Below are 57,254 nucleotides of genomic sequence, written 5' to 3'. Positions count from 1 at the left end.
CACGCCGGCCAATGGCATTCGCGATCTCTATGTCGGCGGCGGCTATGGTTGGAAGCAATGGGGGGCGCTGTCGGGCGTGGCGTTGTCGGCTAGCTGGCATCGGTTCGACAGCGATCGGCTGGACCAGCATTATGGCGATGAGATCGATCTTCTTGCGTCCGCGAAAGTGAAGAAGACGATGCTGTCTGTCCGCTATGCCCATTATGATGCCAGGGCGATGGCCACCGACACCGACAAGCTGTGGTTTCAGGCCGACTGGGCCATCTGATTGAAAAGCCTATCAAGGATTCGCTTGAGCCGTCAGGCGAATCCGCATATGCTGCACTGCAAGGGACAAGGATGTCCTTCTTCACATAGCCGCGGCGGTTCAGGGTAGAACCGGCAAGGCGCGATATGATGGCAAAGCCGCCATCCTGACTCTCGGAAGCGAAAAGCTCCGGGGGTCAGGATGGCGGCTTTTTTCTTTTCTGGAGTCACGGGGATGGAATTTCAGGACGGATTGGCACCGGCGGCAGAGAGCGACGAGGATATCCTCGTCCCCGCCGACGATGTACGGGAACATCTAGTGGTCGTGGGCAATGGCATGGCCGGGTGCCGCGCGGTCGAAGAACTGCTGGCGCGGGATGCGGGACGCTATCGCGTCACCATCTTCGGTGCCGAGCCTTATGTGAACTATAACCGCATCATGCTGTCGCCGGTGCTGGCGGGGGAGAAGACGTTCGAGCAGATCGTCATCAACGACCGCGCCTGGTATGACGATAATGGCATAGACCTGATTGCTGGTGATCCGGTGACGGGGATCGATCGCGATGCCAAGCGCGTAACAGCACAGAGCGGTCGCACGGTTCATTATGACAAGCTGCTGATCGCGACCGGCTCCGACCCGTTCATCATCCCGGTGCCGGGCAAGGATCTGCCCGGTGTCATCAGCTTCCGCGACATGAAGGATGTCGACACCATGCTGGCGGCGGCGAAAGCCGGCGAAGCGGCTGGCGGAGGCAGCGCGGTGGTGATCGGCGGCGGCTTGCTGGGGCTGGAAGCGGCGCATGGCCTGACCCTGCGCGGCATGAAGGTGACGGTCATCCACCTGATGGACACGCTGATGGAGCGGCAACTCGACGAAGCGGCGGGCTGGCTGCTCAAGAGCGCGCTGGAAGGGCGGGGTCAGACCATCCTGACCGGCGCCAACACCGAAGCCATTTATGGCGACGGCAAGGTCGAGGGCGTCCGCCTGAAGGACGGTCGCGAAATCCCGGCCAGCCTCGTCGTCATGGCGGTGGGCATTCGCCCGGCGACCGGGCTGGCGCGTGAGGCGGGCCTTGAGGTCAATCGCGGCATCAGGGTCGACGATCATATGGTGACGAGCGATCCCGATGTTCTGGCGGTCGGCGAATGTGTCGAGCATGACGGCAATGTCTATGGCCTGGTCGCGCCGCTGTGGGACATGTGCCGCAGCCTGGCCGACGGTCTGACCGACCAGCATAGTGGCTATAAGGGTTCGGTGACGTCGACCAAGCTCAAGGTCGCGGGGCTGGACGTCTTCTCGGCCGGTGATTTCTCTGGTGGCGAAGGCTGCGAGGATATCGTCCTGCGCGACGCATCGCGCGGCGTCTACAAGCGCGTCATCGTCAAGGACGACAGGATCGTCGGCGCGGTTCTCTATGGCGATACCGTCGATGGCGGCTGGTATTTCGACATGCTCAGGCGCGAAGAGGATGTTGCCGACATTCGCGACCTGCTGATCTTCGGTCAGGCCTTCGCCTCGGGAGGAGGCGCGCTGGACCCTAAGGCGGCCGTTGCGGCGCTCTCGGACGATGCCGAGATTTGCGGCTGCAACGGCGTCAGCAAGGGGCAGGTCGTGTCCTGCATTGCAGCAGGCAATTGCAGCCTCGATGCGGTGCGCGCGACCTGCAAGGCGTCGGCAAGCTGCGGCAGCTGCACCGGTCTGGTCGAAAATCTGCTGGCGGTGGTGCTGGGCGATGATGTGAAGTCCGGCCCCAAGACGATGTGCAAATGCACCAGCTTCACCCATGACGATGTTCGTCGCGAGATCGTGGCGCAGAATATGCGCTCCATCCCCGAAGTGATGCAGTTGCTGCACTGGTCGACCCCGGACGGCTGTTCGTCCTGCCGTCCTGCGCTCAACTATTATCTGCTCTGCGCGCTGCCCGGCGACTATGTCGATGACCAGCAAAGCCGCTTCGTCAATGAACGCATGCATGCCAACATTCAGAAGGACGGCACCTATTCCGTCGTTCCGCGCATGTGGGGTGGCCTGACCAACCCGCGTGAATTGCGGGCGATCGCCGATGTGGTCGAGAAGTTCAACGCGCCGATGGTGAAGGTAACGGGCGGCCAGCGTCTCGACATCTTCGGCATAAGGAAGGAAGACCTGCCCGCCGTCTGGGCTGATCTCAATGCCGCGGGCATGGTGTCGGGCCATGCCTATGGCAAGTCGTTGCGCACGGTGAAGACCTGTGTCGGTTCCGAATGGTGCCGCTTCGGCACGCAGGATTCCACCGGCCTGGGCGTCAAGATCGAGCGGATGACCTGGGGATCGTGGATGCCCCACAAGTTCAAGATCGCGGTGTCGGGCTGCCCCCGCAACTGTGCCGAAGCGACGATCAAGGATTTCGGCGTGGTCTGCGTGGACTCCGGCTATGAACTGCATGTCGGCGGCAATGGCGGCATTCATGTCCGCGCCACCGACCTGCTGTGCAAGGTCGCGACCGAGCAGGAGGCGATGGATTATTGCGCCGCCTTCACCCAGCTTTATCGGGAAGAGGCCCGCTATCTGGAGCGGACCGCGCCGTGGATCGAGCGGGTCGGCGTCGACTATATCAAGCAGCGGATCGTGGAGGACGATGCAGGCCGTGAAGCGCTGCGCGCTCGCTTCCTCTATTCGCAGAGCTTCTCTCAAGAAGACCCATGGGCAGAGCGTGCCGCCGGCGCGCAGGCCGAACTGCACCAGCCGCTCGCCCCTATCGCCATCGCTGCGGAGTGACATTCATGACCGACTGGATCGACATCGGAACGCTGGCCGACATTCCCCAGCGCGGCGCCCGCACGGTACAGATTGCCGGGGAGAAGGAAATCGCAGTGTTCCGCACCGGCGATGATCATGTCTTCGCGCTGGTCAATGAATGTCCGCACAAGAAGGGGCCGCTGAGCCAGGGCATCGTCCATGGCCATAGCGTCGCCTGCCCGCTGCATAACTGGAACATCGCCCTGAAGACGGGTGAGGCGCAGGGCGCGGATGAGGGGTGCACGCCGACCATCGCGGTGCGGATGGATGGTGAGCGCATCCTGATTGCGCGGCCGGTCGCGATGCAGGTGGCGGCCTGATGGGGCAGGCGGTCCGCACCACCTGCGCCTATTGCGGCGTCGGCTGCGGCATTTCCGCCACGCCGACCGGACCGCGATCGGTCGTCATCAAGGGCGACGAGGCGCATCCGGCCAATGGCGGACGCCTCTGTTCCAAGGGCACGCATCTGGGCGAAACCGTCGGCCTGACCGGCCGGCTGCTGCACCCGATGATCGGCCCCAAGCGCGCCGGTTGGGACAAGGCGCTGGATCTGGTCGCGAAGAAATTCCGCGAGACGATCGACCGCCACGGCCCCGACAGCGTCGCCTTCTATGTCTCCGGCCAGTTGATGACCGAAGATTATTATGTCGCCAACAAGCTGATGAAGGGCTTCATCGGCTCGGCGAACATCGACACCAATTCGCGCCTTTGTATGTCGAGCGCAGTCGCCGGGCATAACCGGGCCTTTGGCGAGGACATCGTGCCTGCCACCTATGGCGATCTGGAGGAAGCGGACCTGATCGTGCTGGTCGGCTCCAACACCGCCTGGTGCCACCCGATCGTCTATCAGCGGATTCAGGCCGCCCGCGCTGCACGCGGGACGAAACTGGTCGTCATCGACCCGCGCCGCACCGAAACCTGCGAGGGCGCGGACCTGCATCTCGCGCTAAAGCCCGGCACCGACGTCGCGTTGATGAACGGGCTGCTGGCTTGGTGTGATCAGGAAGGGATCACCGATCCCGCCTGGCTGGCCGATCATGTCACCGCGCCGGAGGGCTTCTGGGCCCATATCCGGACTGGTCATGATCTGTGGAGCACAGCCGCGACCTGCGACATCGAACCGGCGTTGCTGAAGCAGTTTTTCGAACTGTTCGCCGCCACCCCGCGCACCGTCACCCTGTTCAGCCAGGGGATCAATCAGTCGATCCGCGGCACCGATCAGGTCAATGCGATCATCAATGTCCATCTCGCCACCGGTCGCATCGGCAAACCGGGCGCGGCGCCTTTCTCGATCACCGGCCAGCCCAACGCCATGGGCGGGCGAGAGGTCGGCGGCCTTGCTTCGACGCTCGCTGCGCATATGGACTTCGCGCCGGACAATGTCGCGCGTGTTGGTCGTTTCTGGGCCGCGCCGACCATGGCCACCAGGCCGGGGCTGAAGGCGGTCGACCTGTTCCGCGCGATCAGCGAAGGGCGGATCAAGGCGCTGTGGATCATGGCGACCAACCCCGCGGTTTCTTTGCCGGATGCAGGCCGCGTGCGCGAGGCGCTGGAGTCGATCCCCTTCCTCGTCGTGTCGGACATCATGGCCGACACCGACAGCAGCACCCATGCCCATGTCCGCCTGCCCGCCGCCGGATGGGGCGAGAAGGACGGCACCGTCACCAACAGCGACCGCACGGTCAGCCGGCAGCGCCCCTTTCTGGCGCTGCCGGGCGAGGCCAAGCCCGACTGGTGGATCGTCAAGGAGGTCGCGCGCCGCATGGGTTGGCGCAATGCCTTCGCCTATGATCGGCCGGCCGACATCTGGCGTGAACATGCACGGCTGACCGCCTATCAGAATGACGGGCAGCGGGTGCTGAACCTGCGCGCGCAGGCGACCATCGGCAACGATGCCTATGACGCAATGCAGCCCTTTCGTTGGGGCGACCGGCCTTTTGCCGATGGCCGCTTCCCCACGCCGGACGGAAAGGCGCGACTGGTGCTGACGAAGCAGATGGACATTCAGGCGCCGCTGAAACTATGGCCGATGACGCTCAACACCGGTCGCTATCGCGACCAGTGGCACACGATGAGCCGCACCGGCCTGTCGCCCAAGCTGGCGCGTCACAGGGAAGAGCCGCTGGTCGAAATCCATCCCGCTGATGCCGTCGAACTGGGCATAGCCGATCGCGACCTCGCCCGCGTCCGGACCGCGCAGGGCAACAGCATCTTCCGCGTGAGCGTGAGCGAAGGGCAGCGACCGGGCGAAATCTTCACGCCGATCCACTGGACCGACCAGATGTCGAGCGGCGGCCGCACCGGCCTGCTGCCGCGTCCGCTGGTCGATCCCCATTCGGGTCAGCCCGGCTTCAAATTGACCCCCGCCAGCGTCGAGCGGGTCGCGACCGAGTGGAAGGGATTCCTGATCCTGCGCGGGCAGGATGCGGTGAAGCTGCCCTGCCTGTGGGCGACGAAGATCAGCGTGCCGGGTGGCGCGCTTTACGAGCTTGCGGGCAATGGCGATCCGGCCCGGCTCGACGCTTTCCTGCCCAAGGGCGACCGGGTCGAGGCGATGGACATGTCGCGCGGTACTTGCCGTATTGCCACGATCAGCGACGGCAGGCTGAACGGCGTGCTGTTCGTCACCCGCACCGGCCTGTTGCCGTCACGCGACTGGCTGATCCGCCAGCTGGAGGCCGACAATGTCGGCGGCTCCGTTCTCGCCGCGCGCGGCCCGGGTAGTCAGCCGGACAAGGGCGCAACCATCTGTGTCTGTTTCGACATCGGCCTGAATCAGATCGTCGCCGCCATCCGCGACCAGCAACTGGTCGATGTGCCCGCCGTCGGCAAAGCGCTGGGCGCGGGCACCAATTGCGGATCGTGCCGTCCGGCCATCGCCAATATTCTTGCCCAAAGCATGCAGGAGACGCTTCATGCAGCCGAATGACCTTATTGCGCCGGGGGAAGTCTGGCTGGTGGGCGCTGGTCCCGGTGACCCGGACCTGCTGACCCGCAAGGCTGAAAAGCTGATCGCGGCTGCCGAGATCATCTTCTACGACGCGCTGGTGGGAAGCTGCATACTTGATCTGATCCCCGCGCATGTCGAAAAGATAAGCGTCGGCAAGCGATCTGGGCGCCATTCGAAGGATCAGCAGACGATCGACCAGATGCTGGTCGCCGCCGCCCTGGCGGGCAAGCGCGTCGTGCGGCTGAAGGGTGGCGATCCCGCCATGTTCGCCCGCGCGACGGAGGAAATCACCGCCTTGCGTGCCATCGGCGCGACTGTACATATCTGCCCCGGCATTACGGCGGCCAGCGCTGTTGCTGCGTCGGCCGGACTGTCCCTGTCGCTGCGCGGCATCGCCCGTCGCGTCCAGTTCATCACGGCGCACAGCCGACGCGGGCAGGCTCTGGATCTAGACTGGGCGGCTCTGGCCGATCCCGCCTGCACTCTTGCGATCTATATGGGGCGGGATGCCGCGCCCGAACTCAGCCGCGCCCTCATCGCGGCTGGCCTGCCGGGAACAACGCCGGTTCTGGTGACCTGTGATGCATCGCTGCCGCAGGAACAACGGCTGCGCACCCGGCTGGACCTGCTGCCGATCGTGGTAGAAGCCTTTGCCCAAGATCGGCCGACGCTGATCCTGATCGGGGAGGCGGTTGCCCAGGCGGATGTGGTTGTGTCCGTCGGCGATAGCCGACAGCATGTTGATGGGCTGATGGCATGATGGCGCCAGGGCATAACGCCCCAGTCGGTGATCGGATCTAAGCCGGCGCATTCCTAACTGCGGATTGACCTGCCTATGGAATCCCGCGCACATCTCCGATCACAGGTGAATTGCGGAGTGTAGCATTGGACCGCTGGCAGGCCATGAAGATATGCGTCCGCGTGGCGGAAACCGGCGGTTTTGCCGAAGCTGCGCGGCAACTGCATATGAGCCCGCCGACAGTCGCGCGGGGGATCTCCTCGCTGGAGGAGGATATCGGCGTGCGGTTGCTGACACGGACCACGCGCTCGGTGAAACTGACCGAAGAGGGAAGGACTCGGCGCCTTCTGGGATACGGTCAAGGCTTATTGGAAGAGCGGATCGGCGAAGGATCGGGACGCACAGGCATGGCTCGTCGGCCTCGACGCCACCAAATTCCAATATACCGATGGTGTGCGGGACGTGTCGCGCATCAGCCCCGATCACTGGGTTCAGGACCAGGCCTTGCTCGACCGGCCGGGCAACAAGGATATCCAGCTCGACCTTTTCTATGACTATCGTACCAATGTCCCGCCTGGCCGCGAACGACCGGGCCTGCCTGATCCTGATGGATTATCCCCGGCGGGCGCGGCTGAAAATCTATACCCATGTCGAGAAGCTGGCAATCGATGCTGATCCGGCGCTCACCGATCTTGTCATGGACAAGGCGTATAAGGCGCGGGCCGAACGCATATTCCGGCTGCGGCTGGAGGCGTTCGACTGGAATTGCCCGCAACATATTACGCCGCGCTTCACCGAGCGAGAAATCGAACAGGCGGTCCGGCCGCTGCATGAACGGCTGGCGCAACTGGAAGCCGAAAACAGAGCGTTGCAGGATCGCCTCGCCAAATCGGGAGATGCATGATGGATGATATCAGACCACCCCTGCCGCCTTTCACTTTGGAGAGCACGACCAAGAAGGTACGCCTGGCCGAGGATGGCTGGAACAGCCGCGATCCGGCCAGGGCCGCCATGGCTTATACGCCGCTCAGCCAGTGGCGGAACCGTGCCGAGTTCATCAATGGCCGCTCCGTGATCATCACCTTCCTCACCCGCAAATGGTAGCGCGAACTGGATTATCGGCTGATCAAGGAATTATGGGCTTTGCCGACAACCGCATCGCGGTGCGTTTCGCCTATGAATGGCATGACGACAGCGGCAACTGGCTCCGGTCCTATGGCAACGAGAATTGGGAGTTTGACGAGAGCGGACTGATGCGCAGACGCCTTGCCTGCATCAACGACGCACCGATCAGAGCGGCGGAGCGCAAATTCCACTGGACGCAGGGGCGCCGGCCTGACGATCATCCGGGGCTGAGCGCATTCGGGCTATAGAGCGAAGGCCTGTTTCGGCCATCGAACGACCGATTAGAGGTAGAATGACGATCCTCATGTGAAGTCGGCCTGTTCTGCGGGTTGCATGGAGATGAATCTGGCCGCATCGATGTTGCGTGCGCACAAACCTGCGGTCAGACGCTGCGCAGGCTCGTCCCAGGGTTCATCCGTCAGCTTGAACGTTCCCCAATGCATGCCGATCGCCGCCCGCGCTTCCAAGTCCAGCATGATCTGGATGGCGTCGTCGGGGTCGGCATGCTGTGCCGCCATGAACCAGCGCGGCGCATAGGCGCCGATCGGGAGGATGGCGACATCGACCGGCCCAAAGCGTGCGCGCAGGTCGCGAAAGATCGCGCCGGTGCCATAGCCTGTGTCGCCAGCGAAATAGATTGTCCTGCCAGAGGCCCGGAGCATGAAGCCGCCCCACAGGGCCATGCGCCGGTCGCGGGCACCACGGGACGACCAGTGCAGCGCCGGCACGATATGCACTTCGGCCGCCGGGGCGATGTCGAAACGATCGAACCAATCCCCCGTGTCGACGCGGGCGTCGGGAATGTGGTGGCGAATGATGCTGTCATTACCCAGCGGGGTGATGATCTGTGGACGATGCCGCGCCTGAAGATCCTTCAAAGTCGAGAGGTCCAGATGATCATAATGATTATGGGACAGCAGGATGGCATCGATGGGCGGCAGATCGGCCATCCTTATGCCCGGAGGGTTCACGCGACGTGGCCCGGCAAAGGCGATCGGACTGGCACGGTCGGACCAGACCGGATCGGTCAGGATGTTGAGCCTGCCCGTCTGGATCAGCAGAGTGGCATGGCCGACCATGGTGATGCACAACCCTTCCACCCGTTCGGCCGGAACGATGGGGGACACCGGTACGGCGCTGGGCCATGGATTTTTTGGCGCCGTGCGATACCAGCGCAGAATATCGCGCAGCGACCGGTCCGTCTCCGGTTCCCCGGCGGGGTTCATGAAACGATGCCCATCAAAATGGGGGGAGGCGGGACCGGAATAATAGCGGTTTCGGGACGACATGGGGCCGGGCTCCTGTGCGGTCATTCCCCCTTTGCCCAGGCGACGGCATCGGCACCGGCGGGCAGCACGGCCGGACAGTCGGCATCGGTCGCCGCGCGGAAGATTGCGTCCGCGACATCCTGCCCCACGGTGACCGGGCCGTTGGCCGCCTGCATCATCGCCGCAAAGGTTGCCTGTGCATAGTCTGCATAGGCTTCAGGAAAGCCGCCGGCGCCCATGACATGGCCCTGGGCCGTGCCACTGAAACTGGTCGATGGCGCCATGCCGGGCATGACGACCCGAACTCTGATGCCGAATGGCGCCAGTTCATGGGCGGCGGATTCGGTGAGCGCATTCATCGCCGCCTTGCTGGCGCGATAGGCCGACAGCAGGGGCAAAGGCTTGTAGAGCGAACTGGAACTGACATTGACGATCACGCCCGAACGTTGCTCGCGCATGCCGGGCAGAACCGCCTGCATCATCGCGATCGCACCGAACAAATTGGTTTCGAACAGGGCACGCACTGTGTCGAGCGGCGTGCCCTCCACCGCATTCAGCCAGCCGAAACCGGCATTGTTGACCAGCACGTCGATCGGCCCGGCCTGCGCGATGGCAGCCGCAATACTGTCCGCATTCGTGACATCGAGCTGAAGGACGATCAGCCGATCCGACATGGGCAGACTATTGGCGGCCGGGTTGCGCATGGTCGCGACAACGCGCCAGCCCTGATCGAGGAAATGGATAGCCGTGTCGCGACCGAAACCGGTCGAACAACCGGTGATGAGGACAGTTTTCATCATAAGCTCCTTGCAGAGGACCATTGCTGCGCCATAGATATGAATGATCCTTCAGCTTTGGTATTCGCATATGAACCGCCCGCCGCCTGCCTTGCTCAAGCCACGGAAAACGCCGCAACAGACGCGCTCTGCCGTCACGATCGAGGCCATTCACCTGGCAACCATTCAGGTTTTGCTGAGCGGCGGTGTCGGGCGCCTGACCACGACGCGAGTGGCGGAGCGCGCCGGCGTCTCCGTGGGGACGATGTACCAATATTATCCGCACAAACAGGCGCTGCTCTTCGCGCTGGTCGAGCGTCAGTTCCATCTGATCGAAACGGCGATGCAAGACGCGGCAACCCAGTTGATGGGCGGCGACCTCAAGACGATTGCCCATGGCGTGGCCGCTGCCTGGCTGGACGCGAAGATGGCAGACATGGTCGCGTCCCGCGCCATCTACGGCATCGCGGCCGAATTTGACCTGTCTGAACTGTTGAGCCGGGCGGCGCGGTGCATGACGGAGGTGATCGATGCGCTGCTCGCCAGCGCCTGCGATGCGCACATCGCGGACCGGCCATCCGTGGCTTTCATGCTTGCGGCGCTGCTGGGCGGCTCCGTCCGGGTGGTTATGGAGGCCGAGTCGTCGGAAGAGAATTTCGCCCGATTGCGCCGCGAATTGCCCCAGGCCTGTCACGCCTATCTCATGGCCGCCAGCCGCGGCGCGGTGCCGTAAGCAGGCCTTGAGCACACCCCCATGCCATAATAATTTTCGGGCTGTCATCATTTGATGGAACTTTTGGCGCGGCCAGCGTTTCCCGAACTCGTCGTTCAATCGGACAGTGGGGGCATTCACAGATCCGTTGGGGGAGCGCAAGGCGCCGATGCGGAGATCTGTGTGTCGTTGGTCCAAACCGCGCCATTAGCGCACATCCTGATCGTCGAGGATGAATGTCTGATCAGGATGCTCGCGGCCGATATCGCCGCCGAGCAGGGCTATGCCGTGCTGGAAGCGGGTAACAGCGACGAAGCGTTGAACCTTCTGGACCAGCATCCGGACGTCGATCTGGTCTTTACCGACATCGATATGCCCGGCAGATGCGACGGTCTGGCCCTGGCAAAGCGCGTTCGCCACTTATGGCCTTCAATCCCTGTCGTCATCACATCGGGCAAGGTCCGTCCGAGTGCAGAAGATCTGCCTGCGGGTAGCCTTTTCCTGCCCAAGCCCTATCGGCCGGAAGAACTGGCGGGCGCCTTTGCCCAGGCCCTTGTCCAGGCGTTGCAATGACCAGAAACCAACCGCTATCTCTGCTGCGCCCCTGCCGGGCTGCCTCTTCAGGAAAGACACCAGCTTGAACCTTAATTCCGGTATCGGCGGACGCATCTGGTCGATCGCAGGCCTGTCGCTTGGCCTCCTCTTCTTTCTCATCAGCGGCCTTACCGCTTATCGGAATATTGAGACACTGCGCGCCAGCAATGAATCCATCCGTCACACCCATATGGTGCTGATCGCGCTGGACGATCTCTTGTCTGCGACGCAGGACGCCGAAACCGGCCAGCGCGGCTTTCTGCTCACCGGGGCGGACAGCTATCTCGATCCCTATAAAAGCGCTACGACAGCCGTGGGCGATGGGCTGAAAACCGTAACCGACCTGACACGCGACAATCCGACACAGCAGACCAATATCGTCGGGCTGCGCCGTCATATAGACGCCAAGCTGGCGGAACTGCGCGAAACCATCGATCTGCGCCGCACGCAGGGGTTTCAGGCGGCACTTGCCGTCGTCACCACCGATCGCGGCAAGATCGAAATGGACGCTATCCGCACTCAACTTGGCGCAATGGCGCAAGAGGAATTGCGGCTGCGTCAGATTCGCATTGAGGAGATGAACGCGGCATCGCGCATGGCGATCACCGGCGGCGTGGCGTCGGCTTTACTGGGCTGGGCGCTGACCATCATCATCTTCATGCTGTTGCGGCGGGCCAATCGTGCGCGGGTGCGGCAGGTCTGGCTTCAGGCGGGGCAGATGGGATTGGCTGACGCGATGCGCGGCGACAAGTCGGTCGAGGATCTGTCGGAAGCAATCCTGGCTTTTCTCTCCACCTATCTTGGCGCGCGGGGCGGCGCCGTGTTCAAGGGAGAACGCGGCCATTTCCATCGTACCGCCATTATGGGCGTGCCGATGGACGCCGATGTGCCGACTATCTTTGGTGTCAAGGAAGGCTTGCTGGGTCAGGTCGCTGCCGAAGGGCGCCCGATGCTGATCCACGACATTCCCGACGGCTATCTGACCATTGGCTCTGCCTTGGGCCGCGACAAGCCCCGGCATCTGGTCATCGTACCGGCCAAGGCGGACGAGGTCGTCAATGCCGTGCTGGAACTGGGCTTCTTCGACCGGGTCGATAGCCGGATCCTGGACCTGCTCGATCAGGCGTCGGCGGCGATCGGCATCGCCTTGCGCTCTGCGCGCTTCCGATCGCAGCTTCAGGATGCGCTGGAGGAAACCCAGCGACAGGCGGGCGAATTGCAGGCGCAAAGCGAAGAACTGCGCGTGTCCAATGAGGAACTGGAAGAGCAGGGGCGGGCGCTCAAGGAATCGCAGGTTCGGCTGGAACAGCAGCAGGTCGAACTGGAACAGACCAACAGCCAGTTGGAGGAACAGGCCCAGACGCTGGAAACGCAGCGGGATGAGTTGGAACGGGCCGGCGCCTCGCTCCAACTCAAGGCGCGCGAACTGGAGCAGGCGAGCCAGTATAAGTCCGACTTCCTCGCCAATATGTCGCATGAGCTGCGCACCCCGCTCAACTCGCTGCTGATCCTTTCCAAGCTGCTGGGCGACAATCCGGAAGGGACGTTGTCCGCCGATCAGGTCAAATATGCCCGCACGATCGAATCCTCCGGCAATGATCTGCTGACGCTCATCAACGATATTCTCGACCTGTCGAAGATCGAGGCGGGTCATGTCGAAATCCAGCCTGAAACCCTGTCGGTGCAACGACTGGTCGGCGATATTCGCCAGCTGTTCCAGCCGGTCGCCGACGAACGCCGGCTGGGCTTCGACATCGTCGTCGCCGAAGACATGCCTGCCGTCTTCGAATCCGACCGGCTGCGGCTGGAGCAGATACTGAAGAACCTGCTCTCCAACGCCTTCAAATTCACCGAGCGTGGCCGCGTGCAGTTCACCTTGTCGCGGGTGGCGGGGGATCGGCTGGCGCTGGAGGTGGCCGATACCGGCATCGGCATTTCCGCCGAACAGCAGGACAGCATCTTCGCCGCTTTCCACCAGGCCGACGGTACGATCAGCCGGCGCTATGGCGGCACCGGGCTTGGCCTCTCCATCTCGCGCGAACTGGCGCGCCTGCTCGGCGGCCGGATCAGCCTGAAGAGCGAGCCGGGCAAGGGCAGCCAGTTCAGCCTTACCATCCCGATCGCCTATGATGCCGCGACCGTCGCGCCGCGTGAGACAGCGCCGCCCACCATCGCCCAAGCCGCCCCTGCGCCCGCGCAGCCGCCAAGCCAGATGGCGACCACCAGCTGGGCGATCGAAGATGATCGCGACATGCTGGCTGAAGGGCGCCGCCTGCTGCTGGTGATCGAGGATGACCAGAGCTTCGCCTCGATCGTTTGCGACCTGTCGCGCGAAATGGGCTTCCAGTGCATCGTCGCTGGCACCGCCGAGGAGGCGGTTCATCTCGCCCGCAAGTTCAGGCCCAGCGCCGTCGTGCTCGACCTTGGCCTGCCCGACCAGTCGGGCCTGACCGTGCTCGACCGGCTGAAGCATGATGACGACACCCGGCATATCCCGATCCATGTCGTGTCCGCCTCCGACCATAGCCAGACGGCGCTGTCGCTTGGCGCAATCGGCTATCTGGTAAAGCCGGTGCGGCGCGATCAACTGGCCGAAGTGCTGACAGGGTTGCAGGCGAAGCTCGCGACCCGGATGCGCCGTGTCCTTATCGTCGAGGATGATGCGGTCCAGCGCGATGCCGTCGGCAGGCTGCTCCAGTCGGGCGACGTCGAAACCGTGGGCGTCGGTACCGCGGCGGAATGTCTGGAACAGCTGCGGCAGCAGACCTATGATTGCATGGTGCTGGATCTGTCGCTGCCCGACGCCTCCGGCTACAGCCTGCTCGAAACGCTCAGCCGCGATGGTACCCATGGCTTCCCGCCGGTGATCGTCTATACCGGCCGTGATCTGTCCGCCGACGACGAGCAGCGGCTGCGCCGTTATTCCAGTTCGATCATCATCAAGGGCGCCAAGTCGCCTGAGCGCCTGCTCGATGAAGTCTCGCTCTTCCTGCACCAGATCGTATCCGAACTGCCGACCGAACAGCGCAAGCTGATCCAGAAGGCGCGGCACCGCGATGCCGCGCTGGAGGGGCGCCGTATCCTCATCGTCGAGGATGACGTGCGCAATGTCTATTCGCTGACCAGCGTACTGGAACCGCGCGGCGCGGTCGTCCAGATCGCTCGTAACGGGCAGGAGGCGATCGATGCGCTGGACGCTTCGTCGGCCGATTCGACAAAGCGCATCGACCTGGTCCTGATGGACGTGATGATGCCCGTGATGGACGGCCTGACCGCCACGCGCGCGATCCGGGGCGACGCGCGCTGGAAGGATTTGTCAATCGTCATGCTAACCGCCAAGGCGATGCCGGACGACCAGCAGCGTTGTCTGGAAGCGGGCGCTAACGACTATATGGCCAAGCCGATCGATGTCGACAAACTGCTGTCGCTGGTCCGCGTCTGGATGCCGCGCTGATGGGAGACGCCGTCGAGGATATCGAGATCGCGCTGCTGTTGGAGGCGATCTACCAGCGCTATCATTATGATTTCCGCCATTATGCCCGCGCCTCGATTAAACGGCGCGTGTTGCAGGCACGCACGCAACTCGGCTTCGCCAGCATCTCCGCGATGCAGGATCGGTTGCTGCACGATCCGGCGACCTTGCCCCGGCTGCTCAACTATCTGACCGTGCAGGTCAGCGAGATGTTTCGCGACCCCTCCTATTTCCGCGCGCTGCGGGAAAAGGTGATCCCGCATCTCAAAACCTATCCCTCGCTCAGGGTCTGGGTTGCCGGGTGCAGCAATGGCGAGGAACTTTATTCCCTCTCCATCCTGTTCCGCGAAGAAGGGCTGGACCAGCGCACGCTCTTCTACGCGACGGACATCAACCCTGACGCCCTCAAAGCCGCCGAAGCCGGCGTCTACCCGCTCAGCGAAATCCGCAAATTCACCGAGAATCACCAGAAATCGGGCGCCCGCAATTCCCTGTCGGACTATTATACTGCCGATTATGGTCGCGCGGTGTTCGACAAAAGCCTGCGCGCGCAGGTCGTCTTCTCCGATCACAGTCTTGTGACCGACGCGGTCTTTGCGGAAATGCATCTCATTTCCTGCCGCAACGTCCTCATCTATTTCGACCGGCCGTTGCAGGACCGGGCGCTGGGCCTGTTCCGCGGCTCGCTTGCGCGCAAGGGCTTTCTTGGCCTCGGATCTAAGGAAAGCCTGCGCTTCTCTGCCCATGCCGATGGTTTTTCCGACTATGTGAGGGAAGAGAAAATCTACCAGAGGCGCGACGCATGAGCGCGATCCCGATCGAAGCAGTCGCGATCGGCGCATCGGCCGGTGCCGTACAGGCGCTGCTGCACATCCTTCCCGCCTTGCCGGCTGACATGATCGTGCCGATCCTGATCGTCGTCCATGTGCCGCCCGATCGCGCCAATGCGCTGGTGACCTTGTTCCAGGATCGCTGCCGGTTACGCGTCAAGGAGGCGGAGGACAAGGAACCGATCGCCAATGGCACCGTCTATTTCGCGCCCTCCGACTATCATCTGCTGGTCGAGGCGGAACGATCGCTGGCCCTCTCCTCGGACGAGGCAGTCAATCATTCCCGTCCCGCGATCGACGTCCTGTTCGAAACCGCCGCCGATGCTTTCGGCCCGGCGCTGGCCGCGATCGTCATGACCGGTGCCAATCATGACGGGGCCGAAGGGGTGCGTGCTGTGGCCGACGCCGGCGGCACTATCATCGTCGAAGATCCCGCGACCGCGCAGGTGCCGACCATGCCGGCCGCCGCGCTCGCCGCCTGCCCAACCGCGCACATCATGCCGCTCAACGATATTCTCGCCTATCTTGTGGGACTGACAGCCCGATGACCAGCCAAGCCCCACCCGTGCACTTTCTCCTGGTCGACGATCTGGAGGAAAATCTGCTCGCGCTTGAGGCGCTGCTCCAGCGCGATGGCCTGCATTGCCTCAAGGCCTGCTCCGGTGAGGAAGCGCTCGAACTGCTGCTGGTCCATGATGTCGCGCTGGCGCTGCTTGATGTGCAGATGCCGGGCATGGACGGGTTCGAGCTGGCGGAGTTCATGCGCGGCAATGAACGCGCCCGCCATATCCCGATCATCTTCCTCACCGCCGGCAGCGCCGACCTGCAACGACGCTTCCGCGGCTATGAAGCGGGGGCTGTCGATTTCATCCATAAGCCGATCGAGGCCGATATTCTCCGTTCGAAGGCCAACGTCTTCTTCGATCTTTATCAGCAGCGTCGGCAGATCGTGGCGCAGCGCGACGAACTGGCCATGCTCGCACAGGCGCTGCAGGGCGCGGATCGCCGAAAGAATGAATTTCTGGCGATCCTTGGCCATGAATTGCGCAATCCCATCATGGCGCTTGGCGCCGGGCTGCACCTGCTCGAACGGCGCGAGGGGACAGATGCTGCGCGGTCTATCCGTAGTCAGATGGACCGCCATGTCCGCCATGTCTCCCGCCTTGTCGAGGATCTGCTCGACATTGCCCGTATCGATCAGGGGAAAATCTCGCTCAACAAGGAAAGGGTCGTCCTTCAAGACGCCCTGACCTTCGCGATCGAGGCTAGCCAGCCCTCGATCGACGCGGGTGGCCATGCTCTGACCGTCACTATGCCCGACACGCCGATCTGGATGGAGGTCGATTACACGCGCGTCGCACAGATCGTCAGCAATCTGCTCAACAATGCCGCCAAATATACGCCGTCTGGCGGGGCGATCCGGCTGACCCTTTTGGCTGGCGACGATTGGATAGAGATCGAAATTGCCGATAATGGCATAGGCATTCCGGCGGATATGCAGGCGAGGATTTTCGATCTCTTCGCGCAGGTGCAGTCGGGCAACAAAGCAACGCAAGAGGGGCTGGGTATCGGTCTCGCGCTCGTCAAACAGTTGGTTCAATTGCACAATGGCGACATTGTCTTGAAATCCAGCGATGCAATATCGGGAAGCCTATTCGCCATCAGGCTACCGCGTCTGTAGATCGGCGATCATGGCGCTGAGAGTCTGTCTGGAAATGCGCCTCTGGCGCACTCCCAAACGAGGCCCCCCCTATTTCCCCTCCAGCCGCTGGCTGAAATAGACCATCTGCATCGCCTGCAAGCGCGCGCCCTGTTCGATATCCGCGTCGCCCGAATGGCCCCCGGCCGTATCCTCGTAGAAATGATAGGGGATGCCATAATCCTTCAGCCGCGCCGCGAATTTGCGGGCATGTTGCGGCCCCACCCGATCGTCCTTGGTGGTGGTCCAGATATAGGGCGTGGGGTATTTCACCCCTTTGCGGATATTGGCATAGGGCGAAATCTTTTCCAGAAACGCCTTTTCCGCCGGCACCGACACGCTGCCATATTCATCGACCCAGGACGCACCGGCCGCAATCTGTTCATAACGGATCATGTCCAGCAACGGCACCTGAATGACCACGCCATTCCACAGGTCGGGATGCTGGTTGAACTCCACCCCCATCAGCAGCCCGCCATTGGACCCGCCATAGATGCCGAACTTCTTCGGCGATGACAGTTTGCGCGCAAAGATATCCTGCGCCACCGCCGCGAAATCATCATAGATGATCTGGCGCCTGGTCTTCAGCCCCGCCTCATGCCAGGCCGGGCCGAACTCGCCGCCACCGCGAATATTGGCCAGCACGAAACTATTGCCCCGCTCCAGCCACAGCTTGCCGGTGATCGCGGCATAGCTGGGCGTCATCGGCACCTCGAACCCGCCATAGGCGGTCATGATCGTCGGCGTGCTGCCGTCGGGCGTCATCCCCTTCTTGTGGACGATGAAATAGGGGATTTTCGTCCCGTCGGTGGACGTCGCCTCGAACTGTTCGACCACCAGCCCCGCCGCATCGAAACGCGCGGGCATCGCCTTGACCTGCACCGGCCTGGGATCGGCCGCATCCATCGCCCACAGCGTCGTCGGCGCCAGGAATCCTGCCACCGCCAGATAGGCCTTATCGTCCTTGTCGCTCGCGCTCGCGATGGAGATGGTCGCATTGTCGGGCAGCGTCACCGGCTTGCTCGTCCAGCCCGTGGCGCTCGGCGTCAAAATCTGCACCCGCCCGCGCACATTGTCGTTGATCGACAGGATCACATGGCCCTTGGTCGCCGCCACGCCATCGATCGACTGGCGCGCATTGGGCGCGAACAGGATTTGCGGCTTCAACACTTCGCCCGATTGCAGCGTGGCCAGCGGCACGGCGGCCAGCGATCCGCTCGGCACGGTCACGCCGCCGCTCGTCCATTCCTCGCTGGTCTGGATCAGCACCTGCCCTTCGACCATGCCCTGCAACTGGCTCTTGGTCGGCAGCGGCAGTTTCTTCACCGCGCCGTCCGTCACCAGATAGGTCTCGTTGCCGAAGAAGGTGACCCCGCGATAGAGGAAGGCCGCCCGGTTGCCCGACCCGTCCGACAGGATCATCGGGAAGGTGCCGACCTGATCGCTCGCTTCGCCGCGATAGACCTCCTTCGCGGCCGACAGCGGTTCGCCCCGTTTCAATATCTTCACGACGAAGGGATAGCCCGACTTGGTCATGCTCCCCCCCTGCTGATCGGCGCCCCAGTCGCGCGCGATCAGGATGCTGTCCTTGTCCAGCCAGCCCTCATTCTGCTTCGACTTGGGGATGTCGAACCCGCCCTTGACGAACTGTCCCGTCTGGAGGTCGAACTCGCGCAGCGTCACCGCATCCTCGCCACCGTCGGACAGGTTGAGCAGCGCCAGTCTTTCCTCCGGATCGAGGATATTGGCGCCCTTCCACACCCATTTCTTGCCCTCGGCCTTCGACAGCGCATCCAGATCCAGCACCGTCGTCCAGTGCGGCGCGTCGGTCGCATAGTCGGTCGGCGAGGTATAACGCCAGATGCCCTGCGGATGATCGGCGTCGCGCCAGAAATTATAGACCCGGCCATGGATCAGCATCGGCATGGCGATCCGGTCCTTGGCTGACGCGATCGCCAGCGCGTCCTTATAATAGCCCGCATAGCGCGGATCATTCTGGAAGGCGGCCAGCGTCGCCTTATTCTCCGCCTCCACCCACTGCATCGCGCGCGGACCGGTCCAGTCCTCCAGCCACACGAACGGATCGTCAGCAGGAGCCGGGGCGGAAGGGGGCGCGCCTGCGCCGGTCAGAAGGGCAGCGGAAACCAAGCTCATCATCCTTTTCTTCACGTCCGTTCACTCCCCCGCATCATCATCCGCTCGCGTCGGTATCGTCGCCGCAACAGCGCCCCGGCCACCAGCAGGGGCAGCGCGGCAATACAGGCGATCAGCCCCAGCCAGACCGGCGACCAGCCCATCAGACTGTGCAGGCCAAAGGCGGAAGGCGCGATCAGCAGCAACGCGCCGATCGCCAGCAGCCACAATCCCCAGCGGCGCGGCCGCACCGCCACCATGCGCATCTCATGCCGCAACGCCTTGCGCCCGGTTCTGGTCGATGGATCGATCGGCATTTCGGATGTCACGCGGCCTCCGCCTGCCGCACGGCATAGTCGCCCCGCGCCTGCACCACCGCGCCATGATAGGTTTCGATCCAGTGGAACAGCGGCCCCAGCGCGTCGCCCAATGTCATGCCAAGCGGCGTCAGCGCATATTCGACATGGGGTGGCACAGTCGCGAAATCATGCCGCGTCACCAGTCCGTTCGCTTCCAGTGCCCGCAAGGTCTGGGTCAGCATCTTCTGGCTGATACCGCCAATATGCCGCTTCAGTTCGCCATTGCGGCGCACACCGCGCCCCACCACCAGCAGGACCAGCAGGCTCCATCGATCGCCGATCAGATCCAGCATCTCGCGCGAAGGACAGGCTGCATCGCATGGATCGACCCGTGCGGCCCATGCGGGAACGGTGCTGGTTGTCGCGCTCATCGGTAGTTACTCCAAGGTGCGTACTTCACTTTCAGTACCTATCGCCTCATCTTGTCTTTCGCAAGCCGGCTGCACCCTCATGACGTGCAACAAGGATAGTTCAAATGAGCAAGATCGCCATCGTCTACCATAGCGGCTTCGGCCATACCGACGTGCTGGCGCGTGACGTCGCCCAGGGCGTTACCGACAGCGGAGCCACCGCCGACCTGCTGCGCATCGACAGCGCCCAGGCCGATTTCGGCGAATTTTTCGATCGCATTGCCGATGCCGACGCCATCATCTTCGGCTCGCCCACCTATATGGGTAGCGTTTCCGCGCCGATGAAGGCTTTCATGGACGCCAGCGCCAAAGTCTATTTCACCAAGCAATGGAAGGACAAGCTGGGTGCGGCCTTCACCGTCTCCGGTTCGCCGTCGGGCGACAAGCTCAACACGCTGACCAGCCTCGCCCTTTTTGCGGCCCAGCATGGCATGCTCTGGATCGGCACCGGCCAGAATCCCGGCAATAATGACGATGAAAGCGCCGCGACCGAGGTCGAGAACCGCCTCGGCAGCTTCATCGGCGCCATGGCCCAAGCCGCCAATGACAGCCCTGACGTCACGCCCAAGGCCGGCGACCGCGCCACCGCCCGCTCGCTCGGCCATCGCGTGGCGCAGGCGGCGGCCCGCTGGCGTGTGGGCGCCGAAGCGATCAACGCCTGACCGATGCTGGGCGGGCAGGGGCTTCCCCTGCCGCCGCGCTTGCGCTATCCAAGGCGCATATCCCCGGGGGACCGTCCGCAGACGGTTGAGAGGTGGCTTTGTGGCCACGACCCGCTGAACCTGATCCAGTTGACACTGGCGTAGGGAGGGAAGCGCGTCGTGCCACTCATCCCGTGACACCGCCCGCACTCTCTTTCCGCCTGAAGGAGAGAGAAGATATGGCAGACGTCCCCGCCCGCACCGAGATGCGCGTTACGACCGGTCCCATTCGGGGCTCGAAGAAAATCCATGTCGGCCCCCGCCGCGTCGCGATGCGCGAAATCCATCTGGAGCCGGGCAGCGGCGAGCCGCCGGTCCGCGTCTATGACACATCCGGCCCCTATACCGATCCGGACGCGCAGATCGACATCATGGCCGGCCTGCATCAGTTGCGCCGCGACTGGATCGTCGAACGCGGCGATGTCGAGGACTATGATGCCCGCGCGATCAAGCCGGAGGATAATGGCCTGAAGGGGCCGGATCGGAGCGCCACCGGCACAGTCTCGACTGTGACGGAATCCAGAAATGGACGGGTCCAGCCCTTCCCGAACGTGGTGAAACGCCCGCTGCGCGCCAGGCCCGGCATGAACGTCTCCCAGATGCATTATGCCCGTCGCGGCATCATCACCCCGGAAATGGAATATGTCGCCGAGCGCGAAAATCTCGGCCGCGCCCGCCTCGCAGACTATGTCCGCGACGGCGAAAGCTGGGGCGCGTCGATCCCCGACTATGTGACGCCCGAATTCGTGCGCGATGAAGTCGCGCGCGGCCGTGCCATCATCCCGTCCAACATCAACCACCCGGAATCCGAGCCGATGGCGATCGGCCGCAATTTCCTGGTAAAGATCAACGCCAATATCGGCAATTCGGCGGTCGCCTCCGACGTCGCCGCCGAAGTCGACAAGCTGGTCTGGTCGATCCGCTGGGGCGCCGACACGGTGATGGACCTCTCCACCGGCCGCAACATCCACGACACGCGCGAATGGATCATCCGCAACTCGCCCGTGCCGATCGGCACCGTCCCCATCTATCAGGCGCTCGAAAAGGTCGGCGGCATCGCCGAAGACCTGACATGGGACGTGTTTCGCGACACGCTGATCGAGCAAGCCGAACAGGGCGTCGACTATTTCACCATCCATGCCGGCGTGCGCCTCGCCTATATCCCGATGGCGGCCAAGCGCGTCACCGGCATCGTCTCGCGCGGCGGATCGATCATGGCGAAGTGGTGCCTGGCGCACCACAAGGAGAGCTTCCTCTACGAGCATTTCGACGAGATCACGGAGATCATGAAGGCCTATGACATCGCCTATTCCTTGGGCGACGGCCTGCGCCCCGGCTCCATCGCCGACGCAAACGACGAAGCGCAATTCTCCGAACTCTACACGCTGGGCGAACTGACCCACCGCGCCTGGAAACAGGATGTACAGGTGATGATCGAAGGCCCCGGCCATGTCCCCATGCACAAGATCAAGGAGAATATGGAAAAGCAGCTCCAGGTCTGCGGCGAAGCGCCCTTCTATACGCTGGGGCCGCTCACCACCGACATCGCGCCGGGCTATGACCATATCACCAGCGGCATCGGCGCGGCGCAGATCGGCTGGTATGGCACGGCGATGCTCTGCTACGTCACGCCCAAGGAGCATCTGGGCCTGCCCGACCGCGACGATGTGAAGGTCGGCGTGGTGACGTACAAGCTCGCCGCCCACGCGGCTGACCTTGCCAAGGGCCATCCGGCCGCCCAGGTCCGCGACGACGCGCTAAGCCGCGCCCGCTTCGAATTCCGCTGGCGCGACCAGTTCAACCTGAGCCTCGACCCCGACACGGCCGAAAAATATCACGACCAGACGCTCCCGGCTGAAGGGGCGAAGAGCGCACATTTCTGCTCCATGTGCGGCCCCAAATTCTGCTCGATGAAGATCACGCAGGAAGTGCGTGATTTCGCCGCAAAGAAGAACCAGTCCGCCGACGGCTTCCTGGAAGCGGGCCTGACCGGCGCGGAAGTGGCCGAAGCCAGCAAGGCCGCGGCGCTGAAAGGCATGGAAGAAATGAGCAAGCTCTTCAAGCAAACCGGCAGCGAGCTCTATATGGGCGCTGGCGGGCGGGAGCATGATTGAATCAAATGGGGCGACCGGTGGAGCATTCCACCGGTCGCCCCCTGATTTCATGCTATGTTTAAGGACATTCGGGCAGACTGAGCAGATTGTTCGGCTGTTCGCCATCATTCTGCGTCTTGAGATATTTATTGCCTGCCACTGATGTTGCGACAATCACCCAGACCGTGCTGCCATTGACACTGACATAAAATTGCCAGGTCTTCGACTCGATGGCTGCAATTGCGTCCGTCTGAGTCAGCTTCCAGCGGCGAGGATGGCCGCCGCCAATATGCGAGATGCGGTCATGAGCACTATAACGGTTGGTTTTGTTAATACATTGAATTTGTGCAGTTTTCGTCATCATGCTTCTCCTGCCCGACGGCAAGCAGAGCGCCGGGTTGTCAAAAGATTGAGAACGCCGTAATCCCGCACTGCTCCTAGTCAGAGCACGGAAACGGGCGCTGCCTGCTTCTCTAGGGGGATTTCCGCTGGCAGGCGGTTGTCCCCCTAGTTTCGACATAGCAACGAAAAACAAATGTTGAAAGAAAGAATGCCCGTGCCGTCCTTATTTAAAACAGAAGCATCATGTGCTACTGGTTGTGGGCCCGCCTAAAAGGACGGCACGTTGCGGCTGGACTGCGATCTCTGACGAGCGTGGCTGATCTTCCCAGATTAGCCACGCTCAAATCAGCCATATTCAATAATGATACCGGCACTGCGCCACTTCCAGCGACTGGGCATCGCCCTTGCCGCTGACCCGATAGACCAGCCGATGTTCCTGGTTGATCCTGCGTGACCACCAGCCGCTGAGGTTGCCGCCGAGCGGTTCCGGTTTACCCGTGCCGCGAAAAGGATCACGCGCGCATTCCTTGAGCAGAGTGTTGACGCGCGCCAGCATCCTCACATCCGTGCCCTGCCAATGAAGATAGTCTTCCCATGCCGTGGGCCAGAAGACGATCTTCATGGCTCGATCAGTTCATGCTCCTCGCCGCCGCCAGCCTCCAGGCCGCGAATGGCCTCCAGCAGTCGCTCGGCATTGCGCGGGGAAGCCATCAGGTGAATAGTCTCCTGCATGCCTTCCCACTCGCTTTCCGAGATCATCACTACGCCCTCGCCCTTGGGCCGCACAATCTGGATCGGAGCCTTGTCGGCAACGACACGATCAAGCACGGCCTTGAGATTGGCGCGGGTTTCGGAAACGCTGAGAGTCTGCATGCGATTCTTGTACAGAAATCCGTACAAAATTGCAAAGCGATTGAGTGCTTCCCAGCATCATGTTATAACTCCCGTATGAACATGCCCCTCAAAATCACGAAGATCGGCAACAGCGCCGGGGTAATCCTGCCCAAGGAATTGCTGGCGCATCTTCAGGCTGCCGCTGGCGACAGCCTCTCGGTCGTCCTCACCCCGCGCGGGATCGAACTCTCCGCCGCCGAGCCGGATTTCGATGCCCAGATGGCCGCCGCGCGCGAGGTGATGGCCCGGCGCAAGCGGGCGCTGCGCGAACTGGCCAAATAAGATGGCCGGCCCGGACTGGGTCTGGGTTACGCTGGCCGTGGCGGAGGCCGCCCATGCCGAACAGATTGCCGAACATGGTGGTGGGGGCGATGCCCTGCGCGATCGCGGCCTGTTCGAAAGCGCGATGGCGCGCCCGCAGCAACTGGCTCATTATGGCGATCCCAATGCCGCCGCGCTGGCCGCCGCCTATGCCTATGGCCTTGCGCGCAATCATCCCTTTGTCGACGGCAACAAGCGGATCGCGGCGGTGGTCAGCGAAACCTTCCTGCTGCTCAACGGTCATATCCTGATGGCGAGCGACGCCGAACTGGTCGTCGCCTTCCTCGAACTGGCGGCGGGCACTCTGTCCGAAGACGACCTTGCGGACTGGTTCCGCGCCCATCTCACCACCGCCTGACCCTCTTTCCTATTTCCCTTCCAAAATAGGATTTCGCCTGATCTATCCTGCTGGATGGAACAGCAAGCATCCCCTTCCGCCCCCGCGCGCTGGACGCCTGTCCGGCAGCGCCTCTTCCTCACCACCCTGTTCGAATGCGGCAGCGTCGTGCAGGCGGCCCGCACGGCGGGCATGTCGGCGTCCAGCGCACATCGGCTGCGCCGTCGGCTGGCGGGCACGCCCTTCGACCATGACTGGAGCCGCGCGCTGGAACTGCACGCCCATGCGCTTGCCGATCCGATTGCCGGTCATCGCCGTCCGCCCGCCCCGGCGCGGCGCTGACGCGGCCATGGGGCGGGGCAGGGGCATCATAGTGGCGTTACAGTCGCGCACCTGTTGCGCGGTCGTGGCGTCACAGGCGCGTGGCGGATCGGCCCGGTGGCGCGTGACAGGCGCAAATATGGTGCGCGACAGGCGCGTTATGGACGCAAAGGTGGCGCGTTTGCCCCAAAAAAGCCGACGACGGTGTGAACTTCGGCCAGTCCTATTTATAGCAGTCCTATTTTACGGCCTCAACCTTCCAGCTTCACCAGCGCCCGCCTTTTCTTCCACACCAGCGCCACGCCGATCCGCTGACCCAGACTGCCGTCCCACTCGATCGCCAGCCCCTCTGCCTCCAGCGCGGCGACAATAAGATGGCCGATCGCGATCGCCGCGGACTCGCCTTCCTCGCACGCGCCATAGCTCAGATACAGGCCATGTCCCTCGACCGCGGCTTCCGTGTCCTGCATGTGAAAAAAGGCATAGCCCTGCGCGACCATGCCATCCTTGCGCGCTTCCTCGACCTCGTCCCAGATTTCGGACGCGCCACAGGTGCCGCAACAGGTGAAATTCTGCCGGGCGATCACGCCCTCGGCCTCCAGCGCGTCAAAGGCGGCGTCCAGCCGGTCGCAATCGGTGATCTCGTCCCACCCTTCCTCCGCGGCACGATGATGGGCCAGCGCCGCACGCAATGCTGCCGATGCCTCCACCCGCAACAGCGGCCGGGGCAATTCTTCCTCGAACACGTCGTTCGCGTTGGTCAGGATGGCGTCGTCGTCATAGAAACCACCGGCGACGTCGCGCCGCACCAGATCGCGCAGCGCCTCCACCGGATCATAGCTTTGGGTGATGGGCTGCTCTGTCCTGTCTGCCTCCGTGCCGAAATTTCGCGATCCGAAAATCCGATTCCACAAAGCTGCGAACATGCGTCTGCTTCTCCTGCGATGGACCTACCATGCCGCGCGATACGGCAAAGGGGAAGGGGGCATCTTCATCCTGCGTCTCAATGGACAGGATATGGGATCGGCCTGCCCGATTTCCTACAGCCAGTCTTGCCTCACTCACAGGAACGCTCCACCCTGCGCCCCGTCCAGCCCATAGTAAAAGGATCGCCCATGGCTGCCCCCATTCGCCTGCTGATGCTGATCGCGCCGCTCGCCCTTGCCGCCTGCTCGGGGGGAGAGAAGAAGGAAGAGGCGCCGAAAACCGCCAATGTCACGGCGGAAACACCCGCCCCCGCCAATATCGCGACCCCGGCGCCGTCCGCAGACTTCGCCCGCTATGTCGGCCATTATCCCTTTGACAAGGTGGACGGGCATAGCTGGCATGACGATCCGGCCGTGGCGGAGGCGGTGGATGCCGCCGTGGCCGATGCGCAGGTCCGCAAATGGGTGCGCGAGGGGGAAGGGCCTGCCACCCCGATCGCACTGGTCGATGGCAAGGTCGCGTCCTGGGCCTGCGAAACCCATAATTGCGGCCCGCACCAATGGATCACGCTGATCGATCCCAAGAGCGGCACGGCGGAAATCTGCTATTATGACGAGGAAGTGGCCGCCGATAAGGTCCGCTGGTTCATCGCCGGCAAGGAGGAGCAGCGCCCCGGCCAATGCCCGCAGGTGGAGGGGTGATCCCACGCCCGCCATCCTTGGCATATCGCGCGCCCGCGCCTAGATAGGCGCCAATGCCCCCCGACACAGCCTCCTCCTCGCCGGTCCCGCCGATCTGGGCGACCTTCCGCCGCTTCCTGCCCTATCTCTGGCCGGCGGATGCCCCTGCGCTGCGCCGCCGGGTTGTCGTCGCCATGGCGCTGGTGCTGCTGGCCAAGCTGGTCACGCTCGTCATGCCCTTCGCCTACAAGGCGGCGATTGACCGCATGGCGCCGGGTCTGGAGCCCGCTGCCGGCCTCGCCATGGCGCTGGTGGTGGCCTATGCAGGCGCGCGGTTCGGCGGGGTGCTGTTCGACAATTTGCGCAACGCCGTCTTCGAAAAAGTGGGGCAGGAAGCCGGCCGGCGTCTGGCCGATGATGTCTTCGTCCACCTCCACCGCCTGTCGCTGCGCTTCCATCTCGACCGGCGGACCGGCGCCGTGACCAAGATTGTGGAGCGCGGCACCAAGAGCATCGACAACATGCTCTATTTCCTGCTGTTCAACATCGCTCCGACGATCATCGAGCTGGTCGCCGTCTGCGCTATCTTCCTGGTGAAGTTCGGCCCCGGCCTCGTCACCGCGACGGTCGTGATGGTGGCGCTCTATATCTGGTTTACCCGCACCGTCACCGAATGGCGCAATCAGCTGCGCCGCGACATGGTCGACATGGATACCAATGCCGTCGCCCATGCCGTCGACAGCCTGCTGAACTTCGAGACGGTCAAATATTTCGGCGCCGAAGCGCGGGAGGCACAGCGCTATGGCGCGGCCATGCGCCGCTATGCGCAGGCTGCTGTGAAGAGCGAGAATGGCCTCGCCTGGCTCAATATCGGCCAGTCGCTGATCACTAACCTGATGATGGCCGGCGCCATGGCCTACAGTGTATGGGGCTGGAGCCGGGGGATATTCTCGACCGGTGACGTGGTGCTGGTGAATACATTGCTGTCGCAGCTGTTTCGGCCGCTCGACCTGCTCGGCATGGTCTATCGCACCATCCGGCAGGGCCTGATCGATATGGAGGCGATGTATCAACTCATCGACACCCAGGCCGAAGTCGCCGATGCCCCCGGCGCACCGGCGCTGCACGTGTCGGGCGGAGAGGTCCGTTTCGACCATGTCCGTTTCGGCTATGATCCCGAGCGGGAGATTCTCCACGGCGTCAGCTTCACCGTCCCGGCCGGCAGGACGCTCGCCATCGTCGGCCCGTCCGGCGCGGGCAAATCGACCATCGCCCGCATTCTCTTCCGCTTCTACGACATTCAGGGTGGACAGGTGACGATCGACGGGCAGGACATAGCCGCCGTGACGCAGGCTTCGCTGCGCGCCGCGATCGGCATCGTGCCGCAGGACATGGTCCTCTTCAATGACACGGTCGGCTATAATATCGGCTATGGCCGGGAAGGCGCGACGCAGGAAGAGATAGAGGCGGCGGCCAAGGCGGCGTCGATACACGACTTCATTCTGGATCTGCCCAAGGGCTATGCCACCCGCGTCGGCGAGCGGGGCCTGAAGCTCTCGGGCGGCGAAAAACAGCGTGTCGCCATCGCCCGCACCCTGCTGAAAGACCCGCCCGTGCTGGTGCTGGACGAAGCGACCAGCGCGCTCGACAGCCGCACCGAAACCGAAATCCAGACCGTGCTGCGCGACATCAGCCGGAAATGCACCACGCTGGTCGTCGCCCACCGCCTGTCGACCGTGGTCGATGCGGACGAGATCATCGTGCTGGACAAGGGCATGATCGTGGAACGCGGCCGCCATGCCGACCTGGTCCGCGCCGACGGCCTCTACGCCACCATGTGGGCGCGCCAGGCCGCCGAACGCGAAACCATGCCCGGCGAACCGGGCATAGAGGATATATTCGAAGTGGTGGAACGCTAGGCGCGCCTTCAATTCTGCGTCGTGACCGTGGTAGTGGTCTGTTCGGCAGAGGCGGTGCGCGGGGCGGTCGTCGTGGTCTTGCGGACGACCTTGCGCTTGGGCGTGGTGCGGGCGGCGCTGGCGGTCTTGACCGTTTCGGTGGTCACCGTGGTCGTGGCCGGGCGGGAAGCCGCCGCTGCGGCCGCATTGCGGGCGGCCTGCGCATCCATGGCGGCGGACGTGGCGGCCTGTTCTGCGGCGTCGGCACGGGCGTTGGCGGCATTGGCTTCAGCCTGTGCATCCACGGTAGCCTGCGCCTGCATGCGGGCATCGACATTGGCCTGCTGCTGATTCTCGCCGATCATCGTGTCGGCAAATTGCTGCGCTTCGACAGCGGATTTGATGGCGGCCTGTTCCTTGCCGCTCTTGTAACTTTCCTGCGCCAGTCGCAGCGAAGCCTGCGCCTTGGCCAGCAGTTCCGGCGCGGCGCCTTCATTGGGCAGTCGCTGCGCGGCATTGATCTTGCCCTGCGCCTGCGCGATCGCGGCAAGGGCGCGTTCCTCGTCTCCCGCAAATGCCGGGCTGGCGGTCAGGGCAAGAGCCGAAGCGGCAAGCAGGCCGCCCATGGTAGACTTGAAGATGTTCTTCATGTTTCTCTCCATCCTTGTTGATGATGGCGGTAGAAACGGGCATCTTTGTCTGGTGGTTCCTTTATCTGGCGTTCAGGAAAGGGGCGGCGACCTCTGCCGGCACCCGCATCAATCGGCCGCTTTCCTTGTCGATCATGGCCCAGGTCGATTTTGCGGCGACTTTCACCTTGCCGTCCGGTCCGGTAAATTCGATGAAGCGGTCGAACCGCGCGCCGCGTGGACCTTCGGGAATCCATGTCCGCCCGCTGACGACATCGCCTTCGACCACATTGCCGCGATAATCGACCTCATGCCGGGTCACGACCCAGATATAGGCGTCGACATGGGCCGGATCGGCGTCGGTCATCCAGTGCTCGACCGACAATTGCTCCATCCATTGCACCCACACCGCATTGTTCACATGGCCCAGCACATCGATATGCTGGGCCTGCGCGATGAATTGCTTGGTGAAGCTCGACGCCATCAGCCTTCGACCCCCAGTTGCCACAGGATGAAAGCAAATTCTTCCGCCGTCTCGTGCAGGCTTTCGAACCGCCCCGACTTGCCGCCATGGCCCGCGCCCATATTGGTCTTGAGCAGCAGGATATTGCTGTCGGTCTTGGTCGCGCGCAGCTTCGCCACCCATTTGGCCGGTTCCCAATAGGTGACGCGCGGATCATTCAGGCCCGCCGTCACCATCAGCGGCGGATAATCCTGTGCGCTGACATGGGTATAGGGATCATAGGACTGGATCGTCTTGAACGCGGCCTCATCCTCGATCGGATTGCCCCATTCGGGCCATTCGCCCGGCGTCAGCGGCAACGTCTCGTCCAGCATGGTGTTGAGCACGTCGACGAACGGCACATGCGCCACCACCGCGCCCCACAGATCGGGATCGGAGTTGATCACCGCGCCCATCAGCTCGCCGCCAGCCGATCCGCCCGAAATGCTGATCTTGCCCTTGGCCGAATAGCCCAGTTCGATCAGTCCCTTCGCCACATCGACGAAATCGGTGAAGGTATTGACCCGCTTGTCCAGCTTGCCGTCCAGATACCATTGCTGGCCCAGATCGTCGCCGCCGCGAATATGGGCGATGGCGAAGGCGAAGCCGCGATCCAGCAGCGACAGGCGGCTGGTCGAAAAGCCCGGCTCCATCGCCAAGCCATAGGCACCATAGCCATAAAGGTGCAGCGGCGCGCCGCCGTCGCGGGGGAAATCCCTCGGGTAGACGATCGACACCGGAATCTGCGTGCCGTCGCGCGCCGCGATCATCAGCCGCTCGGCCGCATAGCCCGCCGCGTCATAGCCCGACGGGATTTCCTGAACCTTCAGCACCTCCAGTTCACCCGTCTCCAGATGATAGTCATAGATGGTGTCAGGCGTGACCATCGATTCATAGCCAATGCGCAGCTTCGTCACGTCATATTCGGGATTGTCGTCCAGCGACGCCGAATAGCTGGCTTCAGGGAAGGCGATGCGCTTCGCCGAATGCGTCGCATAGTCACGCAGTTCGATCTGGTCGAGGCCGTCCTGCCGTCCTTCGGTGACGTAAAAGCCTTTGAACAGGGTGAAATCGGTCAGGTAGAAATGCGCGTCGGCCGCTATCACCTCTTCCCACTGGTCGGGCGCGTCCAGCGTCGCCTTCACCAGCCGGAAATTGGGATGGCTGTCGTTGGTCTTGATATAGAGCGTGCCCTCATGCTCATCGACATCATATTCGCGGCCGGGCTTGCGCGCCGCGACCAGCACAGGCGCCGCAGTCGGATTATCGGCCGGGATCAGCCAGGCTTCGCTGGTCACATGGTCGCCGGTCGCGATGACGATCCATTTTTCCGAGGAGGTCAGGCCGATCGAAACACGGAACCCTTCGTCATCCTCGTGGAACAATTCGACATCGCTATCAACGCTCTGCCCCAGCCAGTGCAGCCGCGCATTGTCCGTCCGCCAATTCTCATTGGCCAGCCCATAGAGCAGCCCCTTTGAATCGCTGGTCCACACCAGTGAAGACAGGGTGTCGGGAATGACTTCCGGCAATATTTCGCCCGAAAACAGATCCTTGACCCGCGCTTCGAACCGTTCCGATCCGTTGGTGTCGATCGCATAGGCCAGATAGCGGCCATCGGGGCTGACCGACATGGCGCCCAGCCGGAAATACTCATGCCCCTCTGCCAACGCCGGTTCGTCCAGCATCAGCTGGTCGTCGCCACCTACCACCGGCTTGCGATACCATTTGCGATATTGCGCGCCGGTTTCGAACGCGCGCCAGTAGATATAGTCGCCATCCTTCTGCGGAACCGACTGGTCATCCTCCTTGATGCGCCCCTTCATCTCCTGAAACAGCGTGTCGAGCAAAGGCTTGTGCGGGGCCATCGCGCCCTCGAACCAGCCATTCTCCGCCTCCAAATAGGCCAGCACATCCTTGTCCTTGACGTCAGGATAGCCCGGATCGCGCAGCCATGCATAAGGATCGTCCACCGTGATCCCGTGATGCGTGAAGCTGTGGGGACGACGTTGGGCGACAGGCGGCTGCATTTGATCGGTCATTAAATATCCATGGTCCAGACGGGGGCTGCGCTGGAATAAGCGCGCCGGCCCCTCTATGTTGTCGGCATTATGGCCAACGCAAGAGGCCGGAATGATCCAAGGGAAGTTCGATGTCCAGTTATGAAGATCGCCTGAAGGCCCTGCGTGCCCAGTTGGTACGCCAGAAGCTGGATGGCTTCGTGGTCCCCCTGACCGACGAGCATATGAGCGAATATGTCGGCGCCTATGCCCAGCGGCTCGCCTGGTTGACCGGATTTCAGGGATCGGCGGGCAGCGCCGTGGTCCTGCCGGAGGAGGCCGCGATCTTCGTCGATGGCCGTTATACGCTCCAGGTGCGCGAACAGGTGGATGGCGCGCACTGGCAATATGAAAGCGTGCCGCAGACCTCGATCGCCGCCTGGCTGAAGGATCATGCCGGGCAGGGCGCGCGCATCGGCTATGATCCCTGGCTCCACACCCGCGCCTGGGTCCGTCAGGCGACTGATGCACTGGCGGACAGGGGCGCGGAACTGGTCGCGGTCGATACCAATCCGGTCGATGCCGTCTGGCCCGATCGCCCGGCGCCCAGCGATGCCAAGCTGGTCGTGCATGACGATCGCTTCGCCGGCCAGTCCGCCGCCGAGAAACGCGCCGCCATGGCCGACTGGCTGACGGAGAAGAAGGCCGACGCCGTCGTCCTTTCTGCCCTCGATTCGATCGCATGGACCTTCAACGTGCGCGGCAAGGATGTGGAGCGCACCCCGGTCGCGCTCGCTTATGCCATCGTCCATGCCGATGCGACGGCCGACCTCTATGTCGCCCCGGAGAAGATGGACGAAGCCGTCGCCCAGCATCTGGGCAATGCGGTGCGGGTGCATGACGGTGTGAACTTCGCCGCCGCGCTGGAGGATTTTGCCGGCAAGACCGTGGTGGCCGACCCCGAACGGGCGGTCGCAGCGATCTTCAACGGGCTTGACGAAGGCGGCGCGACCATCCTGTCGCTGCGCGATCCCGCCGTCCTGCCCAAGGCGATCAAGAACGCCACCGAAATCGCCGGCCACAAGGCGGCGCAGGCGCGCGATGGCGCGGCACTCAGCCGTTTCCTCAACTGGATCGCGGTCGAAGCGCCGAAGGGCAACCTCACCGAACTTTCCGCCTCCGACCGGCTGGAGGCGTTCCGCAAGGACACTGGTCTGCTCGAAGACCTGTCTTTCGACACAATCAGCGGCGCTGGGCCGAACGGCGCGGTCGTCCATTATCGGGCGGAGGAAAAGACGAATCGCCCGATCGAACTGAACAGCCTCTATCTGGTCGATTCGGGTGGCCAGTATCGTGACGGCACCACCGACGTCACCCGCACCATCGCCATCGGCACGCCGACCGAGGAAATGAAGCGCCGCTTCACGCTGGTCCTCAAGGGGCATATTGCCCTCGCCTGCGCCGTCTTCCCCAAGGGCACGCGCGGCGGCCAGCTCGATGCGCTCGCCCGCCAATATCTCTGGGCCGAAGGGCTGGATTATGCGCATGGCACAGGCCACGGCGTTGGCAGCTTCCTGTCTGTGCATGAAGGGCCGCAACGGATCGCGACCTTCGGCGGCGGCGATGAACCGCTGGCGGCCGGCATGATCCTCTCGAACGAGCCGGGCTATTACAAGACCGGCGAATATGGCATCCGCATCGAGAATCTGGTGCTGGTCGAGGAACGCGCCATTCCCGATGCAGAAAAGCCGATGCTGGGCTTCGAAACGCTGACCTTCGCCCCGATCGATCGTGCTGTCATCGCCACCGAAATACTAAGCGAGGCGGAACGCGCCTGGCTCGACGCCTATCATGCTGCGGTGCTGGACCTGATCGGCCCGCAACTGGAGGGCGACGCGCTAGCTTGGCTCAAGGCGGCCTGTGCGCCGCTCTGACGAATCAGTCTTGTGATTCGCCGACGGGAGGGGGCGGTGCCGTACCCTCCCGTGTCGCTTCCCGGCTCTGGGCCTTCCGCCGCCGCAGATTGTCCCGCAAGGCTTGCGCCAGCCGTGCTTTTTTCTCGTCCTGTGTTTCAGCCATGCACAGCGCATAAGCAAAATGCATGATCGGCTGCAACCCGCCTTGACATCGGATCAACGGGCGGCCATAGGCCCGGCCTCCGAAGCGCAGACAGCGCTAAGGCGATGAAAATAGAGTGCTGCCGTAGCTCAGTGGTAGAGCGCATCCTTGGTAAGGCTGAGGTCGTGAGTTCAATCCTCACCGGCAGCACCATTTTCTCTCTCAATGATCCAAGCTTATCATGAATGCTTCCGGCGTAGTGCAGGCCTGTAAGGGTCGGTATGCCTGAGCGGATCGGTTTTCGATCCTGGCTAAGTATAGAATTGTCGCGGCAGTTCGACCGATGTTCCCGGTTTTTTCAACTGACCATGATGGCAATTGCTCAAACCTTTCCATCGCGATAGTCCATGCTGTTAGGACATCATGTCACATCGACATGAGCCAAAGCCGGGTTAGTTGCTGACATATGGGTGGCGGGATTAGACAATCGCAGGCAGGCCGGGGGCTTTTTGCTCTTCTTGTCCTGTGTGCGCTGGCGATCCGCATTGCCGTCCCCACCGGCTTCATGCCGACGCAGAGCATCCACGGCATCGTCATTTCGCTCTGTACCGGTCAGGGCGCCGTCAGGGCCGTGCTTCCCGTGGAAAAGGGCACCGAGCCGACGGACCATGAAAAATCCAAGGGCGGCGAATGCATGTTCGCCGCAGGATTGGGCGGCGGTTTGCTGGCAACGACCGCCACGATCATCGCAGCCGTGCCGGCCATGGCTGCACCGCTGGTTTCAAGCCGTGCGATAGCCGATCTCACGGTCCATCGACTGGCGGCTCCGCCACCGCCTTCACAAGGTCCTCCCGCGCGCGCCTGACCGGGCCGCGCGGCGAACAGCTTCATCCTCGTTCGCCATACTCCGCGCATGCCGCGTGCATGCGTCACACCGCTTGCCCACTGGGAAACGCGGTTCAAGGCGAACGAGATTCTCATGCATGCTCAACAGAAGGTGTCCCGCGCCTTCGCGCGGAGGCTGATCGCTCTGTGGATGGCGATCGGGATAACCGGGGCCATCTTTAACGGCACGGGCATCCCCTTGCCATGACATCGCGGTCGCGCGCGGTCGCGCGTCATGTCCATCTGTGGCTCGGCCTGTCGCTCGGCCTGCTGTTCGTGCTGCTCGGCATCACGGGATCGGCGCTGGTCTTCTATCAGGAGATCGATGCCGTGCTGCATCCCGAAATCAGCGTCAGCGACAGCAGGCCCGCGCCCGGATGGTCCAGCCCGGTGTGGGACCGCGCCCTGACGACCATCCGTCGCCAATGGCCGGACGAGGCCGGGCAATGGCGGTTCGAAGCGAAGGATGAAGCGGGACCGATTGCCGCACGCTATTATCCGTCCGGTCCACCCGCCAGCCATATGGCGAAGCGCTGGATGGTCTGGCTGTCACCGGACGGCACGCACATCCTCCGCCATGATGGCTGGGGCGATTATGCCATGAGCTGGATCTACGAACTGCACATGGATCTGCTGTCCGACGAGGTCGGGCACAAGATCGTGGGCTGGTCGGGCCTCCTCATCCTTCTGCTTATGGGCACGGGGCTGGTAGCGTGGTGGCCGAGGGGAGGCTGGCGCAAGGCGCTGCGTTTCAAGCAGGGTGCCTCCACAATTCGCCGCCTGCATGACATCCACAAGCTGGCCGGGCTGTGGAGCCTGATCCTGCTGATTCTGTTCGCCGTCACCGGCTTCATGCTGGCCCTGCCCAAAGAGAGCAACTGGGTGCTCGAACGGACGGTCGCGCCGGTCGATGCCGTGCCGGTGCCGAAATCGCCCGTGCGGGAGGGGAGGCCGATCACCATCGCCACCGCGCTTGCCAACGGGCACCGCGCTTTGCCGGAGGCGCGGCTTGCCTGGATCGAAATGCCCGCGCGGGGCAACGGCATTATCAAGCTGCGCGTGCAGGTGCCTGGCGATCCCAGCCGGCGCTTCCCCCACAGCTACATCTATATCGACGCATATTCTGGCGCCGTACTCGGCCTCCTGGATGCGCGCCGGGGCAGCGCATCGACCATGATCAACAACTGGCTGCACCCGCTGCACGACGCATCGGTCGGTGGCCTTGCTACCCGCATTCTCGCCTTCTTCGTCGGCCTTGTTCCGGCCGTCCTGTTCATCACCGGCCTGCTGCGCTGGCGCAAACGTCGCGTCCATCAGGCGAAAGCCATCCAAAAACACAAGCTTCAGGGAGTATGTCCATAATGCGCATTTCCATTCTCGCGCTCGCCGTCAGCCTGATCGCAACGCCTGCTTTTGCGGATGAGGCCGATCGGGGCGACGCGATCATCGTCACCGGGCAGCGCGATCAGCTCAAGCTCGACCAGAAGAGCGATACCGGCAGCCGCCTTGGTCTGTCGATCATGGAAACGCCCGCCAGCGTCGAGACATTGAATCAGGCGGACATGCAGTTCCGGGGCCTGCGCACCGCGCGGGAGGCCTTTGCCGATGTGCCGGGCGCAATTGCTGGAAATGTGCCGGGCAATCCGGCGGTGATCACGATGCGCGGCTTTGCCGGCAATGTCGTGTCCATCCTTCAGGACGGCGTACGCATCTCCTCCTCCACCGTCGTCCAGCGTGACACCAACACATGGCATTTCGACCGGATAGAGGTGATCAAGGGGCCAGCCTCCGTCCTGTTCGGCGAAGGCGCGCTGGGCGGCGTGGTCAACAAGGTGACGCGCAAGCCGCAATTTGACGGCAATCATATGGACGCGCTGTTGAGCTATGGCAGCTTCGATACGCTGATGGCTGCGGGTGGCGTCAACTACCAGCTGTCGGACACGGTCGCGGTGCGGGCCGATGCCAGCATCCTGCGGTCCGACAGCCTTTATGATGTGGACGATAATGAGACCCGGTCGAGCGGTCTGACCGCCAGCCTGTTGTTCAAACCATCCGATGACCTTTCGATCCTGATCGCGGTCGACCATTATAATGATCGCTATGACAGCAGCTATCAGGGCGCGCTGCTGATCCCGGCCGCCTATGCCCGCGATCCCAGCGATGCGGTGCGGTCCAGCAGCGGGCTGGTGGTCGACAAGGCGATGCGAAAGCGCAACTATACGCCGCAAGGGGGCTATTCCGGCGCGGACGAGACCACGATCCGGTCGCGCATCGACTGGAAACTGGGCGGCGGCTGGGCGCTGGGCACGGACCTGATGTGGTACAGCGCCGATCGCGCCTTCCTCAACAACGGCACCCGTAGTTTCATCGCGCCGACCAGCGCCTTCCCCAATGGCAGCATCCAGCGCGGGCTGACGGCTTTCTACCATGACCATGAATATTGGAATGGCCGCATCGCCCTGTCGAACGACAGTGTGATCGGCGACCTGCGCAATCGCTTCACGCTGGGCGCGGAATATAATCATACCGATTTTGCCAGCCTGCGCGAAACCAGCACCACCAGCCTTGTGTCCAGCGTCGATCCCTTCGATCCGGTCGTCGGCACTTTTCCGACCGATGAGTCTCTCTACCGGTCGCAGAATGTCAATTTCGATTCCCGGCTGAACACTGTTTCGGTCTTTGCCGAGGATGCGCTCAACCTGACGCCGCGCTGGCTGATAGTCGCGGGCGCGCGCTTCGACCATATGGATCTCAAACGCCGCGTCACCGACTATCTGACGACGCCCAATGCCGTGACCAACGCCAATCCCGTCTACAAGCCCTTTTCCTGGCGGGTGGGCAGCAGCTATGCGGTCACGCCAGACCTGACCCTTTATGGCCAATATACAACGGCCGTCTCCCCGGTGTCGTCGATCCTGCTTCAGTCAATCGCGAACACCCGCTTCAAACTGACCAAGGGGCACAGCTATGAGGCGGGGTTCAAACTAGCTGCCCTTGCCAAGCGGCTGACGGTGACGGGTGCGGCCTATCGCATCGTCCAGAACGATATATTGACCCGCGATCCGACCAACCCGCTCCAGACCGTGCAGGGTGGCACCCAATCGTCGCAGGGCGTGGAACTGAGCCTGGGCTGGGCATTGACCGATGATTTGTCGATGGGCAGCAGTTTCAGCTATAGCGATGCCCAATATGACGAACTGATCGAGGCGGGCGGCATCGACCGCAGCGGCAACCGGCCGATCAACGTCCCGTCGACAACGGCGGCCATGAATGCGGCCTATCACCTGCCCGGCACGCCGATCACCGTCTCCGGTTTCGCGCGTCATGTTTCGGGCTTTTATACCGATACGGCGAACAGCATCTTCGTGAAGGGGCGCACCACCTTCGATGCGGCCATCGCCTGGGCGATTACGGACGGCGCGACGCTGACGTTGCGGGGACGCAATCTGACCGATGCCTTCTACGGCGAATATTCAGGCTATAATGCGACCGATATCTATATCGGCGCGCCGCGCAGCTTCGAAGTTTCGCTCGCTACGCATTTCTGATCCCGCAGGGGCACCCTGTGCATCGCACAGGGTGCCCCTGCGGATGATAGCAACTGAACCACCTTGATTTTGACAGCTTATCGGCTCTCCCGTCTGACCGGGTAGATATGATGATAGGGACCGCGATCGGGCAGCCGGGCCGACAGCCAGTCGAGCCGCGCGTCGCCATCCGCGGCGAAGGCAGCGTCGGCGGCCAGTTTTGCTCCAAATTCCTGCCGAAGCTGCGGATCGGCGGCGAGCAAAGCCTCCGCGATTGGCGCACGCACGAAATCTTCTGCGCCTGACGGTGCAGCGAGAATTTCGGGGAAGAAGCCCCAAGCGAGGAAACTGTCCTGACTTTCCGGCTCCAGCAACGCCGCCGCCAGCAAGCCCAGCGGCTGATCGGCAGGCACGCGCACCGTGCCGGCAGGCAGCGTTTCGGTCACCTCCTGATGCAGCAGCTTCGTGTCCAGCGGGATGCGTGCGTCGCGTACCGACAGGAACTTTGGATCGACCAGCCGAACGCGGTCGAGCATCAGGGTGCGTGGGGCGTCCAACACCTCATAACGGATGCCGTGCAGCGTCAGTCGGTCGATCACATCGGCCTGCCCTGCCGGTATCCACCATGCCTTGGGCAGGCGCACCGTTTCGACTGGTTCCTGGCCGATGATCGGCATCCGCCAGTCGACCGGCCGGCCCAGCCATTTCTGCTCCATGCGCCCACTCGCAGGCGAGACATAGGTGTCGAAGGCGATGCCCTTGAACTGTTCGACCCAGCCGATCGGCTGCGCGGCGGGCTTCCAGCGGGTCAGCATTTCGGTGGGGCGCGATGCCCGGTCGCTGGCCTTGGCGCTGGCGATCTGTGCGGCATCCTGCCCGGCCAGCTTCAGCGCCGCCTCCAGCAGCACATAGGTGCCCAGCACCCGCTGGCGATAAGGCTTCATCATATGGTTTTCGACCAGTACGGTCGGCACGCCGATGAAATCACCATAGCCGGTCGAATAGCGCGGCCCTTCGGGCGCCTGACGGATGCCTTTGGTCGGCTCTCGCGTGTCAATCGGACTGGGATAGATGGTGGGAACATGTCCGGCCTTTTCCAGCGCCGCCGTCACGCTTGGCCCAAAGCGGCCCTGCAACCAGTCGGCGGTGGCGCGATGATAGGCGTAGCGGCCCCAGCCGGCATAGGTGAAGCTGATATCATATTGCATGTCGAAGCCGTCGCTGACATGGCAATCGACATAGAGGATCGGGTCGAGTCGGCGCAGCAGGCCGATCATCGCCCGGCTTTCGGGCGCATCCGCTTTGGAATAGTCGCGGTTCAGGTTGATGTTGCGGCTGTTGCCGACATAGCCCTTTTCCGCCGGGCCGCGCAGTGCCGGGAAGTTCCAGCGGCTCATCTTCTCATGCCCGTCGATATTATAGACCGGCACAAAGACCAGATCGACCTTGTCGAGCAGCCCGTCCTTGCCACGCAGCGCGATGTCGCGCAGCAGCATCAGACCGGCATCCTTGCCGTCAATCTCGCCCGCATGGATACCGGCCTGCACCAGTACGACAGGCTTGCCCGCCCCGCCCTTGCTAGCGCGGACGAGCAGCATGTCGCGCCCTTCGCCCGTGCGGCCGAAGGTTTCGAGGCTGATGAGAGGCGACGCAGCGTCCAGCCGCTTCAGCCATGCAGCCACCTCGTCATAGCGCGGTGTGGTGACGAATCCGGCCTGTTCGGCGGGCGTGATCCAGGGATCATCCTTGTCGACGACCAGTTTCTCGCTGGCACCGGACCAGGGCAGAGCCGGCGGCAGCACCGACGCGGGCAGCCCCGGCAGCGGCGTCTGGGTCGGTTGTTGCGCGAGGGCGGTGCCAGCAACGCACAGGGCCGCAGCGCCCAGAAGGCGCGAGATCATCTTGCTCATGTCTCTATCCCTCCGGCTCATAAGCGGGCGCGCACGCCGATGGTGGCGGTGCGCGGCGTGCCGGGCTGCACCCAGACCGAGCTATAACTGCTGGCATACCATTTCTCGTCGAACAGGTTGCTGATTGTCCCGAACAGTTCGACGCCCTCAATCGCATCGACGCTGCCGAACAGGCGGAACAGGGTGTGCGACGGCAGGGTGAAGTCCGTACCCGTCTCGCCCAGCCGTTCGCCGACATATTGCATGCCCGCACCCAGTTGCGCCCCGCGCCGGGCAAATTCGAAATGCTTGGCGAACTGAATGTTCAGATTGTGGTCGGGAATGTTGATCAGCCTGTCGCCCGGCAGAATCTGGTAACCGAAATTGGCGTCATTCACCGCCGAACGGGCCTCTGCATCGGTATAGGCGTAGCTCAGCAGGATATCGATGTCGCCGGGCAGATGGCCGTTCACGTCCAGTTCGATGCCGCGGCTGCGCGCCTTGCCGATCGCAACGGAAAAGCCCGGATTATTATTGTCACTCGCCAGCACATTCTTCTTGGTCAGTTGATAGACCGACAAGGTGCCCGTCAGCGCGCCGCCCAACGCCGTCAATTTGACGCCGGTTTCGATGGATTCGCTGGTTTCGGGATCGAAAATTTCATTGTTGAAGTCGGCGCCGACATTGGCGCGATAGCCCTGACCATAAGCGGCATAAAGGCTGACCGGGGCACTCAGTTCATAGACGATGCCGGCCTGCGCGCTGAACCGTTCATATTTGCGCTTGTTATAACGACTGGCCGCCGCAAGCAGGCGATTGTCGACCTTCAGCGTCAGATTGTCGTAACGGCCGCCGATGCGGATCTGGAGCCGATCGGTCAGTTCGATCTGGTCCTGCACATAGAAGCCGAAGCTGCGCTGGGTATCGAGACGGTTGGTTTGAACCGCCTTCGCAGGCAGCGGATATTGGCCATAGACCGGATTGTCGATGTCGATGACATAGCCCGTCTGATCGCTCGGGTTGGCGCTGACAGCCGGGGGACGGAAGCGGGTGAAATAATTATCATATTCGAACTGGTCGAAATCGCCGCCGATCAGCACGCGATGGCGCAGTGCTCCCGTCGCGAAATTGCCCGCCAGTTCGGCGCGGACCACGCTATGTTCCGCATCATAGCGGCGCGAGCGGCGCTGGCGCGACAGGGAATGGCCATCGACGTAGAGCTTCTGGCGCGAAGCCGTCTGCTCCGCGTCGGACGAAAAGCCGGTCAGCAGCGTATCGCGATGGCTGGCCCCGACCAGCAGGCTCCAGTCATCATTGAACTGATGGTCGAGCCGCAACTGATGGCCGGTGGCGCGGGCGATCGTGTCGCCATCCCCCGGTTCGCCCAGAAAGCGTGAGCGCGGGACGGTATTGAAATCATTGTTGAGGACGACGATGCCGCGATCAAACGGCACCTCCACGCGGGTCCATTCAAAATCATAGGTCAGGCGCGTCCGATCGCCCAGCGCGACGCCGATCGAGGGCAGGAAGCCCCAGCGCTTCTGCGACACATGGTCGCGGAACGTGTCACCCTTCTCATAATAGCCGATCAGCCGCGCTGTGATGCCATCGGTCAGCGCCAGATTGGCGTCGGCGTCGGCGCGGAAACGGTCATAGCTGCCATATTGCAGCGATCCGCTGCCGAAGGTCCGGCCGATTTTCGCCTGTTTGGTGACGAGGTTGATCGTGCCGCCCGGCTCGCCGCGACCGATCAGCGCTGCCGCCGGCCCCTTGAGCACCTCGACCCGCTCGATCCCGGCGACATCGCGCTGGCCGCCAAAGCCGCGCCCGGCATTGAAGCCGTTGACCAGATAGCCGCTCGGCAGATTTTCATCACCCGCAAAGCCGCGAATGGCGAAACTGTCCCAAAGGCCGCCCAGCGTATTCTGGCGCGCGACGGACGCATTCATGTCCAGCGCGTCGGTCAGCCGCAGGATAGCATTTTGTTGCAGCGTCTCGGCGCTGATGTCCGTAATCGCCTGCGGAATTTCCTTCATCGCGAAGTCGCCGCGATAGGCCTGCCGCGCCCCGGTCACGGTGATGGCGCCCTCTCCCTCCTGCACATGATGGATCGCGTCACCGGTTTGGGCCTGCGCTGCGACACAAGCCAGACCAGCGGCCAACGGCAAGGCGCAGGCGATGTGGCGGACGCGGCGAGAACGGGCGGACGCAGCGCGCGGGCGCGGCAGGAACTGGATCGACATAATTTCCCCTGAATGAAATGAGACAGAATCTCATTCGCGGCAGGCCCTAGGGGAGCCAGGTCGTGGCCGTCAATGGAAATGTTATATTATTTCATTGACAGATTGCTGCATCGGCGAAATGCTTTCGGCGAAAATCCGAGGAGCCCCATTCATGTCCCTGACCGCCACCGGCCAGCGCATTCATTTGTCCGACGTCACCCTGTCCTATGGCCGCCATCGGGTGTTGCACGGGCTGACCCTGCATGTCGATGCGGGGGAGATTTACGCGCTGCTGGGCGGCAATGGCGCGGGCAAATCGACCACCATGTCGACGCTTCTGGGCTTTGCCCGGCCCGATAGCGGCACCGTGCTGATCGCGGGGCATGATCCGGCGGTGGAACCGGACAAGGCGCGGGAACAGATTGCCTATGTGCCGGAAAATGTGGCTCTTTATGAGCATCTGACGGCGCGGGAAAATGCGGCCTATCTGCTGGCGCTGGCCGGGCGCCATCCTGCGCCGGATGCGATCGACGGCGCGTTCGAGGCGACTGGGTTGCAATCCGCCGCCTGGGACAAAAGGCTCGGCGGCTTTTCCAAAGGCATGCGGCAGAAAGTGGCGATCGCCATCGCCCTGCTGCGCGAAGTGCCGGTGCTGCTGCTGGACGAACCCTCCTCCGGCCTCGATCCGCGCGCCACGGCCGATTTCAACAAGTTGGTGCATGATGTCGCACGGAAGGGTGCGGCGGTGCTGATGGTCACGCATGACCTGCTCTCCGCCGCTGACATTGCCCACCGCATCGGCTTCCTGGAATCCGGGCGCATCGTCGATGAAGCCAGCGCGCAGGGCGAGGAACGGTTCGACGTGCGTGAACTGCACCGCAAATTCTCCCGAGAAGTTGCCGCCGCATGAGCGCCATAACCCTGATCGCGCGCGACGAGCTACGATTGATGCGGCGCAACCGCGTCGCCGTCGTTGCCTTTGCACTGCTGGTGCTGCTGACATTGGCGGCCGCGCTCATAAGCTGGTCGCACCAACAGTCGATCACGCAAACCCGTGATCGCTTTCAGGCGCAGGCCGCCAAGGAATTCGAGGCCCAGCCGGACCGGCATCCGCATCGCATGGTGCATTTCGGCAATTTCATCTTTCGCCCGCTGGGGCCGCTGGCCGCCTTCGACCCCGGCGTCGATGCCTTTACCGGCAACAGCATGTTCCTGGAGGGGCACCGGCAGAACAGCGCCAATTTCGGCGATGTCCGCCAATCCTCGCTGCTGGTTCGGTTCGGCCAGTTGACACCCGCCTTCGTCTTGCAGGTGATCGCGCCCTTGCTGCTGATCTTCCTGGGCTATGGTGCGGTCGCGCGGGAGCGGGAACGCGGGACGCTGCGGCAGATGCTGGTGCAAGGCGTGTCGGCCCACGCGCTCGTCATAGGCAAGTTGCTGACGCTGAGCGTGGTCGCGGCGCTGGTCGGCCTGCCCGCGATGATCGCCTTTCTGCTGATCGCCGGACAGCCCGGCGCGCTGGCCGGGCCGATGCTGGTCATTGCGCTGGGCTATGCCGCCTATCTGACTTTGTGGGCGATCATCGTGATATTGGCATCCGCGCTGGTGCGGCGGGGGCGCGACGCGCTGCTCGCGCTGCTGGCGCTCTGGGCCGTACTGGTCATCCTGCTGCCGCGCGTCGCGCCGGATGTCGCGGCGCAGACCCACGCCCTCCCGACGCGACTGGAAACCGACATTGCCATCGCGCATGATCTGCACAGGCTGGGCGACAGTCACAATCCCGACGATCCTTTCTTCAAGGCGTTCAAGGAAAGAACGCTGCGCCGATATGGCGTCACCCGCGTCGAGGATCTGCCGGTCAATTATAACGGCCTGCTGGGGATGGAGGGCGAAAAGCTCACCTCCCGCCTGTTCGACGATTATTCCGATCGCAGCTTCGCCATTCAGGCGGCGCAAAGCCGCATGACCGACGGCTTCGGCATCGTCAGCCCGGCCATTTCGCTGCGGCAATTGTCGATGGCGGCGGCGGGCACCGACCTGGCCGGCCATCGCCGCTTCCTGACGCAGGCGGAGGCCTATCGCTATGACATGGTGCAGCGGCTGAACAGGCTTCAGGCCGAAGCCGTCAGCTATGCCGACGACAAAGCGAAGGATGTGGGCGCCGACCAGCGCAAGCGCATCTCCGCCGATCATTGGCATGCGATCCCGCAATTCCGCTTCCAGCCGGCCAGCGCCACCAATCTGGTGCAGGCCAGCCTGCCCGGCCTTGGCCTGCTGCTCGTCTGGCTGGTCATCGCCGCGCTGGCGCTGCTGCCCGTCGCCCGCCACCTTCAGAAAGCCCGTCCATGATCCTGATCGCCCACGAACTGCGCCTGTTGCTGCGTGTCCGCATGGCGATATGGACGCTGCTGCTGGTCGCCCTACTTTCGATCGCCGCCGTGGCGGCGGGCATGGCGGAGGTTACCCGGCAGCGCGACGTCATCGCCCGTATCCAGCCCAAACAGGCGCAGGATATCGCCCGCATCGCCGCATGGGTCGACAAGACGAAGGATGCGGGCAGCGCCGCCTATTACAGCTTTCACGCGACATGGGATGCGCCCGCGCCGCTCGCTTTCGCAGCGCTCGGCCTGCGCGACGTCGCGCCCTATATATTGCGAGTCCGCGCATTGGGGCTGGAGGCGCAGCTTTATGACGGGGAGGCGTTCAATCCGGAACTCGCCTTGCCCGGCCGTTTCGATTTCACCTTCCTACTGGTCTATCTGACGCCGCTGTTCGTGATCGCCTTGTTCCATGATCTGGTGTCGGGCGAGCGGGAAGCGGGACGCCTGCGCATGCTGGACGCGATCGCCGGATCAGGGCGGCATCTGTGGGCGCGCCGGGTGCTGCTGCGCAGTGGACTGCTGTTCGTGGCACTGGCGGTGCCACTGACGATCGGGGCGATCCTGTCACAGGTGCCGAGCGCCACGTTGCTGGCCGTACTGGCGCTTATCGCGCTCTACCTCGCCTTCTGGATCGGCGTGACACTGCTGATCGGGCGGCTCCGCTGGACCTCGGTCGCCAATGCGGCGACGCTGGCCGGGCTGTGGCTGGTGCTGACGCTGATCCTGCCGACCGTTGCCCATGTCGCGATCAATCAGGAGATCCCGGTCGGTCAGGGCGTGGAACTGACGCTGGCCCAGCGCGACGCGGTGAACCGCGCCTGGGACATTCCACGCGAGGACACGATGCGCGCCTTTTACACCAGCCATCCCGAATGGAAGGACAGCCCGCCGCTGACCGCCGCCTTCCACTATAAATGGTATCTCGCCTTTCATCAGGTCGGCGATGAAAGCGTCGCGGGCAAGGTCGCCGCCTATCGCCAAGGGATAGAGGCGCGCGATGCGGCCGCTCACAATATCGGCTGGCTGCTGCCGTCGGTTGGGGTTCAGTCGGTTCTCGCCCGGCTCGCCGAGACCGACATGCAGGCGCAACTCGCCTATCAGGATCGCGTCCGCGCTTTCCACAAGCGTTTGCGCAATTTCTATTATGGCTATCTTTTCGCCGACAAACCCTTCGGCAAAGGCGACTTCGACAAGGCTCCGAAGTTCGAGGGCTGATTGTTGCTTCCCTGAGACCGAAGGCCAGCAGCAAGCTGGCCTTCATGCCCCATCCCGTCACCCGCCGAAAGTCACGCCGATCCACAAGGTGCGCGGGGTGCCCAGGTCGATCGATCCGCCGGAATTGCGGGTGACGACGGCCTTGTCGAACAGATTTTCGCCGCGCGCCACCAGGCTGATGCCATGGCCGACCGGCAGGCGGGCGATGGCGTCCACCGTCAGCGCGTCCGGCAATACATCGCTTTGCAGGTCGTCCTCATATTGTTTGGCGACATAGCGCAGCGTGGTCGACAGCGACGGGCCGGAAGCGGGGCTGTAGGCAATCGTGGCGCTGGCGGCATGGCTGGGCGTCTGGGCCGGGCGCAGACCGTCAAAGGCTTCGCCCGGCGCATCGACCCGGCTGTGGCTGTAGGCATAGGAGGCGGACAGGTTGATGTCGCCCAGTTTAGCTGCCGCCGTCAACTCTATGCCCTTGGCGACGATGCGGTTCACATTCTGCCGCTTGCGCGTCGTTGGGTTGATCGTCACATTGGCGATCGCATCGTCCAGCCGGTTGTAGAAGGCCGTGGCCGACAGGGTGATGCCCTTGGCCGGGGTCAGGTCGATGCCCGCTTCCGCGCCCTTGAGCTTTTCCGGATTGAGCGCGGCATTGGCCTGCGTCGTGATCGGGAAGACCACGAAGGGGCGATAGAGTTCATTCAGGGTCGGCAGGCGGAAGCCGCTATAGGCCGATGCCCGCAGCGCCACCGCGTCAGCCACATGATAGAGCGCACCGATCCGGCCGGACGTTTCCCAGCCCGACCGGTCGGCATAGTCGCTGCCGGTCGCTGCGCCGGTAGTGGCGCTGACCTGATGATAGAAGCCGTTGGTGATCGACCAGCGATCGGCGCGTGCGCCGCCTGTCAGCACCAGATCGCCGAGCGTCCAGTCATCCTCGATGAAGATGCCGCGCGTCCACTGGTCGCCGCCCGCATGGCGCAGGAAGGTGCGCGGATTGGCGGCGAGATTGGCGTTATAGGCGTCCTCATACATGTCGCCGGTGGCAAAGCGCGTGTCGACGCCAAGGCGCAGCATATGGTCAGAACCGACCGGCGGCCGTATCTCGATCTTGCCGCCGATCCCGGTGGAGGGTGTGTTGCGCTGGTCCAGCGACTTGCGGAAAGTGGAGGAGGACATGACGATATTGGAGAAGTTGCGCGCCTGAATATAAGCCAGCGCGTCCACCTGCCACGACCCGCGATTGATGTAGCGGATGCTGGCATCCTGCCCCTGGCTCATGCTGTCCGCGCCCTTGAAGCGCAGGGTGCGGTTGTCTTCGAACAGGGTCGCGCGGAATTGCAGTTCTGACGTGGCGGACAGGGGGGCTACGGCGCGCAAATTGGTCGACCAGCCATCATAGGCGGCTGGCACGGTGGCGGAGACGCGCTGGTCCTTCGGCGTGGTCTGAAAGCCGTCGCCCCGGTCCCAGCGGCCCGACAGCGAGACATAGCCCCCGCCCAGATCCTGCGTCAGCCCGGCGGACAATTCGGTCGAATCGCGGCTGCCGTAAAAGGCGCTGGCGGTAAAGTCGGGCAACTGGTCGCGGGTAGCGCTGGCCATTTCGATCGTGCCGGCCACCGCGCCCGCACCAAAGGCGCCGATGCCGCCGCCGCGCGTCACCCGCACCACCGACAGGCGTTCCGGCGCCAGAGAACTGAAAGGGATATAGCCGAAGAAGGGATCGGCGACCGGTACGCCGTCCAGCAGCATCAGCGTCCGGCTGGACGCATTGCCGCCCAGCGCGCGCAGCGTCGCACCTTGATTGGAGGGGTTGGAGGATCGACTGTCCGACCGGCGGAACTGCTGGAAGCCGGCGACATCGCCCAGCACGCTTTCGATCCGGCCCGATGCGCTGTCCAGCAGGCGTTGCCGGTCGATCACGACCGATCCGTATGCGGGTGTGCCGGGCGGCAGGTCCAGCCCCGCGCCCGTCACTATGATGGCGGATGCGTCCCCGGCAGCCTCATCGGGCGCCTGCGCCAGAGCGGCGGTCGGAACGGTCAGCAAAATGGCAGGCAGCACGAAATTTTTCATAGCGATCCCCTCGCGCCCCTATGCTTGTTTTTCAAGCCTTGATCAAAAAAGGGCCGCATCCCTATTAGGATGCGGCCCCCGCTTCGTGACATTGTTCCTTGGGTCGGATGGCGCGTCAGAAGAAGAGAATTGCGCCTGCTGCGATGGCGTCCGACGTCGCCTTGTTGCCGTTATGCGCTTCCGATTTCGTATTCACATATTCGCCCAGCAGCGTGACCCAGCTATTGAGGCCATAGCGGACCTGACCGACCCAGCTGCTATTCTTGTCCACCAGCGTCGGGTTGGCCAGGGCATCGGCGGCATTGGCATAGTCGAGATTGCTTTCGCCATAGCTGCCGCCGACCGAAATCTTGCCGAAGGTCGCCAGCCCTTGCAGATAGAAGCCATGGCTGTCGCGCTTGTTGCCGAGGCCATCGGTGTCGAACAGGTTGAGTGCGGTCGTGCCCAGCCCCGATGCGTCATAATAGGTGCCGACCACCGTCACCGGGCCGAATGTCACCTTCGCACCCGTGTCCCAGCCCCAGCCGGTATAGTCCGGGCCAAGATCGACATTATGCTTCTGGGTGGTGCCCGACAGCCAGACGCGGGTGGCGACGTCGCCGAATTTGCCGTCATAGACGAACTTGGCCTGGAAGCCGGGCTGCTTGTTGGTTTCGGCCGGGCCGGTCAGCGAGGACAAAGGCTCGAAAATGCCGATACTGGCGGTAAAGCCGCTGAAGCTGGGCGTGGTATAGGTGATCTGCGGCTGGAAATCGGTGTAGATATAGCCGGTGCCGATCCGCCCCAATGTCGTGTTGGACGGGGCGACATTGCCCGCCGGGGTGCCCGACGATAGCAGGGTGATGTCGTTCAGGATCGATTCCGACTGGAACAGGCCGATGTCGCGGCCGATCTTCACCTCGCCAAAGCCGGCCCGGCCGAAGGTCAGATAGGTCTGGCGGAAATCGATGCCGCTGGTCTGGAGGGCGCGAGGATTGCCGCCGCTGTTCGCGCCGCCACCCGAATAGCTGACGCTGTTGATGCCCGGATACATGCCGAAATGCGCGCCCACGTCCCAGCCGCCCTGGGTGGTGGTCGCCTCGACCTTCAGGAAGCCGGGGAGCAGGCCGTTGCGCACCGCCGACGTGCTGCCGCCTACGGTCGCGACGCCGCCCGTGACCGCATTGGTCGCGCTGGGCGCATCGCCATTGTCATGCACATAGAAACCGTTGACGGAGCCGGAGAATTTCAGCGCCACATCGCCGACCTGAAGACCCACACCGCTTTCCGTCATCCGCACATAGCCCGCGCCCCCCGATGCGTCCGGCGTCACGGCCGGAGCGGGGGCGGCGGCGGCCTGCGCCGTTTCGGTCGCCTGCCCCTTCACCAGTTCCTGATATTCGTCGTCGGTCAGGATGCCCTTTTCGTGCAGCCGCTTCAGCAGGTCCGCGGTGGTGCCGGCCATGGCCGGCGCTGCGGTGGCGGCGAGCATCAGCGCTCCAGCCGCGCTCATCAGGCGCAACGTCCCCTTCATATCATCCTCCCTGTCTTCACGCCGGCTTGTCTCCGGCTGGGGCGGAGAGTGCGGCGGAAGGGGGAGCCGAGAAATTGGACTTAGGTTCTCGTCCCTTCGGACAGGCGGGACATCAGGGCGCGGCGACGATTCCCCACGGCGCTGCGCCGACCGCGATGGTGCCGGTCACTTGCGCCTTGGCCAGATCGATCACGGACACATTGTCCGAAAGGCCATTGGCGCTGTAGGCGCGGGCGCCGTCGGCACTGATCGCGACATGCCACACGCGCTTGCCCACGGCCACATAGGCCCGCACCTTGCGCGTCGCGACATCGACGATGGCGACATGATCGGCCCGGCCCAGCGCGATCACCGCCGTCTTGCCATCGGGCGTGAAGCGAATGCCGCAGGGCAGGATGCGATGATCGGGGATGCCGGTTATGGCGAAGCGCAGCGTGTCGCTGACCTGCCGGGTGACGGTGTCGACAATCTGCACCGTGCCGCCCACTTCCGCCGCGACCCATAGCTGCGCGCCATCGGCGGTAAATTCCACATGGCGCGGGCGCAGGTCGACCGGCGTCTCGGCGACCATCGTCTTGGCGCTGACATCGATCCAGTTGACGACATTATCCTCTTCGGAGGTGACGACCACCCATTTGCCGTCCGGGCTTTGCGCCACCCCCTCCGGCTCGCCGCCGACATCGACCTGATAGGCGACGCTCTTGCTGGCCAGATCGATCGCGGTCAGCGCCGCGTCATCCTCATTGGCGACGAACAGGGTCTTGCCGTCGCGTGACAGGAAGAATTGCTCCGGGTCTTGCCCCGATGGCAGTTCCGCCACGACCGCGCCGGTCGTCCGGTCGATCACCTGCACCGCATGGTCCAGACTGGCGCACAGATAGATATAGCGGCCATCCTTCGACACGGTGATGCCGCGCGGCCGACCGCCGACCTTCCACGTCGCGCTCACCGTGCCCGATGCCGCGTCGATCACGCTGACGCTGTCGCCCCGCTCATTGGAGACATAGAGGGTTTCGGCCTGCGCTGCGGCGGGCAGCAGCATCAACCCGGCGATGACGATGCGTTTCATTCTCTTCCTCTCCATGCCCCTCATTCTTGTCCCAGGGGTCTATCCGCAGCCCTGTCTCTACGGGATTGTACCAATGGCCAATGGGGGCGCGGCGCGCGCTTGCCTACACTCGGACGTATCAGGGGAAAACCGACCGGGTGAGGATATAATGATGAATTTGGGTAGGGTCGCGTTGCTGGGTGCCATGGCTGCTCTGGGCATGACCGCGACAAGTGCATTGATGGCGCATGGCGATGTGACGCCGCAGGCGGTGGATACGTCCGCCCTGCCGGATATCGGCGAGGCCTGGCTGGAGAAGAACCCCTATAGCGGCAATGCCAAGGCGATCGAGATCGGCCAGTCGGCCTATGGCCAGAATTGCGCGCGCTGCCACGGGCTGGATGCGGAGAGCGGCGGTATCGCGCCCGACCTGCGCTATCTGGAAGCGGGCGATTCGGGCGACCAGTGGTTCGTCGAACGCTTCCGCCATGGCTCCAGCCATGATGGTAAGGTCTATATGCCGCCCTTCGGCGACGTACTGGGCCAGAAGGCCGGCTGGGCGATCCGCGCCTGGCTCGAAACCAAGCACGAAGGCTGATCGCCATGCTCTCGCGGCGGGGGCTGATCGGCGGGGCGGGGGCGGCGCTGGCGCTCGGGCTGATGCCCGGCGGCCTCAGCGCTGCCCCGCTCGCCAAGGTCAAGGCGCTCGGCACCATCCGGGTGGTCGTCTATCAGAATAACCGCCCATGGTCCTGGGAGGAAGGCGGCAAGCTCGTCGGGCTGGACGCCGATCTGGCGCAGGCGATCGCCATGAAGCTGGGCGTGCGCGCCGACGTCGCCCAGCTGGTGGCGGACGAAAGCGCCGACGATGATCTGCGTAATGGCGTTTGGAAAGGCGGACTGCTCGGCTTCACGCCCGGCGACATCATGCTGCATGTGCCCTTCGACCGGGTCTTCGCCTCGCGCAACGATCAGGTCGCGATCATCGCCCCTTATTATCGCGAGAGCTTCGGTCTGGCCGGTAGCGGCGGCATGGCGGTGGAAGCGATGCCGACCGAATGGAAGGGCCGCAAGCTGGCGGTCGAGCTGGACTCCATTCCCGACTTCTACCTGATCGGCAGCTTCGGCGGCGTACTGGCGAAGGACGTTACCCATTATCCGACCGGGTCGGATGCCGTCGCCGCCGCGATGGCGGGGCAGGCCGATGCCGTTCTGGCCAGCCGCGCCCAGATTGAGGAAGGCGCCCACCGGTCCGGTGGCAAGCCGCTCGCCCTGCGCAAGGGGCCGCTGCCCGCCTTCGCCTCGCCCGGCTGGGATATTGGCATGGCGGTCAAGGAGAATAGCCGCACGCTCGGCGATGCGGTGGAAGAGATCGTCACCGCCATGGCTGCCAGTGGCGAGATGAAGGCGCTGTTCGACCGCTACGGCGTCACCTGGACGCCGGCGAACGCGGCGGGATGAAGGCCGACCGAAGGTTCAATTTGCCGCTTTGTCGGGGCGGCATAGTCTGCACACAAACGGGGGGCGTAGAGCGCCCGTTTCAATAGGGAGGATGGTTATGAAAGGACCGATGATGCGGGCGCTGTCGGGCGCTGCCGCACTGTCGCTGGCGGTCGCTGCGGCGCCGCTGATTGCGCAGGCCCCTCAGGGGCCTAATGACGCCGATCTGATGAACGACGCGGCATCGACCGGCGACGTTCTGACCTATGGCATGGGGCCGCAGGCGTATCGCTTCAGCACGCTGAAGGCGATCGATACGAGCAACGTGTCCAAGCTGGTCCCGGCCTTCGCCGCTTCGCTGGGTGGCGAGAAGCAGCGCGGTCAGGAAGCCCAGCCGATCGTCTATGACGGCACCATCTATGTCACGGGCAGCTATTCGCGCGTCTTCGCCTTCGATGCCCGCACCGGCGAGGAAAAGTGGCAATATGACGCCCGCCTGCCCGACGGCATCATGCCCTGCTGCGACGTCGTCAATCGCGGTGCCGCCATCTATGGCGACAAGATCATCTTCGCGACGCTGGACGCGCGGCTTGTGGCGCTCAACCGCAACACCGGCAAGGTGATCTGGAACAAGCAGATCGCCGATTACAAGGAAGGCTATAGCGCCACCGCCGCCCCCCTGATCGTCAAGGGCATGGTCATCACCGGCAATTCGGGCGGCGAATTCGGCGTCGTCGGCGCGGTCGAGGCGCGCGACGTCAACACCGGCGAACTGATCTGGCACCGCCCGGTGATCGAAGGCCATATGGGCACGCTCAAGGGCAAGGATAATGGCATTACCGGCAAGCTCAACGCGACCTGGACCGGCGACCTGTGGAAAAGCGGCGGCGGCGCAACCTGGCTGGGCGGCACCTATGACCCGGAAACCAACCTGCTCTTCTTCGGCACTGGCAACCCGGCACCCTGGAACAGCCATCTGCGCCCCGGCGACAATCTCTACACCGCCTCCACGCTGGCGATCGACCCGGACACCGGCGTCATCAAATGGCATTTCCAGACCACGCCGCATGACGGCTGGGATTTCGACGGGGTGAATGAATTCATTCCCTTCGACGCCACGATCAACGGCAAGCCGATGAAGCTGGGGGCGAAGGCCGACCGCAACGGCTATTTCTTCGTGCTGGATCGCACCAACGGCAAGTTCATCAGCGCCAGCAAGTTCGTGATGCAGACGACCTGGGCCAATGGCTTCAACAAGAATGGCAAGCCCAACTATATCCCCGAAGGCCGTCCGCCGGCGCCGGGTGAAGGCAAGGGCAAGCCGGTCTTCGCCTCACCCTCCTTCCTGGGCGGCAAGAACTGGATGCCGATGGCCTACAGCCAGGATACCGGCCTGTTCTACATCCCGTCCAACGACTGGGGCATGGACATCTGGAACGAGCCGATCGCCTACAAGAAGGGCGCGGCCTATCTGGGCGCGGGCTTCACCATCAAGTCGATCGCGGAGGACCATATCGGCGCGCTGCGGGCGATGGACCCCAAGACCGGCAAGATCGTGTGGGAATATAAGAACAAGGCGCCTTTGTGGGGCGGTGTTCTGACCACCGGCGGCAACCTCGTCTTCACCGGCACGCCCGAAGGCTATCTGAAGGCGTTCGATGCCAAGACCGGACAGGAATTGTGGAAGTTCCAGACCGGCTCCGGCGTGGTCGGATCGCCCGTCACCTGGGAACAGGATGGCGAACAATATGTGGCGGTGATGTCCGGCTGGGGCGGCGCGGTGCCGCTGTGGGGCGGCGAAGTCGCCAAGTCGTTCAAGGATATCAATCAGGGCGGCGCGCTCTGGGTGTTCAAACTGCCGAAATGAGGGGTGACGCGCGCAAGGCCGATGCCGGTTTTGCGCGCATTGCCACTAGAGACGCAGCCAGAGACAGGGATCAAAGACAATGATCGTCATGGGACGTGGACATTATGCGCAATCCGCTCCGGCCATCCCGCCCGGCGCAATGCGGCTTGCCACGTCCCATGATGTGTCCGATCATCATGTGCAGGGGCAGGATATGGGGCATTATATGGGCGGGGACGCGATCATGGAGCGGGTGCTGATCATCGATGATCATCCGCTGGTGCGGGATGGATTGCGCAGCGTGATCGCGATCAGTTTCGACAATATCGAGATTTTCGAGGCGGCCGGGCTGGATGAAGCCGTCGCCACGCTGGAAAAGCAGGATAATTTCGACCTGATCCTGCTCGACCTCAATATTCCCGACGTCCGCCGTCTCGACGGCCTGAAGCTGCTGCGCGATCGTTTTCCGATCCTGCCGGTGGTGATGGTGTCCGGCGCGTTCGACCGCGCCATCGTGCAGGAGGCGCTGGCCGCCGGGGCCGCCGGCTTCATCCCCAAATCGCTCAAGCGCAGCGCCATCGTCGACGCCCTGCACCGGGTCGTGTCGGGCGAAATCTATCTGCCCGAAACCATGGGGGAGGGCACGGCGCCCTCAGCCGAGGAAGATGATATCGCCCGCCGCATCGACAGCCTGACACCGCAGCAGAAGACGGTGCTGGGCCACCTGGTCAACGGCCGCCTCAACAAGCAGATCGCGCATGACCTCAACGTGTCGATGACCACGATCAAGGCGCATGTCTCCGCGATCCTCCAGAAGCTGGGCGTGCTCAGTCGCACCCAGGCGGTGATCAAGGCCAACCGGGTGCATTTCGGCGAGGATTAGGAAAGACAATGCGCCGCCCCGGGGCCGGGACGGCGCATTCCTGCTGATCGATCAGAAGGTCAGCCCGACGCGGGCATAATAAAAGCCGCCGGTGAAGCCGATCGGCGATGTGCCGGCATATAGCCCCTGACCCAGCGTGGCGCTGACGTCGCTGGCGCGGTTCTTGTCGGGATAGACGTTGAAGATATTGTTGGCGCCGATCGCGATGTTGATCATCGGCGTCATCTGCCAGCTTCCCTCCAGGTCCGTGATCCACTTGGCGCCATAGCTGCGGTCGTTGGGATAGGTGGTCACGCCATTGCTGGTCACGCCATTCTGATAGGATTTGAAGCCGCCGAAACGGGTCAGCCGTGACGACAGGGTGAAGTCGCCCATCGTGGCAAGATTGCTGATCGACAATTTGGTGCGCGGCAGGTTGTTGGTCATGTTGCTCTGGCGCGCGCGGTCGAACAGGACATAGCCGGTCGATGCCAGTTCGGCCGGGTTGTCGATGATATGGGTGATCTTGGTCCGGTTATAGTTGAAGCCAAGGTTCCACTGCATCTTCACCGCATCGAACAGGTCGTGCCGGTAGGAGGCGACGACATCGATGCCGCGCGTGCGGGTGTCGATGGCATTGGTATAATATTGCGCCGTCAGCGTATTGGCTTCCGATGCCGGAATGCCGCTGGCGATCAGGATGTTGGAGATGGCCGTGCCCGTCAGCGTGCTGGTGATGGTGATGCGATCATCCACGTCGATCTGATAGGCGTCGATCGTCAGGCTGAAATTAGGCAGCGGCGTCAGCACCACGCCCGCCGAGATGTTGAAGGATGTTTCGGGCTGTAGCGGCTTGGCCCCCAGCGCGATGGCCGCAGGATCATCGACCGCCAGCGTCTTGATCTGGAGCAGCTGGTTGGGAACGCCGTTGACCGTGCGGAACTGGTTGGTCGTCTGGGTATAGATTTGCTGGGCCACGGCGGGGGCCCGGAAGCCGGTATTGGCCGCGGCGCGGAAGGCGATCCAGTCGGTCGGGGCGTAACGACCGTTCACTTTCCAGATCAGCGTATTGCCGCTGCCATCATCATAATGTTCGAACCGTGCGGCCGCGCCGATCGTGATATCCTTGGTCGGATCCCACGCCACGTCGGCATAGACGGACAGATTGTCGCGCGACATATAGGCGGCGTCTTCCGGCTGGAAACCGGCCGAGCTTTGCGCGCCGGGCGTCATGCCCGACACGATATAGTCGCCGACCAGATAGCTGGCCTCGTCGCCGGCAAAAGTCTGGTAGCGTTCATGCCGATGCTGGGCACCGGCCGACACCTGAAGATTGCCGCCGCCGACGTCATAGCCGCGCGTGATGTCGAGCGATGTGACGAATTCCGACGACTTGAGTGTACCGATATAGAATTCGGTCGGGCTGAGCGTCCCCATTGAGGGATTGAGCGTGCCTTCGGATGACTGGCGGGCCCGGTTGCGGCCATAGCCGGTCGAGAAGTCCCAGTCCCATCCGGACAGTTCGCCCTTGGCGCCGACGGTGAGTTCGAAATCCTCTTCGTCGATCATGATGTGCGGGCGATAGCCGGTCGGATAGATGCCCATGACATTGTTGATGTCCTTGGGATAGCGATAGCTGTACCACAGGTCCGAACGGCGCTGGCTGTAGGTGCCAAAGGCATAGAACTGCACGCCGCCCAGATCATAACCGGCGTTGAGCGCGGTGTTGATGCTGCGCGAGGGCATGACGCCATAGCTGGTGGTGACGATCCGTTCCGTACCGACAGCGGCCGCATCGCGCGGGTCGAGCGCACCATTCACCAGCGGATAGAGGCAGGTCGTGGTCGCCGTCACCGAACAGTCGGCCAGCGGCAGCGCCCTGTTCGACATTTCCTGCTTCTTGAGGTTCAGCGAGAAATTGGCGAAGCCATTGTCGCCCAGCTTCATGCCGAAATTCAGGTCCGCCTGATACAGTTCGCCGTCCGACCGGTCGAAATTCTGGCCGGCGGTGAAATTGGCAGATCCGCCTTTCGCATCGTCCTTCAGGATGATGTTGATGACCCCGGCGATCGCGTCCGACCCATATTGGGCGGCGGCGCCGTCACGCAGCACTTCGATATGGTCGACCGCGGAGGTCGGAATCATGTCGAGGTCGGCCGGGACCGATCCATTGTAGAGGGACGACACGGCGTTGATCAGCGACGTCTTGTGCCGACGCTTGCCGTTGACCAGGATCAGCGCCTGATCGGGGTTGAGGCCGCGCAGACCGCCGGTCGCGATCACCGTGGAGGTCGCGCCACCCGCGCGTACCGGCAGGTTGAAGGAGGGAACCAGCGTATTGAGCGCCTGAAACACGCCTGCCTTGCCGGTGCGGGTCAGGTCTTCGCCCGAAATCACGTCGATCGGAGTAGGGCTGTCGGTCACGGTACGCGCCTGGCCGCGCGATCCGGTGACCACGATGGCCGGGGCGGCCGGCTCATCGGCAAGGCTCGCTTGGGGCGAGAGGGCGGCACTACTTGCCTGTGCCGCAAAGGGCAGGCCCGTGACGCCAAGGCTGG

47 protein-coding genes, 1 tRNA gene, 4 pseudogenes and 1 riboswitch (2 of these 53 cut by a window edge) are annotated in these 57,254 nt (G+C 63.3%); of the genes and pseudogenes, 34 read left to right on the top strand and 18 right to left on the bottom strand.

Going from position 1 to position 57,254, the window contains the following annotated elements; translation table 11 throughout:
- From BMY84_RS07280 to BMY84_RS07240, 9 genes and pseudogenes are all read left to right on the top strand, one after another.
- Positions 1-268: the 3' end of an alginate export family protein gene (locus tag BMY84_RS07280; RefSeq protein WP_093082414.1), read on the top strand. The gene continues 941 nt to the left of window position 1, outside the view; only the last 268 of its 1,209 coding nucleotides appear in the window; its start codon lies beyond the left edge, outside the window; the stop codon is at positions 266-268.
- A 213-nt stretch (positions 269-481) separates the two neighbouring features.
- Positions 482-3,004: a nitrite reductase large subunit NirB gene (gene nirB, locus BMY84_RS07275; RefSeq protein ID WP_093082412.1), complete on the top strand. Its 2,523-nt coding sequence runs from the start codon at positions 482-484 to the stop codon at positions 3,002-3,004.
- A 5-nt stretch (positions 3,005-3,009) separates the two neighbouring features.
- A complete protein-coding gene (nirD, locus tag BMY84_RS07270) occupies positions 3,010-3,345 on the top strand; it encodes a nitrite reductase small subunit NirD (protein ID WP_093082767.1) in 336 nt (111 codons plus the stop codon).
- Entirely contained in the window at positions 3,345-5,954 is a 2,610-nt protein-coding gene (locus tag BMY84_RS07265; protein ID WP_093082409.1) for a nitrate reductase, read from the top strand. The genes nirD and BMY84_RS07265 overlap by 1 nt, the downstream gene beginning before the upstream one ends.
- Complete coding sequence (gene cobA / locus BMY84_RS07260; RefSeq protein WP_093082405.1) at positions 5,941-6,735, top strand: uroporphyrinogen-III C-methyltransferase; 795 nt, start codon at positions 5,941-5,943, stop codon at positions 6,733-6,735. The genes BMY84_RS07265 and cobA overlap by 14 nt, the downstream gene beginning before the upstream one ends.
- 143 nt (positions 6,736-6,878) lie before the next feature.
- A pseudogene (locus BMY84_RS07255) lies at positions 6,879-7,049 on the top strand (LysR family transcriptional regulator); the annotation flags it as partial.
- A pseudogene (locus BMY84_RS30390) lies at positions 7,045-7,287 on the top strand (alpha/beta hydrolase); the annotation flags it as partial. The pseudogenes BMY84_RS07255 and BMY84_RS30390, both read left to right, overlap by 5 nt.
- A pseudogene (locus BMY84_RS07245) lies at positions 7,286-7,618 on the top strand (pyridoxamine 5-phosphate oxidase); the annotation flags it as partial. The pseudogenes BMY84_RS30390 and BMY84_RS07245, both read left to right, overlap by 2 nt.
- Positions 7,618-8,087, top strand: a pseudogene (locus BMY84_RS07240) (DUF1348 family protein). The pseudogenes BMY84_RS07245 and BMY84_RS07240, both read left to right, overlap by 1 nt.
- A gap of 54 nt (positions 8,088-8,141) precedes the next feature.
- Here the strand turns inward: BMY84_RS07240 and BMY84_RS07235 are convergent.
- Together BMY84_RS07235 and BMY84_RS07230 are read right to left on the bottom strand one after the other, a co-directional pair.
- Entirely contained in the window at positions 8,142-9,128 is a 987-nt protein-coding gene (locus BMY84_RS07235) for an MBL fold metallo-hydrolase (protein WP_093082764.1), read from the bottom strand.
- 20 nt (positions 9,129-9,148) lie between these two features.
- The gene (locus tag BMY84_RS07230) at positions 9,149-9,907 is read right to left on the bottom strand and encodes an SDR family oxidoreductase (RefSeq protein WP_256215123.1); all 759 of its coding nucleotides are present in this window, start codon (positions 9,905-9,907) and stop codon (positions 9,149-9,151) included.
- Positions 9,908-9,947: 40 nt separating this feature from the next.
- Here BMY84_RS07230 and BMY84_RS07225 point away from each other — a divergent pair, with 40 nt between their 5' ends.
- The 6 genes from BMY84_RS07225 to BMY84_RS07200 all read left to right on the top strand — a co-directional run bounded on the left by BMY84_RS07225 (position 9,948) and on the right by BMY84_RS07200 (position 17,172).
- Positions 9,948-10,616 carry a TetR/AcrR family transcriptional regulator gene (locus BMY84_RS07225; RefSeq protein ID WP_177203934.1) on the top strand — a complete coding sequence of 223 codons (669 nt, stop codon included), beginning with the start codon at positions 9,948-9,950 and terminating at the stop codon, positions 10,614-10,616.
- Between the two features lie 54 nt (positions 10,617-10,670).
- Positions 10,671-11,168, top strand: a complete 498-nt coding sequence (locus tag BMY84_RS07220) for a response regulator (protein ID WP_177203933.1) — start codon at positions 10,671-10,673, stop codon at positions 11,166-11,168.
- 64 nt (positions 11,169-11,232) lie between these two features.
- Complete coding sequence (locus tag BMY84_RS07215; protein ID WP_256215121.1) at positions 11,233-14,643, top strand: response regulator; 3,411 nt, start codon at positions 11,233-11,235, stop codon at positions 14,641-14,643.
- On the top strand, positions 14,643-15,467 hold the full coding sequence (locus tag BMY84_RS07210) for a CheR family methyltransferase (protein WP_093082403.1): 825 nt from the start codon (positions 14,643-14,645) through the stop codon (positions 15,465-15,467). Before BMY84_RS07215 ends, BMY84_RS07210 begins: the two co-directional genes overlap by 1 nt.
- Positions 15,464-16,039: a chemotaxis protein CheB gene (locus tag BMY84_RS07205; RefSeq protein WP_093082399.1), complete on the top strand. Its 576-nt coding sequence runs from the start codon at positions 15,464-15,466 to the stop codon at positions 16,037-16,039. Before BMY84_RS07210 ends, BMY84_RS07205 begins: the two co-directional genes overlap by 4 nt.
- Complete coding sequence (locus BMY84_RS07200) at positions 16,036-17,172, top strand: hybrid sensor histidine kinase/response regulator (RefSeq protein WP_093082397.1); 1,137 nt, start codon at positions 16,036-16,038, stop codon at positions 17,170-17,172. The genes BMY84_RS07205 and BMY84_RS07200 overlap by 4 nt, the downstream gene beginning before the upstream one ends.
- A gap of 69 nt (positions 17,173-17,241) precedes the next feature.
- Here BMY84_RS07200 and BMY84_RS07195 read toward each other — a convergent pair whose 3' ends face one another.
- Genes BMY84_RS07195 through BMY84_RS07185 form a run of 3 tightly spaced genes read right to left on the bottom strand, consistent with a single transcriptional unit; the run spans position 17,242 to position 20,053 of the window.
- Entirely contained in the window at positions 17,242-19,347 is a 2,106-nt protein-coding gene (locus tag BMY84_RS07195; protein ID WP_093082394.1) for a prolyl oligopeptidase family serine peptidase, read from the bottom strand.
- Positions 19,348-19,355: 8 nt separating this feature from the next.
- Positions 19,356-19,640, bottom strand: a complete 285-nt coding sequence (locus BMY84_RS07190) for a hypothetical protein (protein ID WP_093082750.1) — start codon at positions 19,638-19,640, stop codon at positions 19,356-19,358.
- A gap of 8 nt (positions 19,641-19,648) precedes the next feature.
- A complete protein-coding gene (locus BMY84_RS07185; RefSeq protein ID WP_093082392.1) occupies positions 19,649-20,053 on the bottom strand; it encodes a winged helix-turn-helix transcriptional regulator in 405 nt (134 codons plus the stop codon).
- A 104-nt stretch (positions 20,054-20,157) separates the two neighbouring features.
- Here BMY84_RS07185 and BMY84_RS07180 point away from each other — a divergent pair, with 104 nt between their 5' ends.
- Entirely contained in the window at positions 20,158-20,754 is a 597-nt protein-coding gene (locus BMY84_RS07180) for a flavodoxin family protein (RefSeq protein ID WP_093082389.1), read from the top strand.
- Positions 20,755-20,809: 55 nt separating this feature from the next.
- A riboswitch (TPP riboswitch) is annotated at positions 20,810-20,917 on the top strand.
- A gap of 55 nt (positions 20,918-20,972) precedes the next feature.
- The gene (gene thiC / locus BMY84_RS07175; RefSeq protein WP_093082387.1) at positions 20,973-22,907 is read left to right on the top strand and encodes a phosphomethylpyrimidine synthase ThiC; all 1,935 of its coding nucleotides are present in this window, start codon (positions 20,973-20,975) and stop codon (positions 22,905-22,907) included.
- Between the two features lie 58 nt (positions 22,908-22,965).
- Here thiC and BMY84_RS07170 read toward each other — a convergent pair whose 3' ends face one another.
- The 3 genes from BMY84_RS07170 to BMY84_RS07160 form a co-directional block, all read right to left on the bottom strand.
- On the bottom strand, positions 22,966-23,250 hold the full coding sequence (locus BMY84_RS07170; RefSeq protein ID WP_256215119.1) for a DUF3892 domain-containing protein: 285 nt from the start codon (positions 23,248-23,250) through the stop codon (positions 22,966-22,968).
- 333 nt (positions 23,251-23,583) lie between these two features.
- Positions 23,584-23,850, bottom strand: coding sequence for a Txe/YoeB family addiction module toxin (locus BMY84_RS07165; RefSeq protein ID WP_093082384.1), 267 nt, complete (start codon positions 23,848-23,850; stop codon positions 23,584-23,586).
- Positions 23,847-24,101 carry a type II toxin-antitoxin system Phd/YefM family antitoxin gene (locus tag BMY84_RS07160; RefSeq protein ID WP_093082382.1) on the bottom strand — a complete coding sequence of 85 codons (255 nt, stop codon included), beginning with the start codon at positions 24,099-24,101 and terminating at the stop codon, positions 23,847-23,849. The genes BMY84_RS07165 and BMY84_RS07160 overlap by 4 nt, the downstream gene beginning before the upstream one ends.
- A gap of 75 nt (positions 24,102-24,176) precedes the next feature.
- On the opposite strand from BMY84_RS07160, the gene BMY84_RS07155 reads away from it, so the two are divergent.
- Genes BMY84_RS07155 through BMY84_RS07145 form a run of 3 tightly spaced genes read left to right on the top strand, consistent with a single transcriptional unit; the run spans position 24,177 to position 25,122 of the window.
- A complete protein-coding gene (locus BMY84_RS07155; protein ID WP_093021297.1) occupies positions 24,177-24,404 on the top strand; it encodes an AbrB/MazE/SpoVT family DNA-binding domain-containing protein in 228 nt (75 codons plus the stop codon).
- A gap of 1 nt (position 24,405) precedes the next feature.
- Positions 24,406-24,801 carry a type II toxin-antitoxin system death-on-curing family toxin gene (locus BMY84_RS07150; protein ID WP_093082379.1) on the top strand — a complete coding sequence of 132 codons (396 nt, stop codon included), beginning with the start codon at positions 24,406-24,408 and terminating at the stop codon, positions 24,799-24,801.
- Between the two features lie 54 nt (positions 24,802-24,855).
- The gene (locus tag BMY84_RS07145) at positions 24,856-25,122 is read left to right on the top strand and encodes a LysR family transcriptional regulator (RefSeq protein ID WP_093082377.1); all 267 of its coding nucleotides are present in this window, start codon (positions 24,856-24,858) and stop codon (positions 25,120-25,122) included.
- A 230-nt stretch (positions 25,123-25,352) separates the two neighbouring features.
- Here BMY84_RS07145 and BMY84_RS07140 read toward each other — a convergent pair whose 3' ends face one another.
- Positions 25,353-26,027: a DUF6891 domain-containing protein gene (locus tag BMY84_RS07140; RefSeq protein ID WP_093082374.1), complete on the bottom strand. Its 675-nt coding sequence runs from the start codon at positions 26,025-26,027 to the stop codon at positions 25,353-25,355.
- 189 nt (positions 26,028-26,216) lie between these two features.
- Here BMY84_RS07140 and BMY84_RS07135 point away from each other — a divergent pair, with 189 nt between their 5' ends.
- Positions 26,217-26,729, top strand: coding sequence for an Ivy family c-type lysozyme inhibitor (locus BMY84_RS07135; protein WP_093082372.1), 513 nt, complete (start codon positions 26,217-26,219; stop codon positions 26,727-26,729).
- 53 nt (positions 26,730-26,782) lie between these two features.
- Complete coding sequence (locus BMY84_RS07130; protein WP_093082369.1) at positions 26,783-28,627, top strand: ABCB family ABC transporter ATP-binding protein/permease; 1,845 nt, start codon at positions 26,783-26,785, stop codon at positions 28,625-28,627.
- Positions 28,628-28,635: 8 nt separating this feature from the next.
- On the opposite strand, the gene BMY84_RS07125 is transcribed toward BMY84_RS07130, so the two are convergent.
- The 3 genes from BMY84_RS07125 to BMY84_RS07115 all read right to left on the bottom strand — a co-directional run bounded on the left by BMY84_RS07125 (position 28,636) and on the right by BMY84_RS07115 (position 31,779).
- The gene (locus BMY84_RS07125) at positions 28,636-29,256 is read right to left on the bottom strand and encodes a hypothetical protein (RefSeq protein ID WP_177203932.1); all 621 of its coding nucleotides are present in this window, start codon (positions 29,254-29,256) and stop codon (positions 28,636-28,638) included.
- Positions 29,257-29,317: 61 nt separating this feature from the next.
- Positions 29,318-29,719, bottom strand: a complete 402-nt coding sequence (locus BMY84_RS07120) for an acyl-CoA thioesterase (protein WP_093021280.1) — start codon at positions 29,717-29,719, stop codon at positions 29,318-29,320.
- Complete coding sequence (locus BMY84_RS07115; protein WP_093082366.1) at positions 29,719-31,779, bottom strand: S9 family peptidase; 2,061 nt, start codon at positions 31,777-31,779, stop codon at positions 29,719-29,721. The genes BMY84_RS07120 and BMY84_RS07115 overlap by 1 nt, the downstream gene beginning before the upstream one ends.
- Positions 31,780-31,889: 110 nt before the next feature.
- Here BMY84_RS07115 and BMY84_RS07110 point away from each other — a divergent pair, with 110 nt between their 5' ends.
- The 5 genes from BMY84_RS07110 (at position 31,890) to BMY84_RS07085 (ending at position 38,228) form a co-directional block, all read left to right on the top strand.
- Positions 31,890-33,671, top strand: coding sequence for an aminopeptidase P family protein (locus BMY84_RS07110; RefSeq protein WP_093082364.1), 1,782 nt, complete (start codon positions 31,890-31,892; stop codon positions 33,669-33,671).
- Between the two features lie 262 nt (positions 33,672-33,933).
- A tRNA-Thr gene (locus BMY84_RS07105) sits at positions 33,934-34,008 on the top strand.
- 253 nt (positions 34,009-34,261) lie between these two features.
- Complete coding sequence (locus tag BMY84_RS07100; protein ID WP_093082361.1) at positions 34,262-34,660, top strand: hypothetical protein; 399 nt, start codon at positions 34,262-34,264, stop codon at positions 34,658-34,660.
- Positions 34,661-34,884: 224 nt separating this feature from the next.
- Complete coding sequence (locus BMY84_RS07090) at positions 34,885-36,042, top strand: PepSY-associated TM helix domain-containing protein (protein ID WP_093082356.1); 1,158 nt, start codon at positions 34,885-34,887, stop codon at positions 36,040-36,042.
- Complete coding sequence (locus BMY84_RS07085) at positions 36,042-38,228, top strand: TonB-dependent receptor (RefSeq protein WP_093082354.1); 2,187 nt, start codon at positions 36,042-36,044, stop codon at positions 38,226-38,228. The genes BMY84_RS07090 and BMY84_RS07085 overlap by 1 nt, the downstream gene beginning before the upstream one ends.
- A gap of 77 nt (positions 38,229-38,305) precedes the next feature.
- On the opposite strand, the gene BMY84_RS07080 is transcribed toward BMY84_RS07085, so the two are convergent.
- Together BMY84_RS07080 and BMY84_RS07075 are read right to left on the bottom strand one after the other, a co-directional pair.
- A complete protein-coding gene (locus BMY84_RS07080; RefSeq protein WP_093082352.1) occupies positions 38,306-40,117 on the bottom strand; it encodes a M14 family metallopeptidase in 1,812 nt (603 codons plus the stop codon).
- Positions 40,118-40,134: 17 nt separating this feature from the next.
- Positions 40,135-42,339, bottom strand: coding sequence for a TonB-dependent siderophore receptor (locus tag BMY84_RS07075; protein ID WP_093082349.1), 2,205 nt, complete (start codon positions 42,337-42,339; stop codon positions 40,135-40,137).
- A gap of 151 nt (positions 42,340-42,490) precedes the next feature.
- Between BMY84_RS07075 and BMY84_RS07070 the strand changes: the two genes are divergently transcribed.
- From BMY84_RS07070 to BMY84_RS07060, 3 genes are read left to right on the top strand one after another with little or no spacing between them, the layout of a single operon-like run.
- Positions 42,491-43,228 carry an ABC transporter ATP-binding protein gene (locus tag BMY84_RS07070; RefSeq protein ID WP_093082347.1) on the top strand — a complete coding sequence of 246 codons (738 nt, stop codon included), beginning with the start codon at positions 42,491-42,493 and terminating at the stop codon, positions 43,226-43,228.
- Positions 43,225-44,667 (top strand): ABC transporter permease, encoded by a 1,443-nt coding sequence (locus BMY84_RS07065; RefSeq protein ID WP_093082344.1) that lies wholly within the window; start codon positions 43,225-43,227, stop codon positions 44,665-44,667. The genes BMY84_RS07070 and BMY84_RS07065 overlap by 4 nt, the downstream gene beginning before the upstream one ends.
- Entirely contained in the window at positions 44,664-45,914 is a 1,251-nt protein-coding gene (locus BMY84_RS07060) for a DUF3526 domain-containing protein (RefSeq protein ID WP_093082342.1), read from the top strand. Before BMY84_RS07065 ends, BMY84_RS07060 begins: the two co-directional genes overlap by 4 nt.
- 57 nt (positions 45,915-45,971) lie before the next feature.
- On the opposite strand, the gene BMY84_RS07055 is transcribed toward BMY84_RS07060, so the two are convergent.
- From BMY84_RS07055 to BMY84_RS07045, 3 genes are all read right to left on the bottom strand, one after another.
- Entirely contained in the window at positions 45,972-47,987 is a 2,016-nt protein-coding gene (locus tag BMY84_RS07055; protein ID WP_093082339.1) for a TonB-dependent receptor, read from the bottom strand.
- Positions 47,988-48,102: 115 nt separating this feature from the next.
- Positions 48,103-49,500 (bottom strand): porin, encoded by a 1,398-nt coding sequence (locus BMY84_RS07050; RefSeq protein ID WP_093082336.1) that lies wholly within the window; start codon positions 49,498-49,500, stop codon positions 48,103-48,105.
- A gap of 112 nt (positions 49,501-49,612) precedes the next feature.
- Positions 49,613-50,569 (bottom strand): PQQ-dependent catabolism-associated beta-propeller protein, encoded by a 957-nt coding sequence (locus BMY84_RS07045; protein ID WP_093082334.1) that lies wholly within the window; start codon positions 50,567-50,569, stop codon positions 49,613-49,615.
- Positions 50,570-50,720: 151 nt separating this feature from the next.
- Between BMY84_RS07045 and pedF the strand changes: the two genes are divergently transcribed.
- The 4 genes from pedF to BMY84_RS07025 all read left to right on the top strand — a co-directional run bounded on the left by pedF (position 50,721) and on the right by BMY84_RS07025 (position 54,717).
- Positions 50,721-51,146, top strand: a complete 426-nt coding sequence (gene pedF / locus BMY84_RS07040; protein ID WP_177203941.1) for a cytochrome c-550 PedF — start codon at positions 50,721-50,723, stop codon at positions 51,144-51,146.
- A gap of 5 nt (positions 51,147-51,151) precedes the next feature.
- Positions 51,152-52,009 (top strand): substrate-binding periplasmic protein, encoded by an 858-nt coding sequence (locus BMY84_RS07035; RefSeq protein ID WP_093082328.1) that lies wholly within the window; start codon positions 51,152-51,154, stop codon positions 52,007-52,009.
- Positions 52,010-52,106: 97 nt separating this feature from the next.
- Positions 52,107-53,855 (top strand): methanol/ethanol family PQQ-dependent dehydrogenase, encoded by a 1,749-nt coding sequence (locus BMY84_RS07030; protein WP_093082325.1) that lies wholly within the window; start codon positions 52,107-52,109, stop codon positions 53,853-53,855.
- Positions 53,856-53,934: 79 nt separating this feature from the next.
- Positions 53,935-54,717, top strand: a complete 783-nt coding sequence (locus tag BMY84_RS07025) for a response regulator (RefSeq protein WP_093082323.1) — start codon at positions 53,935-53,937, stop codon at positions 54,715-54,717.
- Positions 54,718-54,768: 51 nt separating this feature from the next.
- Here the strand turns inward: BMY84_RS07025 and BMY84_RS07020 are convergent, their stop codons facing one another.
- Positions 54,769-57,254 carry the 3' portion of a TonB-dependent receptor gene (locus tag BMY84_RS07020; protein ID WP_093082320.1) on the bottom strand. It continues 343 nt past the right edge of the window, so the window shows 2,486 of its 2,829 coding nt (coding positions 344-2,829); the start codon falls outside the window, past its right edge — the gene reads right to left on this strand; the stop codon is at positions 54,769-54,771.

The organism is Sphingobium sp. AP50, from assembly GCF_900109095.1.
GTDB lineage: Bacteria > Pseudomonadota > Alphaproteobacteria > Sphingomonadales > Sphingomonadaceae > Sphingobium.
Note: the sequence above shows the minus strand (reverse complement) of the source record. Positions and strands in the feature narration are given on the sequence as shown.

What these genes read in the sequence shown, in the direction of transcription:
- BMY84_RS07065 (WP_093082344.1), top strand. Translation starts at nt 43,225, where the DNA reads ATGAGCGCCATAACCCTGATCGCGCGCGACGAGCTACGATTGATGCGG.
- BMY84_RS07210 (WP_093082403.1), top strand. Translation starts at nt 14,643, where the DNA reads ATGGGAGACGCCGTCGAGGATATCGAGATCGCGCTGCTGTTGGAGGCG.
- BMY84_RS07115 (WP_093082366.1), bottom strand. Translation starts at nt 31,779, where the DNA reads ATGACCGATCAAATGCAGCCGCCTGTCGCCCAACGTCGTCCCCACAGC.
- BMY84_RS07145 (WP_093082377.1), top strand. Translation starts at nt 24,856, where the DNA reads ATGGAACAGCAAGCATCCCCTTCCGCCCCCGCGCGCTGGACGCCTGTC.
- BMY84_RS07135 (WP_093082372.1), top strand. Translation starts at nt 26,217, where the DNA reads ATGGCTGCCCCCATTCGCCTGCTGATGCTGATCGCGCCGCTCGCCCTT.
- BMY84_RS07190 (WP_093082750.1), bottom strand. Translation starts at nt 19,640, where the DNA reads ATGCCGATCGATCCATCGACCAGAACCGGGCGCAAGGCGTTGCGGCAT.
- nirD (WP_093082767.1), top strand. Translation starts at nt 3,010, where the DNA reads ATGACCGACTGGATCGACATCGGAACGCTGGCCGACATTCCCCAGCGC.
- BMY84_RS07185 (WP_093082392.1), bottom strand. Translation starts at nt 20,053, where the DNA reads ATGAGCGCGACAACCAGCACCGTTCCCGCATGGGCCGCACGGGTCGAT.
- BMY84_RS07160 (WP_093082382.1), bottom strand. Translation starts at nt 24,101, where the DNA reads ATGCAGACTCTCAGCGTTTCCGAAACCCGCGCCAATCTCAAGGCCGTG.
- BMY84_RS07220 (WP_177203933.1), top strand. Translation starts at nt 10,671, where the DNA reads ATGGAACTTTTGGCGCGGCCAGCGTTTCCCGAACTCGTCGTTCAATCG.
- BMY84_RS07050 (WP_093082336.1), bottom strand. Translation starts at nt 49,500, where the DNA reads ATGAAGGGGACGTTGCGCCTGATGAGCGCGGCTGGAGCGCTGATGCTC.
- BMY84_RS07155 (WP_093021297.1), top strand. Translation starts at nt 24,177, where the DNA reads ATGAACATGCCCCTCAAAATCACGAAGATCGGCAACAGCGCCGGGGTA.
- BMY84_RS07130 (WP_093082369.1), top strand. Translation starts at nt 26,783, where the DNA reads ATGCCCCCCGACACAGCCTCCTCCTCGCCGGTCCCGCCGATCTGGGCG.
- BMY84_RS07080 (WP_093082352.1), bottom strand. Translation starts at nt 40,117, where the DNA reads ATGAGCAAGATGATCTCGCGCCTTCTGGGCGCTGCGGCCCTGTGCGTT.
- BMY84_RS07165 (WP_093082384.1), bottom strand. Translation starts at nt 23,850, where the DNA reads ATGAAGATCGTCTTCTGGCCCACGGCATGGGAAGACTATCTTCATTGG.
- BMY84_RS07170 (WP_256215119.1), bottom strand. Translation starts at nt 23,250, where the DNA reads ATGATGACGAAAACTGCACAAATTCAATGTATTAACAAAACCAACCGT.
- BMY84_RS07060 (WP_093082342.1), top strand. Translation starts at nt 44,664, where the DNA reads ATGATCCTGATCGCCCACGAACTGCGCCTGTTGCTGCGTGTCCGCATG.
- BMY84_RS07055 (WP_093082339.1), bottom strand. Translation starts at nt 47,987, where the DNA reads ATGAAAAATTTCGTGCTGCCTGCCATTTTGCTGACCGTTCCGACCGCC.
- BMY84_RS07110 (WP_093082364.1), top strand. Translation starts at nt 31,890, where the DNA reads ATGTCCAGTTATGAAGATCGCCTGAAGGCCCTGCGTGCCCAGTTGGTA.
- BMY84_RS07195 (WP_093082394.1), bottom strand. Translation starts at nt 19,347, where the DNA reads ATGATGAGCTTGGTTTCCGCTGCCCTTCTGACCGGCGCAGGCGCGCCC.
- BMY84_RS07180 (WP_093082389.1), top strand. Translation starts at nt 20,158, where the DNA reads ATGAGCAAGATCGCCATCGTCTACCATAGCGGCTTCGGCCATACCGAC.
- BMY84_RS07205 (WP_093082399.1), top strand. Translation starts at nt 15,464, where the DNA reads ATGAGCGCGATCCCGATCGAAGCAGTCGCGATCGGCGCATCGGCCGGT.
- BMY84_RS07200 (WP_093082397.1), top strand. Translation starts at nt 16,036, where the DNA reads ATGACCAGCCAAGCCCCACCCGTGCACTTTCTCCTGGTCGACGATCTG.
- thiC (WP_093082387.1), top strand. Translation starts at nt 20,973, where the DNA reads ATGGCAGACGTCCCCGCCCGCACCGAGATGCGCGTTACGACCGGTCCC.
- BMY84_RS07070 (WP_093082347.1), top strand. Translation starts at nt 42,491, where the DNA reads ATGTCCCTGACCGCCACCGGCCAGCGCATTCATTTGTCCGACGTCACC.
- BMY84_RS07125 (WP_177203932.1), bottom strand. Translation starts at nt 29,256, where the DNA reads ATGAAGAACATCTTCAAGTCTACCATGGGCGGCCTGCTTGCCGCTTCG.
- BMY84_RS07090 (WP_093082356.1), top strand. Translation starts at nt 34,885, where the DNA reads ATGACATCGCGGTCGCGCGCGGTCGCGCGTCATGTCCATCTGTGGCTC.
- BMY84_RS07045 (WP_093082334.1), bottom strand. Translation starts at nt 50,569, where the DNA reads ATGAAACGCATCGTCATCGCCGGGTTGATGCTGCTGCCCGCCGCAGCG.
- BMY84_RS07025 (WP_093082323.1), top strand. Translation starts at nt 53,935, where the DNA reads ATGATCGTCATGGGACGTGGACATTATGCGCAATCCGCTCCGGCCATC.
- BMY84_RS07235 (WP_093082764.1), bottom strand. Translation starts at nt 9,128, where the DNA reads ATGTCGTCCCGAAACCGCTATTATTCCGGTCCCGCCTCCCCCCATTTT.
- BMY84_RS07225 (WP_177203934.1), top strand. Translation starts at nt 9,948, where the DNA reads ATGATCCTTCAGCTTTGGTATTCGCATATGAACCGCCCGCCGCCTGCC.
- BMY84_RS07085 (WP_093082354.1), top strand. Translation starts at nt 36,042, where the DNA reads ATGCGCATTTCCATTCTCGCGCTCGCCGTCAGCCTGATCGCAACGCCT.
- BMY84_RS07100 (WP_093082361.1), top strand. Translation starts at nt 34,262, where the DNA reads ATGGGTGGCGGGATTAGACAATCGCAGGCAGGCCGGGGGCTTTTTGCT.
- nirB (WP_093082412.1), top strand. Translation starts at nt 482, where the DNA reads ATGGAATTTCAGGACGGATTGGCACCGGCGGCAGAGAGCGACGAGGAT.
- cobA (WP_093082405.1), top strand. Translation starts at nt 5,941, where the DNA reads ATGCAGCCGAATGACCTTATTGCGCCGGGGGAAGTCTGGCTGGTGGGC.
- BMY84_RS07120 (WP_093021280.1), bottom strand. Translation starts at nt 29,719, where the DNA reads ATGGCGTCGAGCTTCACCAAGCAATTCATCGCGCAGGCCCAGCATATC.
- pedF (WP_177203941.1), top strand. Translation starts at nt 50,721, where the DNA reads ATGAATTTGGGTAGGGTCGCGTTGCTGGGTGCCATGGCTGCTCTGGGC.
- BMY84_RS07150 (WP_093082379.1), top strand. Translation starts at nt 24,406, where the DNA reads ATGGCCGGCCCGGACTGGGTCTGGGTTACGCTGGCCGTGGCGGAGGCC.
- BMY84_RS07035 (WP_093082328.1), top strand. Translation starts at nt 51,152, where the DNA reads ATGCTCTCGCGGCGGGGGCTGATCGGCGGGGCGGGGGCGGCGCTGGCG.
- BMY84_RS07075 (WP_093082349.1), bottom strand. Translation starts at nt 42,339, where the DNA reads ATGTCGATCCAGTTCCTGCCGCGCCCGCGCGCTGCGTCCGCCCGTTCT.
- BMY84_RS07265 (WP_093082409.1), top strand. Translation starts at nt 3,345, where the DNA reads ATGGGGCAGGCGGTCCGCACCACCTGCGCCTATTGCGGCGTCGGCTGC.
- BMY84_RS07140 (WP_093082374.1), bottom strand. Translation starts at nt 26,027, where the DNA reads ATGTTCGCAGCTTTGTGGAATCGGATTTTCGGATCGCGAAATTTCGGC.
- BMY84_RS07230 (WP_256215123.1), bottom strand. Translation starts at nt 9,907, where the DNA reads ATGATGAAAACTGTCCTCATCACCGGTTGTTCGACCGGTTTCGGTCGC.
- BMY84_RS07030 (WP_093082325.1), top strand. Translation starts at nt 52,107, where the DNA reads ATGAAAGGACCGATGATGCGGGCGCTGTCGGGCGCTGCCGCACTGTCG.